This is a genomic window from Rhodobacter sp. NSM (assembly GCF_052244495.1).
Classification (GTDB): Bacteria; Pseudomonadota; Alphaproteobacteria; order Rhodobacterales; family Rhodobacteraceae; genus Cereibacter_A.
In genome coordinates this window covers 56,325-112,520 of record NZ_JBQPXH010000004.1, presented here as the reverse complement: position 1 = coordinate 112,520, position 56,196 = coordinate 56,325, and the positions used below count along the sequence as shown (strand labels likewise).

Here is a 56,196-nt window from a genome sequence, read left to right as displayed (position 1 = left end):
TTCTACGGCAAGGGCGGGATCGGCAAGTCGACGACCTCGCAGAACACCCTCGCGGCGCTGGTCGAGATGGGTCAGAAGATCCTCATCGTCGGCTGCGACCCCAAGGCTGACTCGACCCGCCTGATCCTGAACACCAAGCTTCAGGACACCGTGCTCCACCTCGCCGCCGAAGCGGGCTCGGTCGAAGACCTCGAACTCGAGGACGTGGTGAAGATCGGCTACAAGGGCATCAAGTGCACCGAAGCCGGCGGCCCGGAGCCGGGCGTGGGCTGCGCCGGCCGCGGCGTGATCACCGCGATCAACTTCCTGGAAGAAAACGGCGCCTATGACGATGTGGACTACGTGTCCTACGACGTTCTGGGCGACGTGGTCTGCGGCGGCTTCGCCATGCCGATCCGCGAGAACAAGGCTCAGGAAATCTACATCGTCATGTCGGGCGAGATGATGGCGCTCTACGCTGCCAACAACATCGCCAAGGGCATCCTGAAATACGCGAACTCGGGCGGCGTCCGTCTCGGCGGCCTGATCTGCAACGAGCGCAAGACCGACCGCGAGCTCGAACTGGCCGAAGCCCTGGCTGCCCGTCTCGGCTGCAAGATGATCCACTTCGTCCCGCGCGACAACGTGGTGCAGCACGCCGAACTTCGCCGCGAGACCGTGATCCAGTACTCGCCCGAATGCAAGCAGGCGCAGGAATACCGCGAACTGGCCCGCAAGATCCACGAGAACTCGGGCAAGGGCGTGATCCCGACCCCGATCACGATGGAAGAGCTGGAAGAGATGCTGATGGACTTCGGCATCATGCAGTCCGAGGAAGACCGGCTGGCCGCCATCGCCGCCGCCGAGGCCTGATCATCCGATCGCGGGGGCCGGGCGCAGCCCGGTCCCTTCCCCCTCCCTGCCGTATGGAGCCCGCCCCATGGCGAAAGACATCGCTGATTCTGCAGAGCAGAACATGAAGCTGATCGAGGAGGTGCTCGCCGCCTACCCCGACAAGGCCAAGAAGAAACGCGCCAAGCACCTCGCCGTCGCGCAGCCCGTCGCCGAGCCCGAGCCCGGCATCCAGTCGAAATGCGACAGCGTGAAGTCGAACATCAAGTCGGTCCCCGGCGTGATGACCATCCGCGGTTGCGCCTACGCCGGTTCGAAGGGCGTGGTCTGGGGCCCGGTCAAGGACATGCTGCACATCAGCCACGGCCCCGTCGGCTGCGGCCACTACAGCTGGTCGCAGCGCCGCAACTACTACACCGGCACCACCGGCGTGGATTCGTTCGTGACCATGCAGGTCACCACGGACTTCCAGGAAAACGACATCGTCTTCGGCGGTGACAAGAAGCTGGAAAAGTCGATCGACGAACTGAACACGCTCTTCCCGCTGAACAAGGGCATCTCGATCCAGTCCGAATGCCCGATCGGCCTGATCGGCGACGACATCGAGGCGGTGTCGAAGAAGAAGATGAAGGACATCGACAAGCGCATCGTTCCCGTGCGCTGCGAGGGCTTCCGCGGCGTTTCCCAGTCGCTCGGCCACCACATCGCGAACGACATGATCCGCGACTGGGTGCTGGAAGCGGGCGAGGGCGCTCGTGCGGGCTACGTGGCCGGCGAGTATGACGTCAACATCATCGGCGACTACAACATCGGCGGCGACGCCTGGTCCTCGCGCATCCTGCTGGAAGAGATCGGCCTGAACGTGATCGCCCAGTGGTCGGGCGACGCCACGATTGCCGAGATCGAGCGCGCTCCGGCGGCCAAGCTGAACCTCATCCACTGCTACCGTTCGATGAGCTACATCTGCCGGCACATGGAAGAGAAGCACGGCGTTCCGTGGATGGAATACAACTTCTTCGGGCCGAGCCAGATCGCGGCCTCGCTGCGCGCCATCGCCGCGAAGTTCGATGCCAAGATCCAGGCCAATGCCGAAGCGGTCATCGCCAAGTACCAGCCGCTCGTCGATGCGGTGAACGCGAAATACAAGCCGCGCCTCGAAGGCAAGAAGGTGATGCTGTACGTGGGCGGCCTGCGTCCGCGCCACGTGGTCGATGCCTACCACGACCTCGGCATGGAGATCGTCGGCACGGGCTACGAATTCGCCCACAACGACGACTACAAGCGCACCGGCCACTACATCAAGGAAGGCACGCTGATCTACGACGACGTCTCGGGCTACGAGCTTGAGAAGTTCGTCGAGGCGATCCGTCCGGACCTCGTGGGCTCGGGCATCAAGGAGAAGTACAACACGCAGAAGATGGGCATCCCGTTCCGTCAGATGCACTCGTGGGACTACTCCGGCCCGTATCACGGCTACGACGGCTACGCGATCTTCGCGCGTGACATGGACCTCGCGATCAACAACCCCGTCTGGGGCATGTTCGACGCGCCCTGGAAGAAGACGGCCTGAGCCGACACCGGGGGGCTCGCTCCCGCCCCCCACCTCCCCTCCACCCATGCAAGGTGCGTCCCGGAATGAGGACGGCCAGCAGAAGGATCATGCTTATGCCGCAGTCGGCCGACAAGGTTCTGGATCACAAGGATCTGTTCAAGGAACCCGAATATCAGGCGATGCTCGAGAAGAAGCGCGCCACCTTCGAGAACGCGACCCCCGCCGAGACGGTGGCCGAAACCGCGGACTGGACGAAGTCCTGGGACTATCGCGAGAAGAACCTCGCCCGCAGCTGCGTGACCATCAACCCGGCCAAGGCCTGCCAGCCGCTCGGCGCCGTCTTCGCGGCCGCCGGCTATGACAGCACCATGAGCTTCGTGCACGGCTCGCAGGGCTGCGTGGCCTACTACCGCTCGCACCTTGCCCGCCACTTCAAGGAACCCTCGTCGGCCGTGTCGTCGTCGATGACCGAGGACGCGGCGGTGTTCGGCGGCCTGAACAACATGGTGGAAGGCCTCGCCAACACCTACGCGCTCTACTCGCCGAAGATGATCGCCGTATCCACCACCTGCATGGCGGAAGTCATCGGCGACGACCTCAACTCCTTCATCATCAAGTCGAAGGAAAAGGAAAGCGTCCCGGCCGACTTCCCGGTGCCCTTCGCCCATACGCCGGCCTTCGTGGGCAGCCACGTCGACGGCTACGACAACATGCAGAAGGGCATCCTGTCCAACTTCTGGAAGGACGCGCCGCGCACCGCCGGCGAGGGCCTGAACATCATTCCGGGCTTTGATGGCTACTGCGTCGGCAACATCCGCGAGATGAACCGGATGCTCGGCCTGATGGGCGTCGAGGCGACCGTTCTGGGCGATGCCTCGGACGTCTATGACACCCCCTCGGACGGCGAATACCGCATGTATGCGGGCGGCACCACGCAGGAGGAGATCAAGGAGGCCCTGAACGCCAAGGCCACCATCTCGCTGCAGGAATACTGCACCCGCAAGACGCTCGCCTTCTGCGAGGAAGTGGGCCAGGAGACCTCGTCGTTCCACTATCCGATGGGCGTCAAGGCCACGGACGAGTTCCTGATGAAGGTCTCGGAACTGACCGGCAAGGAAATCCCCGAGCAGCTCCGTCTCGAGCGCGGCCGCCTGATCGACGCCATGGCCGACAGCCAAGCCTACCTGCACGGCAAGACCTACGCCATCTTCGGCGACCCGGACTTCGTCTATGCGATGGCCCGCTTCGTCATGGAGATGGGCGGCGAGCCGAAGCACTGCCTCGCCACCAACGGCGGCAAGGACTGGGAAGCGCAGATGAACGAACTGCTGGCCTCCTCGCCCTTCGGCGAAGGCTGCCAGGTCTGGGCGGGCAAGGACCTCTGGCACCTGCGCTCGATCCTGGCCACGGAACCGGCGGACCTGCTGATCGGTAGCAGCTACGGCAAGTATCTCGAGCGTGACTGCAACGTGCCGCTGATCCGCCTGACCTTCCCGATCTTCGACCGTCACCACCATCACCGCTTCCCGACCTTCGGCTACCAGGGGGCGATCCAGGTGCTGGTGAAGATCCTCGACAAGATCTTCGACAAGCTCGACGACGAGTCCGACATCTCGTTCGACCTGACCCGCTGAGCCCGTGCGGCGCGCCCTTGGGCGCCCGTGCCAGCCAGGCGCAGGACGGCCGGTGCTCCGCACCGGCCGTTTTCGTTCAGGCCGGGTGTCGCAGATGCGACAAAGCCCGCAGCGCCTTTCCTCGCGGCGCGTCGCACGCGCCGCCGGTTGCGCCCGTTGTCACGGGCAGCCGGCCGGTTTCCCTTCCCGTTCAATGGCAAGGACCATGCGCAGTCGTGTGGCCACGGGCTTGGCACGCTGGCTGCTTCCCTCTCATCAACCCGGAAGGAGCGGCACATGTCGGACGCCTTGAAGCAGAAGATCCAGGATGCCTTTCAGGAGCCCGGCTGCGCGACCAACGCCGCCAAATCCGAGGGCGAGCGCAAGAAGGGCTGCGCGAAGCAGCTCACTCCTGGCGCGGCGGCGGGCGGCTGCGCCTTCGACGGGGCGATGATCGCGCTGCAGCCGATCACCGACGTGGCGCATCTGGTGCACGCCCCGCTCGCCTGCTGGGGCAACGGCTGGGACAACCGAGGCTCGGCCTCGTCGGGTTCCGAGCTCTATCGCCGCGGCTTCACCACCGACCTCTCCGAACTCGATATCGTCATGGGCAATGGCGAGAAGAAGCTGTTCCGTTCGATCCGCGAGGTGATCGCGCAGGAGGACCCGGCCGCGGTCTTCGTCTATGCCACCTGCGTCACGGCGCTGATCGGCGACGACATCGGCGCGGTCTGCAAGGCGGCCTCCGACCGCTTCGGCCGCCCGGTGATCCCGATCAACGTGCCGGGCTATGTCGGCTCGAAGAACCTCGGCAACAAGCTGGGGGTGGATGCGCTGGTCGAACATGTCGTGGGGACGATGGAGCCCGAGACGACCACCGATTGCGACATCAACATCATCGGCGACTTCAACCTGTCGGGCGAGATCTGGCAGGTGAAGCCGCTCTTGGACCGGCTGGGCATCCGCATCCTGGGCAGCGTCTCGGGGGACGCGCGTTATGCGCAGGTCGCCATGATGCACCGGGCGCGGGTGACGATGCTCGTCTGCTCGCACGCCTTCATGGGCATCGCCCGCAAGCTCGAGGACCGCTACGGCATCCCGTGGTTCGAGGGCAGCTTCTACGGCATTTCCGACACCTCGGACGCGCTGCGGACCATGTGCCGGATGCTGGTGGAGCGCGGCGCAGCCGCGGATCTCATGGACCGATGCGAGGCGCTGATCGCCGAGGAAGAGGCCCGCACCTGGGCCGCGCTGGAGCCACTCCGCCCTGCCGTCGCCGGCCGGCGCGTGCTGCTCTACACCGGCGGGCACAAGACCTGGTCGGTCGTTTCGGCGCTGCAGGAACTGGGGATGGAGGTGGTCGGCACCTCGATGCGCAAGGCCACGACCGGCGACCGCGAGCGCGTTACCGAGATCATGGGCACTGACAGCCACATGTACGAGAACATGGCGCCGAAGGAGATGTACCGGATGCTCCGCGACGCGCGGGCCGACGTGCTGATGTCGGGCGGGAGGTCGCAGTTCGTGGCGCTGAAGGCGCGCGTGCCGTGGATCGACGTGAACCAGGAAAAGCACGAGCCCTACGCGGGTTACATGGGCATGGTCGATCTCGTGCGCGCCATCGACCGGTCGCTGAACAACCCGATGTGGGCGGAACTGCGCGAGCCTGCGCCTTGGGAGGTTCCGGTCGAAGAGACCGCCGTGGCGCCCTTCAGCCTCGCGGCCGTTCCCGGCTCGAAGGCCGATTTCGAGGATTGCTGACATGGCCCGCCTGACCCACCCCGACCGCGCGCTGTCCACCAACCCGCTCAAGGTCTCGGCCCCGCTGGGTGCCGCGATGGCCTATCTGGGCATCGAGGGCGCGATCCCGCTCTTCCACGGCGCGCAGGGCTGCACCGCCTTCGCGATGGTCCACATGGTCCGCCACTTCAAGGAGGCGATCCCGCTTCAGACCACCGCGATGAACGAGGTTTCGGCGATCCTTGGCGGCGGCGAGCAGATCGAGGAGGCGATCGAGAACCTCCGCAAGCGCGCCAGCCCGAAGTTCATCGGTATCGCCTCGACCGCGCTGGTCGAGACCCGCGGCGAGGACGTGGCGGGCGAGTTGCGTGAAATGCTGCGCCGCCGGACGGATTTCGCCGATACCACAGTGGTCTACGCGGCGACACCGGATTTCACGGGCGGGCTGGAAGACGGCTGGGCCCGCGCGGTCGAGGCGATCATCGACGCGCTTGCCGTTCCTTGTGCGCGCCGTCCGGGGCAGGTGAACCTGCTGCCCGGCGCCAACATGACCGCGGCCGATGTCGAGGAGATCGCAGGGCTGGTCCGTGCCTTCGGACTTACGCCCATAGTTCTGCCCGATATCTCGCTGTCGCTCGACGGTCATCTGGCCGAGGATTGGCGCGGCCATTCGCTGGGCGGCACGAAGCTGGCCGATATCGCTTCGATGGGCGGTTCGGTCGCCACCTTCGCCATCGGCGAGGCGATGCGCCCCGCGGCCGACAAGCTCGCGGCCCTCGGGGTGCCGGCGCTGGTGCTGCCCTCGGTCACCGGGCTGAAGGCGGTCGATGCCTTCGTGGCGGCGCTGATGAAGCTGTCGGGCGCCGATGTGCCCGCCCTGGTCCGGCGCGACCGCGCGCGGCTGTCGGATGCGATGCTGGACGCGCATTTCCATATCGGAGGGCTCAAGGTCGCCATGGGGGCCGACCCCGACCTCGGCTTCGCGCTCGGCTCGACGCTGCTGGCGATGGGCGCGGAGGTGATGGCCGTCACCACGACGGCCGGCCTCGCGATGGAGAGGCTGGGCGTGGACGAGGTGGTGATCGGCGATCTCGGCGATCTGGAACGGCTGGCCGAGACGCGGGGGGCGGGGCTCGTCCTGACCCATGCCCACGGCCGGATGATGGCCGATCGGCTGCACCTGCCGCATGTCCGGGTGGGCTTTCCGATCTTCGACCGCCTCGGGCCGCAGGACGCCTGCCGCACCGGCTATCGCGGCACGCGGGCCTTCCTCTACGAGGTCGCCAATGCCGTGCTCTCGCATCCGCACCGGCCGCGCCCGGAAGACTTCGGCGCCGCCCGTCCGTCCCCGGAGTTCGACCATGCCCCCCCGCCGCCTTCGTCTCATTGAACCGGAGCCCATCATGACCGACCCGGCCGAAACGCCCCTCAGGATCGCCATCGCGACCAACGACCTGGAAAACCTCAACGCCCATTTCGGCTCCTGCCGGAGTTTCGCGATCTGGGAGGTTACGTCGAAATCCGCCCGCTTCGTCGAGGCGGTCGGCTTTGACGAGACCACCGATCAGGGCGGCAAGCATGACGACAGCGCCGACCGCATCACGCCCAAGGTCGAGGCGCTGACGGGCTGCGCGCTCCTGTTCGTCCTCGCCATCGGCGGCCCGGCGGCCGCCAAGGTCGTACGGGCCGGCGTCCATCCGATCAAGCGCAAGGATCCCGAGCCGATCAGCGCCGTGATCGATCAGGTTCAGACCATGCTGAACGGCAACATCCCGCCGTTCCTGAGAAAAGTGCTCGGCCGTCCGGCCCCCAGCTTCATCGAGGAGGATGTCTGATGTCCGACACCGAGACCCTGCCGCGCGGCGGCCTCTATCCGGCCAGCGACTATCTCGACCAGCTCGCCTCGATCATCCGGGCGCAGGACAGCTATGGCCACTGGGACGGCAAGACCGATGCCGACCTGCTTGCCGAATACATCCTGACGCCCGAGGAGCGCCGCGAGATCCCGATCATCAGTGATCCCGAACCCGAGACGATCGCCCGGATCGAGAAGTTCTATGATGCCGTGGGCCTTCTGGTCGAGAAGCGGACCGGCGTCATGGCGGGGCAGATGGCCAAGTTCCACCACGAGGGCTTCGGCCGCGTGGTGCTCATCGGCGGCAGCCTCGTGCTCATCTCGAAGCACATGCGCGACGTTCACCGCTTCGGTTTCGCCACCTACGCGAAGCTTGCCGAGGCGGGCGAGAAGCTGACGGCGGACGCCGTGAAGAAGATCGAGACCTATCCCGAGGCCGCGCGCGACTGACGCGCGTCCGAACCCATGCCGGCCGCCGCGCGGCCGCCCCATCCCGGCGCCGCTTGCGCCCAGACAGGAGACCGAGTTGTTCATTACCGCATTCACCCGGGGCGGAACCGAATACACGCCCAAGTTCCTCATCTCCATCGACATGAAGACCTGCATCGGCTGCGGTCGCTGCTACAAGGTCTGCGGTCGTGACGTGATGACCCTGCGCGGCGTCAACGAGGATGGAGACCTCGTCGAATGCTCGGAAGACGAGGATGACGATGACGACGAGATCCTCCGCAAGGTCATGGTCATGGCCAACCCGGAGCTCTGCGTCGGCTGCGGAGCCTGCAACCGGGTTTGCCCGAAGGATTGCCAGACCCATGAACCAGTGGAGCGCTGACCTCTTCACGGATCAGGACGCCGACAGGGCCGACATCGCGGCGATCATCGCCCATGCCTTGCGCGAGCATGCCGCCGGGAAGGGAGAGCTTGCCGATCTTCTCGGGCTGGAGCCGGCCGCGCTGCAGGCCATGGTCGCGCGCTGGTGTCCGGGGCTGACGCTGCCGTCGCTCGTGCCGCTGGCGCCGGTGCCGATCGAGCAGTCGGACCTCGTGACGCTTCTGCTGTGGCGCGGGGGACGCGGCGGCGACGAGGCGCGCTGGCTCGCGGCGATCCTCGCCCGTCGCGCGCTCGAGGCAAGCCACCTCTGGGAGGATCTGGGCCTGCCTTCGCGCCGGCACCTCGGCCTGCTGATCGAGCGGCATTTCCCGCGCCTGCATGCCGCCAACACGCGCAACATGCGGTGGAAGCGCTTCTTCTACCGCCAGATCTGCAGCGACAACGGCGGTACGATGTGCCTCGCCCCGAACTGCGAGGACTGCGCCGAGAAGCCGATGTGCTTCGGCCCCGACACGGATTGAGCGACGCGCCCGGCGGCTCGGCGGGCGCTCGAACTCTCTGTCGCAAACCCGTCATTGTCGCGTTCCGTTCAGGGGCCACGCCGGCCGGACCAAGGCACCAACTCTCTGAAAAGGCGCTCATCCGAGACTTGGCACGGTGCATGCTTCTCCTCAGGCGGGAGCCCCGCGACACTCAGGAGAGTTCGGATGATCCAGATTACCCCAGCCGCCCAAGCCGCCATCAGGGGAGCCATCGAGGGCTCCGGACAGCCGGTCGTGGGCCTGCGCCTCATGGTCCAGTCCGGAGGATGTGCCGGCCTGAAATACGGCATGTCGCTGGAGCTGAAGGAGGCCGCGGACGATGTCGTGGTCGAAGCCGACGGCGTCCGGGTGCTGATCGATCCGCAGAGCGGCGAGCATCTCAAGGGCGCGACGATCGACTTCGTCACCTCGATCGAGGGGACGGGCTTCGTCTTCGACAACCCGAATGCCAAGGGTGGCTGCGGCTGCGGCAAGTCCTTCTGCTGAGGTGGCGCGATGCTCGACTTTTCCGAAAAGGCCCTCGATCACTTCTTCAATCCGCGAAATGCCGGTGTGCTCGAGGCGGCGAATGCGGTCGGCATGGCGGGATCGCTCGAAGGGGGTGACGCGATCCGGCTCATGCTGCGGATCTTGGACGGCACGGTAGCCGAGGCCCGCTTCCAGGCCTTCGGCGGCGGTGACGCGATCGCCTGCTGCTCGGCGCTGACGGTGATGATCTCCGGGCAGGAGCTCGCGGTCGCGCGGCGGATCACGGCCGATGAGATCGGCGCGTCACTCGGCGGCCTGCCGGGCAGCCGGCGCCACGCGGCGGATCTCGCCTGGACCGCGCTCCAGACGGCGCTCTGCCAGTTCGAGGGGCGGAGCTTCGAGCCGCCGAAGCCCGCGCCCGCGCCGGCCGCGCCGGTAAAGCTGCTGGCACCCAGGCACGAATCCAGGCCGCGCGTTGTCCGGGATACGCCGCTGGCCCCGGACGAGGAGGCCCGCCTGATCGCCGAGGTGATCGAGAGCGTCCGGCCGCGGCTTCGCGCCGACGGCGGGGACGTGACGCTGGTCGCGGTCGAGGGATCGAAGGTGCGCGTGCATCTGACCGGTGCCTGCTCGGGCTGCCAACTGGCCGCCCTTACTCTCGGAGGGCTGCAGAAGCGGCTGGCCGACACGCTCGGCCGCCCGATCCGGGTGATCCCCGAAGAGAAGAAGCCTCTCGTCGCCATCGCGGGAGCGCGGTGATGGACCGGATCTATCTGGACAACAACGCGACGACCCGGCTTGCACCCGAGGTGCTGGAGGCCATGCTCCCCGTCCTGACGGAGGATTTCGGCAATCCCTCCTCGATGCATGATCTCGGCCGCGCCCCGGCCCGCGCGCTGTCGTCTGCGCGGCGCGCGGTGCAGGAGCTCGTGGGTGCCGAAGTCGAGAGCGAGATCCTCTTCACCTCCGGCGGGACCGAGGCCGACGTCACGGCCATCCGCTCGGCGCTGGCGGTCGATCCCGCCCGGCGGGAAATCGTGACCTCGACCGTCGAGCACGCCGCGGTGCTCGCGCTCTGCGATCATCTGGAGGCGCATGAGGGCGTCACGGTCCACCGCATCCCGGTGGACGCCGACGGTCGGCTCGACATCGACGCCTATCGCGCCGCGCTCTCGCCGCGGGTCGCGCTGGTCTCGATGATGTGGGCCAACAACGAGACCGGCACCGTCTTTCCGGTCGAGGGGCTGGCCGAACTCGCGCATGGGGTGGGCGCGCTCTTCCACACCGATGCGGTGCAGGCGGTGGGCAAGGTGCCGGTGGCGCTGCGTGGGACCGATATCGACATGCTGTCGATGAGCGCGCACAAGTTTCACGGGCCGAAGGGCGTCGGCGCTCTCTGGCTGCGCAAGGGGGTGGCGTTCCAGCCGCTGATCCGGGGCGGCAAGCAGGAGCGGGGCCGCCGCGCCGGGACGGAGAACATCCCCGGCATCGTGGGCTTCGGCCGCGCGGCGGAACTTGCGCAGGGTGCCGACAACGGGGCCGTGCGGCTTCTCCGTGACCGGCTCGAACAGGGCGTTCTCGGACGCATCCCGCAGTCCCGCGTGCTCGGCGATCCGCTGGACCGGCTGCCGAACACCTCCTGCATCGCCTTCGACTTCGCCGAGGGAGAGGCCATCCTCATGCTGCTCGACCGGGCCGGGATCTGCGTCTCGTCCGGCGCGGCCTGCGCCTCGGGCGCGATGGAGCCGAGCCACGTGATCCGCGCGATGAAGGTGCCCTTCACCGCCGCACATGGCGCGATCCGCTTCTCGCTCTCGCGTGAGACGACCGCGGCCGAGATCGACCGCGTGATCGAGGCGCTGCCGCCGATCGTGGCGCAGTTGCGAGCCTTGTCGCCCTTCGGGGCCGAGGAGGTGCGGTGATGTCGCGCCAGCAACCTGCCGCGAGCTTCCTGCGCGAAAGCCCGCTTGCACCCGTCGCGATCTGCGACACGACACTGCGCGATGGCGAACAGACCGCGGGCGTGGCGTTCAGCCGGGCCGAGAAGCGGGCGATCGCCGAGGCGCTGCAGGACGCCGGCGTGACCGAGATCGAACTGGGTGTGCCCGCGATGGGCGAGGATGAGCGCGCCGATATCCGCGCGGTCGCCGCGGTGCTGCGGACATCCGCGCCGGTCGTCTGGTGCCGGCTGCGCGCCGAGGATCTGGCGGCCGCGCAGCGGACGGGCGTCGTGCGCCTCCACATCGGGGTTCCGGTATCGGAGCGGCAGATCACGGCAAAGCTCGGCAAGGATGCGGACTGGGTGCGCGACAAGGTCGAGAAGCTTGTCCGGGCGGCCTCCTGGGCGGGCCACAAGGTTTCCGTCGGTGCCGAGGATGCCTCGCGCGCGGATCCCTTCTTCCTGACCGAGATCGCGCATATCGCGGCCGAGGCAGGCGCGATCCGGTTCCGCATCGCGGACACGCTGGGCGTGCTCGATCCCTTTGCGACCCATGATCTCGTGAGCCGGGTCGTGACGCGCTGCCCGATCCCGGTGGAGTTCCATGGCCATAACGATCTGGGCATGGCCACCGCCAACAGCCTCGCCGCCGCGCGCGCGGGTGCCTCGCATCTTTCGGTCACGGTCAATGGCCTCGGCGAGCGTGCGGGGAATGCCGCGCTCGAGGAAGTCGTGGCGGCGCTCGAGGCGGCAGGCCGGACCACCGGCATCGCACTCGGCCAGCTGTGTGCCCTCTCCGACATGGTGGCCCGCGCGTCGGGGCGCATGCTCTCGCCGCAGAAGCCGATCGTGGGCGCCGGGGTCTTCACCCATGAATGCGGCATCCATGTCGATGGCCTGATGAAGGACCGGGCGACCTACGAGAGCGCCGACCTGCGCCCCGAACGCTTCGGCCGCAGTCATCGCATCGCCATCGGCAAGCACACCTCCACCTCTGGCCTCGCCCGAGCGCTGTCCGAGGCCGGCCTGCCGTCCGATGCGACGACGGCCGCGGCCCTCATGCCCGCCCTGCGCGACTGGGCCGCATCCGCCAAACGGGCCGCCGCGCCGGACGACCTCGCGCGTCTGCTGGCGGCCCTCACCGAAACCACCTGATGGAGGCCACGATGACCACGGGATCCGACGTCCTTGAAGAGTTGCGCAAGCTCTCTGCTGCCGAGGAAATCTTCGATGCGCTCGAGCATCCGTTCCGGCCGGAGGTGGTGAATGTCTCGCGCCTCCACATCATGAAGCGGTTCGGCCAGTATCTGGCGGCCGTCGACTTCGCGGCGCTGGACGAGATGGACGCCCGAGCCGCCGCGCGCGATGCGCTTTCACGCGCCTACACCGATTTCGTCGACAGCACTCCGCAGGACGAGAAGGTGTTCAAGGTCTTCGCGAAGCCGTCGCGCGTCTTCGTCCCCCTGACCGGCCTCACGGTGGTCGAGGAGTAGCAGGACAACCGATCCCGCGCCGCCGTCGCGGATCGAGATTCGCTGCGGGCTTCCCTTCGGGGGAGACCGCGACCCAGGAAGGGCTGCGACGCCGCGCGCGGTCCCGACTCAGGAAGCTGTGCTAGGGTGTGCTCATGGACATGATGCAGTTCCAGCGTCAGACGACCCAGCTGGCCATGACCCAGCGGATGCAGGAATCGCTCCGCATCCTGCAGATGAGCAACGCCGACCTCACCGACTATCTCGTCTCGCAGGCACTGGAAAATCCCTGCCTTGAGGTGCACGTGCCCGAGGGGGCCTCCGTCGCCCCGGCGCTTCCCTCGCGGGGGATCCAGGCGGCGGTGGATCGCGATGCCTTCGCCACGGTCGAGGGTCAGCCGGTCAGCCTGATCGCGCATGTCGAGGAGCAGATCGACCTCGCCTTCTTCGATCCGGGCGACCGGCGCATCGCCCTGGCATTCGCCGAGGCGCTGGAGCCGTCCGGCTGGCTCGGCGCACCCGTTGCGGAAATTGCCATGGAAGCCGGCGTCGACGAGGCCGAGGCCATGGCCATCCTCGAGCGGATGCAGGCCTTCGAGCCCGCCGGCCTCTTCGCCCGCTCGCTGGCAGAATGTCTCTCGCTTCAGCTTGAGGACCTCGGACTCCTGACCTGGGAGTTGCGGACCATGCTCGACAACCTGCATCTCGTGGCCGAGGGCAAGATCGCCGAACTCGCGCGCCGCTGCGACTGCGAGCCGGAGCATGTGCGAGAGAACCTGGCCCTGATCCGCACGCTCAAGCCCAAGCCGGGCGAAACCTTCGCTCATGACCGGACGCCGATCCAGCCACCCGACCTGCGCGTGCTGCGCGGCGAGGATGGCTGGGAAGTGGAACTCACGCGGGCGCAGCTTCCCCGCATCCGCGTGAACGAGGCGGCGGCGACGGGAGACACCTCGGCGGATGCCTGGCTCTTGCGCGCCCAGTCTCAGGCGCGCTGGCTCATGCGGGCGGTCGAGCGGCGGCAGGCGACCTTGCTGCGGACCGCGGTCTGCCTCGTGCGTCAGCAGGCGGCCTTCCTCGAGCAGGGGCCTCGGGCGCTGAAGCCTTTGTCGATGGATGAGGTGGCGCTCGAGCTGGAACTGCATCCCTCGACGATCAGCCGCGCCACGGCCACGCGCCTCATCGAGACGCCGCGGGGCCTGATCCCGCTGCGTTCGTTCTTCAGCCGGTCCGTCACCTCGGACGGGCCAACCGCTCCGCAGTCGCAGGACGCCCTGATGGCGCTGGTCGGCGAGATCGTCGCGCGCGAGGATCGCATGCGACCCTTTTCGGACGATGCGATCGTGAAGCAGGCGAAGCTTGCCGGTGCGGTGCTCGCGCGGCGCACCGTCACCAAGTATCGCGAAGCGCTGGGGATACCGTCCTCCTACGACCGCAAGCGCGCGGGAGCCGCTGCCTGAGGGGGCAGACGACGGACGCCGGGTCCCGGCCGACCGACGCCGTCCATGCCAAAGAGCAACCGGAACCGCCGACCGCCTTCCATGGTGATCCGGCCGATACCGGGGGTGCCGACGCTCGGGCGACCGGAGCCGTGCGGGTCCGGCGGATCATGCAGGAGTCGTCGCGCTCGGGTGGCCGGCGATCAGGGCTGCAGCAGCGCTGCCGTGCCGGCATCGGGTCGGCCAGCGAACCAGCGGCCGAGCGCCGCGCGGAAGACCGAATGAGCGCTGCCGTCAGCCGCGTCGAAGAGGCTCATGCAGGAGTGGAACTTCAGGTCGTCCGGCGTGCCGAAAAGGTCGCGGACCGAGGCGGGATCATTCGAGAGTACCGTTTCCGTCGCAAATTCCAGCCGTTTGCCGAGGACCGGATGGGCAAGGTAGGCCCGAGCCTCCTCCATCGAGGCGATTCCGTAGCGGATGGCCATCTCGGATTGCCCGAGGCCTCTCATCTGGGGAAAGACGAACCACATCCAGTGGCTCTGCTTCCGGCCGTCCCGCAGTTCCTTCACGGCCGTCTCGAACACGGGCATCTGCGCGGCAAGGAACCGCTTCAGGTCATGGGGATCGTCCTGCATCCGGTCCTCTCAGGCGGCCGTCGTTCCGGCGACGTGGATCATCACCGCAGCGTAATAGACCACGCTCGCGGTCAGGACGAAGAGATGCCAGATCGTGGTGTGGAAGGGCAAGCGTTCAAAGAGAAAGAAGAACACCCCGACCGTGTAGAGGATGCCGCCGACGGCGATGAGGGCGAGGACATGCCCGTCCAAGGCTGCGAAGAGCGGCCAGCCGAAGAAGACGCCCGCCCAGCCCATCCCGAGGTAGAGCGCCAGCGCGCCCCATCGATATTTCTCGGGCGAGTGCAGCTTGAGCGCCGTGCCGCAGAGCGCCGCCGCCCAGATCCCGGCGAGAAGGATCAGCCCCTGCCCGGAGATCAGCGTGAAGGCGGAGTAGGTGCCCGCGATCTTGCAGTAGATCGCCGAGTGGTCGAGACGGCGCAGCAGCGTGGTCCAGTCCGGGTGAGGCACCATGTGATAGACGGCCGAGCAGAAGATCATCAGGATGAGCGTGACGCCATAGATCGCGGCACCCGCCACTGCCATGCCGTCCCCGCGCCACAGCACGGTCAGCGCGATAAGGATCGGCACGCCGCAAAGGGCTGCGGCGATGCCAGAGACATGCACGGCGGCATCCGAGAGTCTCTCGGCGCGGCTGTAACCTGAGCGGGGTGCGAAGTGTGTCATCATGTCGCTACGCTAGCACGCGCCCGCGGTTCCGACGGATGGATTCTGCGTGATGAGGCTCATTAAGGCGTGGAACAATCGCGAAAGTTCGAAACTTCCTCCTCGCGTTGCCGACAGGTCCAAGCCGGACGTGGGCGCAGGTTCATCCTGACGGTTCGTCCTGACCTCCGGATGGCGAAGCAGGCCGCATCACAGGGTCGATTTCCTCCATCGATCGGCCGGTGAGGTGGAGAATCATCACGGAGGGAAGGATGCCGAGAGCGATCTGGAAGGGCTGGCTGGCGGTGGGCGAGGTGAGTTGTCAGGTGGCGCTGCATGCCGCGGCCTCGACCTCCGAGCGGGTGACCTTCCATACCGTGAACCGTCGGACGGGCAACCGCGTCAGGCGCGAGTTCGTCGATGCCGTCAGCGGCAAGCCGGTCGCGCGCGACGATCAGGTGAAAGGCTACGAAGTGGCGCCGGACGAGTACATCCAGCTCGACCCGGCCGAGATCGCCTCTGCCGTGCCCGACAGCGACAAGTGCCTGCGCGTCGACTGTTTCGTCCCCTGCCGGGAAGTGGACGGGGCGTATTTCGACAAGCCCTACTACCTCACCCCGGCAGGGGAGGCCGCCGGAGAGGCTTTCGCACTGATCCGCGAGGGCATGAAGGCGCGGAAAGTTGCGGCGCTGGCCCGAACCGTCCTGTTCCGTCGCCTCCGCACGGTGATGGTTCGGCCACACGGGGCGGGGTTCGTCGCGAACACGCTGAACTTCGACTACGAGGTGCGGTCGTCGGCCGAAGCTTTCGAGGAGATCCCGAAGCTGCGCGTGAAGGGCGAGATGCTGGACCTCGCGAAGCACATCATCGCGACCAAGGCCGGCAGCTTCGATCCAGCGGCCTACGACGATCGGTACGATGCGGCACTCGCGGATCTGGTGAAGGCGAAACTGGCGGGACGAAAGCCGAAGCGCAGGGCTGTGCCGAAGAAGACCAAAGAACCGGCGGATCTGGTGGCGGCCCTGCGGGAGAGCGTCGCCGCATCCGACCGTCCGGGGCGACGGAAAGCCGGTTGACCAGCCGGGGCGGTGCCGCAGCCGGGGGCATCGAACCCCCGACTGCGGCGCTGCCGCGGACAGGGAAGGGACATCGAAAGACCGGAGCTTTCCGTGCCGTTTCAAGAATGCGCCGCGGAAATGGTCGCATTCGAACCGGGCGTGATCGGGCACAGCATGCGTCGCGTCAGCGGCGGCAACGTGAGGAGTTCGGCGGAACGGCGTGCAGCACAGGAGCGCGGACGCCTGTGTCAGGGTCCAGAAGCCTCGGGCACCTCTCGCGGCGCGACCAGGCGCTCCGGTTCAGGTCCTTCGCCGCTCGGGCAGATCCGTCCGTGGCAACGCCGTCCGATGGGCCTCGATGGCCCGGAGGACGGCTTCTCCGCTCCGTCACCGCTTCTCCTTGCCCTCGATGCTCTTCCGCAGCGCATCCATGATGTTCACCACGTTGTCGCCGCCCCACGTCGTCTTCGAGGCCCCCTTGCGCGCGCCCTTCTTCGGCTTCTTCGAGCGGATCAGGTCCAGAAGGTTCTCCTGCACCGGATCCTGGACCATCGCCGGGTCCCACGTCCGCGTCCGCTCCTCGATCAGCCGCTTCACAAGCGCCAGCGCCTTCGCATCCGGCTTCCCTCCGGCAATCTCCGCGAAGCAATCCTCGTCCGGGCGCACCTCGTCGCCGAAGCGAAGCGTCCAGAGGATGATCCCCTCGCCGCGCGGCATCAGGAGAACCGCGCGCTCGCGTCCGCCAAGCACGAGCCGCGCGATCCCCGAGCGGTCTGTCGCCCGCATCGCCTCGCGGATCACGGCGAAGGCCTCTTCGCCGATGGGGTCGGCGGGCATCAGGTAATGCGGCCGGTCGTACCAGATCCAGGCGATCTCGTCAGAGGGCACGAAGCAGTCGATGTCGATGGTCCGCGCGCTCTCGAGGGCAACCGCCTCGAGTTCCTCGTCCTCAAGGACCACATGCTCGTCCTCGCCGCGCGGGTAACCCTTTGCCCGATCCTCGTCGCCTACGACCTCGCCCGTTCCGGCATCGAGGTATCGGCTGACCACGGGATGCCCGGTTCGCCCGTTCAGCGTGCGGAAGCGCACGCGCTCGGAATCCGAGGTGGCGGGCATCAGCGTCACCGGGCAGGTGACGAGAGAAAGCTTGAGGTAGCCCTTCCAGTAGCTGCGCGGTGCCATGCGGTTCAACCGTCGGAGGCGGTGCGGGTTCCGGCGGCGTGGATCCGGTCGAGAACCTCGTGCAGCCTGACCAGATGCCGCGCCTCCGGGTCGAAGCGATGGCCGGCGGCCAGCCGGTCCGCCCAGTCGATCAGCGCACGTCCGCCCCACTCGTCCGGCGGGCCGACGAGTTGCTCGGTTGCGGTGCCCCGGTGACGATGGGCGGCGAAGTCGTAGAAGGAGCCGCCGACATTCGTGAGCGCCGCGCCGCCATCGGTGCCGTGGAACTGCGCCTCGATCACCGCCTCGCGTCCGGCCTGCAGCTTCCAGGAGCAGGCGAGGCGGATCACGCATCCCTCGGAGGTCCGGAGCGTTGCGACGGCATAATCCTCGACTTCCGTCACGGTGGCCGGACGGCCCGCAGCCATCATCTGTGCCTCGACATGAATGACCTCGGGCCAGCCGAGCGACCAGAGCGCGAGGTCCACGAGATGCACACCCAGATCCATCACGCAGCCACCGCCCGAGAGGGTGCGGTCGTAGAACCACGGCTTGTCCGGCCCGTAGGCGTTGTGGAAGGTCAGGTCGATGGCGAAGACGCGGCCGAGGTCACCAGAGGCCAACAGCGGCCGGATTGCGGCCATGGCGGCGGTCAGCCGGTAGGAGAGATCCACGCCGAGGAGCCGGTCGGCCCGCGCCGCCGCCTCGACCACCTCGCGCACCTCGGCCGCGCTGCGCCCCAGCGGCTTCTGGCAGAAGACGGCGCAGCCCGCTTCGAGGGCGACGAGACTCTCGGCGGCATGTCGCGCGCTGGGCGTGGCGATCACCACGCCATCGGGTTCCTGCGCCAGCGCCTCGGCAAGGGTTGCAACCGGGGCCGCGTCCGGCGCCACGGCAAGGGCCCGGTCCACCGCAGCTCTGTCCGGATCGCCAAGCGCTACGATCTCGGCGCGCCCGGAGCGCGCCAGCGCCTCCATCCGGGCGCGACCGATCCAGCCCAACCCCACGAAGGCGAGCCGCGGGCGGGTTCGGGCGGGAAGGCTCAGCTGCATGTCACCACCGCCTTCACGAAACCCTCGGGCTTGTCGCGCGTCGCGTCGAGGGCCGCGGCCAGTTCCTCCAGCGGATAGCTGTGTGTCACGAGGCCGGAGAGGTCGAGCCAGCCCTTCTGCACCGCCTCCACCGCCTCGCGCATTCCGCGCAGGTAGACCTCGGGCCGGCGCTCGTGGGCGTTCACCACATCGATGCCGCGCCAGTTCCACTGCTGCATGTTCACCTGCCGCGCGCCGTCCTGATGATAGCCCGCGATGACCAGCCGTCCGCCCTCGGCCACCAGTTCCCCGGCAAGATCGAGGGGCCATTGCTTGCCCACGGCCTCGATCACCACATCGCAGAAATAGCCGTTGGTCAGGTCGCGCACCTCGTCGACGATCTCCTGATGGTCGATCATCGCGATGGTCCGGGCCGCGCCCATGCGGCGCGCCATGGCGAGCGATTCCTCGCGCCGCGAGATGGCGATGACCTCGGCGCCCGCATCCGCCGCGAGCCGCGTCAGGAGCGCGCCGAGAAAGCCCACGCCGATGATCGCGACCCGGTCGCCGCGCCCGATGCCGGAGCGGCGGAAGATGTTGAGCGCGCAGGCCACCGGCTCGACCGGAAAGGCGATGCCGTCGGGCAACGGCACGAGATGGGCCACGGGCACGATCTCGTGGCTGGCGAAGCTCCGCTGTCCCAGGAAGGCCACGCGTTGGCCCGGCCGGACCTCCGTCACGCCGGGTCCTGTCGCCTCGACCACGCCCCAGCCCTCGTGCCCCATTCCGCCCGGCTCCGTCGGGTAGCTCATCCACTCCGGCGCTGCCCAAGGGCCGAGATTGGAGGCACAAACCCCGCAGGCCTCGATCGCAATCCGCACCTCGCCCTCCTCCGGCTCGGGCAGGGGCAGGGCGACGATCTCGATCCGGCCGGGACCGGCGAGGCGCGCGGCTCGCATCGACTTGGTGGCATCGGGCTGGGCGCGCCCCGGCGTAAGAGAGACGTTCATGGGTCCTCCGGTATCCGCGGTTCTCATGATGATGATCTTCAGGATGATCTCGAGGATCCGGCCCGGAACGTCGTGCGCCTGCATCTGTTCCTGTCACGACGGCGGAAGAAGGATGAATGGCCGTCTGCGGCGGAAGGGCGCCGGTGCCGGCATAATCTCCGGAGAGCGCGGAACATTCCCGTGATCCTCTGGTTGCGCCAGCGTCCACAGCATCAGAGACAACTTCAGGATCTTCTCATGGCGAGGATACTCATCACGGGTGGCTGCGGTTTCATAGGCCGCCACGTCGCCGAGGAACTGCTGGCGAACGGATACGAGGTCCGTCTCTACGATGCGCTGATCGAGCAGGTGCACGAGGGCACGAAGGTCGCCCTTCCGGAAGGGGCGGAACTGGTGCGCGGCGACATGCGCGACGCCGACCGTCTTCGCCCGGCGCTCAGGGATTGCGATGCGGTGCTCCATCTCGCGGCCGAGGTGGGCGTGGGCCAGTCCATGTACGAGATCGCGCGCTACGTGGGCGCGAACGACCTCGGCACGGCGGTGCTCCTCGAGGCGCTGATCGACCGGCCGGTGTCGCGGATCGTCGTCGCGTCCTCGATGAGCGTCTATGGCGAGGGGCATTACGCGCGCGAGGACGGCTCGCTTGTCGAGCGCGTGCGCCGGAAGGCCTCCGACATCAAGGGCGCGCGCTGGAACCCGACCGATGCCGATGGGCGGCCCCTGACGGCAGTCCCCACCGACGAAGGCAAGCGGGTGGATCTCGCATCGATCTACGCGCTCACGAAATACATGCAGGAGCAGGCAGTCCTGATCCACGGCGACGCTTACGGCGTGGATGCGGTGGCGCTGCGCCTTTTCAACGTCTTCGGCGCCGGGCAGGCGCTTTCGAACCCCTACACGGGCGTCCTCGCCAATTTCGCCTCGCGTCTGGCGAACGGTGAGCGGCCGACGATCTTCGAGGACGGCGAGCAGAAGCGCGACTTCGTGCATGTTCGCGACGTGGCCCGGGCCTTCCGGCTGGCGCTCGAGACGCCGGATGCGGCGGGCGAGGTCATCAACGTGGGCTCCGGCACGGCCTACACGATTTCCGGCGTGGCGCGGCTGCTGGCCGGTGCGATGGGGCGGCCCGAGATCACGCCCGAGATCCTCAACCGCGCCCGGTCCGGCGATATCCGCAACTGCTTCGCCGACATCGGCCGGGCCCGGACGATCCTCGGGTTCGAGCCGAGCCACCGGCTCGAGGAGTCCCTGGACGATTTCGTTGCCTGGGTTGCCGGCTCGGTCGCGGTCGACCGGGGGGCCGACATGCGGCGACAGCTCGAAGAGCGGGGCCTCGTCACATGAGCCACGACTTCGGCTTTGTCGAATGGTTCCGGCCGGGCGACCACGACCGGGCGGAGGCGGCGCTCGAGGGACTCGCCGCGACGGGCGCGCGCTATCTGCGCACGCATCTGAGTTGGGCCGAATATCTGGCACCCGGCGGTCAGGACTGGTTCGACTGGCTGATCCCGCGCCTCGGCCAGTCGGTCGAACTGCTGCCCTGCATCCACTACACGCCGCCGTCGCTCTCGCGCACGAACCGCACCTCGGGGCCGCCTTGCGACCTGAAGTCCTATGCCGATTTCATCGACCACGTGCTGACCCGCTACGGGCGGCACTTCGAGCATGTGGAGCTCTGGAACGAGCCGAACAACCTGCTGGACTGGGACTGGAGGCTGGACGCCGATTTCCTGCTCTTCTGCGAGATGGTGGGCGGTGCCGCGCACTGGGTGCGCGAGCGCGGCTGGAAGGCCGTGCTGGGCGGGCCGTGCCCCTTCGATCCGCTCTGGCTCGACCTCATGGGAGATCGCGGGGTTCTGGCGCATTGCGCGGCGGCGGGCTTCCACGGTTTTCCGGGCACCTGGGACAGCGAGGAAGGGGCCTGGGCCGGCTGGGATCTGCACCTGGGCGAGATGCGGGCAATCCTCGACAAGCATAACCCCGATTGCGAGATCTGGATTACCGAGACGGGCTATTCCACCTGGCGCAACGATGAACTCGAGCAGGCCCGCCGCTTTGCCGGGGCGATGAAGGCTCCGGCGGCCCGCATGTACTGGTACGGCTGGCGCGACCTGCCGGGGGACGTGCCGGTCCAGGAGGGGCTGTGGTTCGATCCGCGGCACTACCACATGGGAGCGGTGGCCGCGGACGGGCGGCCGAAGCTGCTCGCGCGGCTTCTGGCGGCCGAGGGCGTCGAGGGTGTGCGTTCGATGGCGGGGCTCTGCGCACCCTCGCTCGCGCAAGCCGCGCGTCCCGTCGTCGTGACCGGAGGCGCGGGCTTCATCGGCTCGAACCTTGCCGATGCGCTCCTGTCGGACGGCGAGGAGGTCATCCTTCTCGACAATCTCGGCCGGCCGGGGGTCGAGGACAACCTGCGCTGGCTGAAGGCGCGGCACGGCGACCGGCTGCATCCCGTGATCGCCGACCTGCGCGACGAGCGCGCCATGGCCGAGGCCGCGCGCGACGCATCCTCGGTCTATCATCTGGCGGGCCAGACCGCGGTCACGACGAGCCTTGAAAGCCCCGTCGCCGACTTCGAGATCAACGCGCGGGGCACGCTCAACCTGCTCGAGGCGATCCGCGCCACCTGCCGCCCGGTGCCGCTCCTGTTTGCCAGCACAAACAAGGTCTACGGCGCGCTCGAGGATCTGGAGATGCGGCCCGGCGACCGGCACCTGCCTGCCGATCCGGCGCTTCTCGCGAGCGGCATCGCGGAGACACGGCCGCTCGATTTCTGCACGCCCTACGGCTGCTCGAAGGGCGTGGCCGACCAATACGTGCTCGACTACGCCAAGAGCTTCGGGATTCCGACCGCCGTCCTCAGGATGTCCTGCATCTACGGGCCGCGCCAGTTCGGGACCGAGGATCAGGGCTGGGTTGCGCATTTCCTGATCCGCGCCCTGAAGGGCGAGGAGATCTCGGTCTTCGGAGATGGACGGCAGGTGCGCGACGTGCTGCACGTGAGCGATGCCGTCGACGCCTACCGGCGGCTCATGGCGGAAGTGGGCAACGGCCGGATCGCGGCGCGGGCCTTCAACCTCGGGGGCGGGCCAGACAACGCGGTGAGCCTCCGGCAGGTGCTGACGGAGATCTCGGCGCTCCTCGGCGAGCCGGTGCGTGTGACGGAAGAGGGCTGGCGGAAGGGCGATCAGCTCTGGTTCGTGGCCGACACGCGTGCGCTGGCGGGCGCCCTTGGCTGGAAGGCGACCGTCGGCTGGCGCGAGGGGATCGCGGCGCTTGCGGACTGGCTGGCGGAACATCGGGTCGGCCGGCGGCTGCCGGACCCCCGGCGCGAGAGGATGCTTGCGTGACGGGAACGCATCTCACGGTCCTGATGACGGTCGATGCGGTCGGCGGCGTCTGGCGTTACGCCATGGATCTCGCCGCAGGGCTGCGCGGTGAGGTGGACGTCGTCTTCGCTGGCTTCGGTCCGGAGCCCTCGGCGGCGCAGCGACGCGAGGCCGAGACCCTTGGCCCGCTCGAATGGTGCGATGCGCCGCTCGACTGGCTGGTGGGCGGCGAGTCGGAACTCGCCATCGTCCCGAAGATGATAGCGGGCGTGGCGAGGCGCCACCGGGTCGACATCATCCATCTCAACCTGCCATCGCAGGCGGCAGGACTTACGGTGCCGGTGCCGGTGCTGGCGGTCTCGCATTCCTGTGTCGTCACCTGGTTTGCGGCCGTGCGCGATGGCATCCTGCCCGCGGGCTGGCTCTGGCAGCGGCGGCTGAACCGGCAGGGACTTGCGGCGGCGGATGTGGTGGTGACGCCGACACGGGCGCAGGCCGACCTGATGACGGGCGCCTACGGGCCGCTGCCCGAGGTGCGGGTCGTCCCCAATGCCAGCCGCTTCGCTCCGCCGTCCCGGCGCATGGCGCGGCCGATGGTGCTGTCGGCCGGCCGCTGGTGGGACGAGGGCAAGAACGCGGCCGTTCTCGACGCGGCAGCGCCGCTGATCGACTGGCCGGTGGTGATGGCGGGCGCCGCGGCCTCGCCGAAGGGGCAGGCGGTCGAGATCCGGGCCGCCGACGCGCGGGGCGAGCTTGCCCATGCCGAGGTGCTTGACCTCATGTGCGAGGCCTCGATCTTCGTCTCTCCGTCCCGCTACGAGCCATTCGGGCTGGCCGTCCTCGAGGCGGCGCGGGGCGGGCTGCCGCTCGTCCTCGCCGATATCCCGACGTTCCGGGAACTCTGGTCGGGGGCGGCCGAGTTCTTCCCGCCCGAGGATCCGGTCGCGCTGGCCGAGGCGGTGAATGGCCTGATCCGCGACCCGGACCGCCGCCGCACGCTCGGCCAGGCGGCGCAGAGGCGCGCGGCGGACTACACGCCCGAGCGACAGGCCCATTCCATGGCCGCCATCTATGCCGAACTCTGCCCCATCCCCGAAACGCTCCGCGCCGCGAGGTGACATGAAGGTCCTGTTCTACACCCATTCTCTCGTCTCGGACTGGAATCACGGCAATGCCCATTTCCTGCGCGGGGTCATGCGCGACCTCGTGCAGCGCGGCCACGAGGCGCTTGCGCTCGAGCCTTCGGGTGGCTGGAGCCGGACGAACCTCGAGGCGGACGCCGGACCCGCGGCGATCACGGCATTCACGCATGCTTTTCCCGATCTTCATTCTCGAAGCTACGCACCGGACTTCGACCACGAGACAGCCCTCGGCGCCGCCGACGTCGTCGTCGTGCACGAGTGGACGGATCCGGCTCTCGTCGCGCGGATCGGCCGGGCGCGTCGGCAGGGCGGCCGGTTCCTCCTTCTCTTCCACGACACCCACCATCGCGCCGTCAGCGCGGATGGCGAGATCGGCGGGCTGGACCTGTCGGGATATGACGGGGTGCTGGCCTTCGGCGAGGCCCTGCGCGAGACCTACCTCAAGGCGGGCTGGGGGCGGCAGGTCTTCACCTGGCATGAGGCGGCGGACGATGCGCTCTTCCGCCCGATGCCGGCGGAGGCCGAGGGCGAGCTGATCTGGATCGGGAACTGGGGCGACGGCGAGCGCAGCGCCGAGTTGGCGGAGTTCCTGATCGACCCCGTGGCGCGGCTCGGGCTGCGCGCCACCGTGCGGGGCGTGCGCTATCCGGCCGAGGCGCTCGGCCGGCTTGCCGCGGCGGGCATCGCCTATGGCGGCTGGATCCCGAACGCCGAGGTGCCCGCAGCCTTCGCGCGTCATCGCGTGACCGTCCATGTGCCTCGGAGGCCTTACGTCGAGGCACTGCCGGGCATTCCGACGATCCGCGTCTTCGAGGCGCTGGCCTGCGGCATCCCGCTGGTCTCGGCGCCCTGGTGCGACACGGAGGGGCTCTTCCGCACCGGCACCGACTTCCTGGTGGCGCGGGACGGCGCCGAGATGGAGCGCCACCTGCGGGCGGTGCTGCACGACCGCGATCTGGCGGAGGCGCTGGCCGAAAGCGGGCTCGCCACGATCCGCAGCCGCCACACCTGCCGCCACCGCGTGGACGACCTGTTGACCATCGTGGGACAGCTGGGCCTGCAGGCCCGGACGGCGGAGGTGGCCTGATGCGGAGCATCGCCTTCTACGGATCCAGCCTTGTCTCGGCCTACTGGAACGGGGCGGCCACCTACTACCGCGGCATGATCCGGGCGCTTGCGGGCCTCGGCTACCGCGTGACCTTCTACGAGCCGGATGTCTATGACCGGCAGAAGAACCGCGACATGGATCCGCCCGACTGGTGTCGCGTCGTGGTCTATGACGGCACGCCCGAGGCACTGATGCGCGCCGCGGCCGAGGCGGGGCAGGCGGACATCGTGGTGAAATGCTCGGGCGTGGGCTACGAGGACGACCTCCTGCTGGCCGAGGTGCTGCGTGCGGCGCGGCCCGACGCACTCCGCGTATTCTGGGACGTCGATGCGCCCGCGACGCTGGCCGAGATGCAGGCCACCCCCGACCATCCGCTGCGCCGGGCACTGGGGCGGATCGACCTCGTGCTGACCTACGGGGGCGGCGATCCGGTGGTCGCGGCCTACCGCGCGCTCGGCGCGCGCGACTGCGTGCCTGTCTACAACGCGCTCGATCCCGAGACCCATTATCCCGTGGCGCCGCAGGACCGCTTCACCGGCGACCTCGCCTTTCTCGGCAATCGCCTGCCGGATCGCGACGCGCGCGTGGCCGAGTTCTTCACCAATGCCGCCTCTGCGGTGCCGGGGGGGCGCTTCCTCCTCGGCGGATCGGGGTGGCACGACCAGTCCTTCCCTCCAAACGTCCGCCGTCTGGGCCATGTCGGCACGGCCGACCACAACGCGCTGAACGTCACGCCCCGGCTGGTTCTGAACATCTCCCGCGACAGCATGGCGGCGAACGGCTTCTCGCCCGCCACCCGCGTCTTCGAGGCGGCGGGGGCGGGGGCATGTCTCGTGACCGACGCCTGGGAGGGGATCGAGCTCTTCCTCAACCCCGAGCGTGAGGTGCTCGTCGCCCGCGACGGCCGGGACGTGGCCGAACTCGTCCGAACCGTCGGCAACGAACGCGCCCGGCTCATCGGAGAGGCGGCGCTGCGCCGCGTGCTGTCCGAGCATACCTACGCACACCGGGCGATACAGGCCGATGCGCTGTTCCAGCGGCATCTCGCAAGAATGGAGGCGGCGGAATGAGCCTCGACATCGTCGTCATCGGCCTCTCGCTCTCGTCGTCCTGGGGCAACGGGCATGCCACCACCTACCGCGCGCTCCTGCGCGGGCTCGCAGCCGAGGGACACCGCGTGCTCTTCCTCGAGCGCGACGTGCCCTGGTACGCCGAGAACCGCGACCTGTCCGACCCCGACTTCTGCCGGCTGGAGTTCTACCGGGGGCTGGACGAACTTGCCGGCCGCTGGGCCGACCGGATCCGGGGCGCGGATGCCGTGATCGTCGGCTCCTATGTCCCCGAGGGGCGCGAGGTGATCGATGCGGTGGCCGCGCTCGGCCCGCCTCTCCTGGCCTTTTACGACATCGACACGCCGGTCACGCTGGGCCTTCTGGACGAGGGGCAGGAGGAATTTCTCGCCGCGCGGCAGGTGCCGCTTTTCGATCTCTACTTCTCGTTCTCCGGGGGCGAGGTGCTCCGTCATCTCGAGGAGGTCCGCGGCGCGCGGGCGGCACGGGCGCTCTACTGCGCCGTCGATCCCGACCGCTACCATCCCGTGCCCGGCGAGCCGTGCTGGGATCTGGGCTATCTCGGCACCTACAGCCCCGACCGGCAGCCGACGCTCGAGGCGCTGCTGATCGAACCCGCCCGGCGGCTGCCGGACAGGCGCTTCGTCGTGGCAGGCCCCTCCTACCCGGCCGGTATCGACTGGCCCGCGAATGTCGAACGGATCGAACATCTGGCGCCGGGCGACCATGCCACCTTCTACAGCCGCCAGCGTTACACGCTGAACGTCACGCGGGCCGCCATGCGCCGGATGGGCTGGTCGCCGTCTGTTCGCCTGTTCGAGGCCGCGGCCTGTGCGACACCCGTCATCTCGGACGACTGGCAGGGACTGGACGAGCTGTTCCCGGATCGCGAGGCGATCCTGATCGCGCGGGAGACGGAAGACGTCGTGCAAGCCCTCGCGGGCGTCAGTGAAGAAGCGCGCGCGGCGCTCGGCCATGCGGCACAGCGTCGGGTGCTGGCACGCCATACGGGCCGCGCAAGGGCCCGTGAACTGGCCGAGGCACTTCAACGGCAGGGGGCGGCGGCGGCCTGACGCGGAAGGAGCGCGTGTGGCGATAGGCGGTGATGCAGAGCGCAGGTTGCGCCGGGAGAACGGAGGATTCCCATGCTCAAGAGAACCGCACAGATGACCGTCCTCGTCGCCGGAGGGGCGGGCTTCGTGGGCTCGCATCTCTGCGAGGCGCTGCTGCGGCAGGGTCATCGCGTGATCTGCCTGGACAGCTTCCTTACCGGGTCGATGGAGAACGTGCAGGCTCTCTGCAATTTTCGCGAGTTCCGCCTGGTCAGGCAGGACGTGATCGAGCCGATCCGGCTAAGCGAAGCGGTGCAGCGCGTCTACAACCTCGCCAGCCCTGCGTCGCCGCCGCAGTATCAGGCCGATCCGGTCCACACGATGATGACCAATGTCGTGGGCACGCAGAACCTTCTCGCGCTGGCCGAGGCGCATGGCGCGCGCTTCCTCCAGGCCTCCACCTCCGAGGTCTACGGCGACCCCGAAATCCACCCCCAGCCCGAGGACTACCGCGGCAACGTCAACTGCACCGGCTCGCGCGCCTGTTATGACGAGGGCAAGCGGGCAGGCGAGACGCTCTGCTTCGACTACCGCCGCCGCGCGCGTGTCGATGTCCGCGTGGCGCGGATCTTCAACACCTACGGCCCGCACATGCGCCCCGACGATGGTCGCATCGTGTCGAACCTGCTGGTGCAGGCGCTCAGGGGCGAGCCTCTCACGATATACGGCACGGGCGAGCAGACCCGCTCGTTCTGCTACGTCACGGATCTGGTGGTCGGCCTGATGGCGCTGATGGAGACGGCCGAGGCCCCCGACTGCGCGATCAATCTCGGCAATCCCGGAGAGTTCACCGTCACGCAACTCGCCGCGCTCGTGCGGCGCCTTGTGCCCACTGCCGGCGGGGTAGTCCATCATCCGCTCCCCGAGGACGACCCGCGCCGCCGCCGGCCGGACATCGAGCGGGCGCGACGCCTTCTCGGATGGGAGCCGCGCGTGCCTCTCTCCGACGGCCTGCCGCAGACCGCCGCATGGTTCGCGCGTCACCTCGGCCAGGCTCTGCCTCCGCCGGTCCGGGCCGGACGACCCTCCGTGCCGGCCCGGACCTGACTTCCTGGCAGAGGCCGGTCCGCGGCGCGTGATGCCGCGGGGGCGGACTGCCGCTTGCCGCTCGTGACGCATCGAGGCATCTTTTCCCGAAACCCCGCGCGGGCGAGATTTCCCCAATAGATAATTTCATCGCCTCGGGTGCCCCCGTGGATGCGGCAGGCGGTGTGATGCCCGAAGCCGTCTGTCTCCTCGGCAGGCAGTTGCCGGTGTCGCATCCGCATGGGTCGGGGCGTCCGCCGTAAGTATGTCGCCCTGACTAAATCCTGTCGTTCTTGCGCCCCATTACCCCGTTAGTCAGCTTTCACGTCCTGGTTGATTCCGCATCTGCCGGACGAGACAGAAACGGCAGGGGATGCGTGGATGTTCTTCCGTCACGGCGGCAACGATTTTCAGGTGTCGACATGGGATGCCGGCCAGTCCTATCTGACGACGTGGTCTGAGGACCATGTGCAGGTGCTCGACGACGACCGGATCGCTCTCACGCTGAGCAGATCGCATGACAGCTCCACCCGGCCATGGGTCGGCGGCGAGTTCCAGTCGAATGCGGCCTTCACGACCGGCACATGGAGCTGGATGGCGCAGGCTCCGCGCATGATCGACGGCACCGTCTTCGGCCTCTTCCTCTATCAGGACGACTACCGGACACAGCCCTGGCGCGAATACGACATCGAGTTCGCGGGCGGAGACACGACGGAGATCCACCTCGCGGTGCATTTCCTCGACCGGTCCGGCAACCACGTCACGATGCGTGAACCTCTGGTCATCGACCTCGGCTTCGATGCTGCACTGGCGCCGCATGTCTACGAGATCCAGGTGACGAACCACGACGCGACCTTCCGGGTGGACGGCGAGACGGTGGCCGTGATCGATGCCTCCTACGTCGAGGGAGGCGTCTGGGATCCGGGCCCGCTGGCAAGCCTCGTCGACCTCTGGGCGACGCCGCCGGAACTCGAGCCGTGGGCAGGCCGCATGGAACAACCGAGCGCCACCTTGACCGGCTATGTCGAAAACGTCCGCTTGCCGTCCGACAGCACGGTCTACGGAACCCGGGCCGCGAATGCGGTGCAGGGAACGGCGGCGGCCGATCTTCTCTACGGCTTCGCCGGCAACGACACGATGGAGGGCGGCGCGGGTGCGGATCGCATGTATGGCGGCGCGGGCAACGACCTCTACCATGTCGATGCCCTTGGCGACGAGGTGATCGAGCGGTCGGGCGAAGGCACGGACACGGTCCATTCCGCGGTGAGCTTCAGGCTCGGCGCCAATCTCGAACGGCTCGTGCTGACCGGCGCTGGCGCGATCAACGGCACCGGGAACACCCAGTCGAACACGATCGTCGGTAACGGCGCAGCGAACCGTCTTGCCGGCGGCGGCGGCAACGACAGGTTGGACGGACGCGCGGGTGACGACGACCTGATTGCGGCCTGGGGACGGGACACGCTGCTGGGGGGCGACGGGGACGACAGGCTGCAAGGCTGCGCCGGAAGTGACCGTCTCCTCGGCGGCCTCGGGGCCGACAGGCTCGTCGGCGGGTCGGGCCGCGACGTGCTCACCGGCGGCGCCGGAAACGACGTCTTCGTGTTCAGCTCGGGGCAGGGATGCGACGTGATCACGGATTTTGTGGCCGGAGGGTCCGAGGACCGGCTCGAAATCCACGGATACGACCGGATCGCCGAACTCCGCCAGGTGGGAGCGGACACGCTCGTCGTATTGTCCGGAAGCGACTCGATCCTGCTCCGGGGCGTGCAGGGCATGGACCTGACCTCGCAGGACTTCCTGTTCGCCTGACCTCCCTCGGCGGCCTGCACCTGTCCGGCGGCGAAGGGTCTTCAGCCGCCGCTCCTATCCTTTGGCCTGCTGCATCGCAGCCTCGGCGGCGGTCAGGAAGTCGCTCCTCGTCAGGGGCTTGCCGAGCACTGCCGCGAAGCGCGGCGAAGCACGGCTCATCCGGCTGCGCCAATCGGGAAGGGCCGTGATCAGAAGGACCGGAAGCTCGGGCGAGAGTTCGTTCGCGGCCTGTCCCAGCTCGGCACCCGTGACATGCGGCATGTCGAAGTCGGTGACCAGCAGGTCCCACATGCAGGGGTCGTCCCGCAGCGCCTCGAGCGCGTCGCGAGGATCGGCGCAGGGCACGACCTCGGCTCCGGCCTGCTCGAGAAAGGCCGACAGCACCCTCAGCACATCGGTGTTGTCGTCCACGACCAGCACCGTCCGTCCTGTAAGCCGGCCGGTGAGGGCGCTTGCGGTCTCGGGCGCCGGTGCGGCGGGCGCCTCGGGCAATTCGACGGCTTCGGTCGGCCAGAGGACGGTGAATGTCGTGCCCTCGCCCGGTTCGCTCTCCAGTGCGATGGCGCCGTGGTTCGCGGCCAGCACCCCGGTCACGATGGCGAGGCCCAGCCCCGTGCCCGCCGCTCCCTTGGTCGAGAAGTAGGGCTGGAAGACCTTGGCCTGCGTCGCCGTGTCGATGCCCGGACCATTGTCCGCCACGGTGATGGAGACGTGGCGCCGCGAGGGATTGGGCTTGCCCGCCGAGAAGGGCCCTGCGAGCCTGCCCGGATCGGCCAGACCGAGAGCCACGCCGATCTCGTAGCCCGCTTCGCGCGCAGGTGCCGAGGCGATCGCGTCCCGCGCATTGATCACGAGGTTCAGGACCACCTGAAGGATGTCCGTCGGGTCGACCTCGATCCAGACCGGATCCTCCGGCAGGGAAAGCGTGAGCCTGGTCCGGTTGCGCAGGCCGGCCCGCACCAGATCGGCCGCGTCCTGCAACAGTGGGCGGAGATCGACGCGCGTGCGATTGCTCTGCCTCTGGCCGAGGCTCAGGAAACGCCGGACGAGCGCGCCCGCCTGCTCGGTGGCGGCGACGATGCGATGCGCGTGGGCCTCGGCCGCCCCCGGCTTCAGGTCCCGGATCAGCGTCGCCGACCCGCCGATCGCGGCGAGCAGGTTGTTCAGGTCATGAGCGAGCCCCGACGCGAGCTGTCCGATGATCTCGCGCCGCTGCGCCATCTGCAGTTCTTCGCGCAGGCGCGTCTGTTCCTGCTGCTCGCGCAGGCGCTTGGAAATGTCGCGCGAGATGCAGATGATCCCGCCATCGGCCTTTCGCGTAAGCGAGACCTCCTGCGACAGCTCTGTCCCGTCCAGCCGTCGCCCGACAAGCTCTCCGCGCCAGCCGCCCTCGCTCTGCAGGACGGGCAGCGCCACCGCGGCGATGTGGTCGGCCACTTCGGGATCATAGAGCGTGTTCCATGAGCGGCCGAGGATCTCCTCGGGATCCGCGACCCCGAACATTTCGCGGTGGGCGCTGTTCATGTAGGTGTAGCGGCCCTCGGGATCTGTCAGGGCGATGCCGTCGTGCGAGGCGTCCATGGCCGCGGCAAGGTCGGTCCGCGCGCGCTGCTCGGCGACCTTCAGGGCGGTGATGTCCACCCTGAGACCGACGCGTCCCCCGTCCGGGGTCCGGCGCTCGAGCACCCGGAGCCAACGCCCGTCGGCAAGCTGCTGCTCCTGCACGTTGCTGTCCAGCTGGTGCGCCGAAAGCCGCTCGGCCAGCCATTCCGTTTCACGCCCGCGAGCCTCGACCATCTCGCCGGCACGCAGGCCCTCGCGCAGGATCTCCTCGAAGGTGGCGCCGGGCACGATGGCCGGAGAGGCGCCCGGGTAATATTCGTGATACTGCGGATTGCAGAGCACCAGCCGGTCCTCCGCGTCGAAATAGGCGAAGGCGTCGGGCAGGACGTCGACCGCGGCAGTCAACTGGGCGCGGGCCGCCTGAGCCTCCGCGGCCATGGCGGCAAGCTGCTCTTCCTGCCGCTTGTAGGTGGTGATGTCGCTCGCGACGGCCATGTAGCCGTTGATCGCGCCATCCGTCTCGACAAGCGGCTGGATCGAGAGGTCCAGCCAGAACCGCTGTCCGCTTGCGGCCGTCGCCTCGATCTCGGCCCTGCCGGGCTGGCCGCAGGCCAGCATCTCGCGCAGGCGGTCTGTCCGGTTCTGGTGGGAGTCGCCACAGCGCAGCACCGCGCAGAGGGGGCGCCCTCTGACTTCCTGCAGGGCGTGGCCTGTCTGCGTCTCGAAGGCGGCATTCACCCATTCGATCCGCTGGCTCTCGTCCATGACCATGACGAGGTTGCTGGTGAGTTGCGCGAAGGTGCCGAGCCGGTCGACCTGTTGGCGCTGGACATGCGCCTCTGTCGTGTCGCGGATCACGATGACGTAGCCGGGATGGGCATTCGCGGACATCGGCGGCAGTTGCGTCGCGGAAACCGAATGCCAGCGCACGCCTTCCGCATCGCGGACCTGGCAGTCCCGCGCGACGGTCGCGCCGGCGGCCGCGGCCTCTTCCATGACACGCCGCACGAAGGCTGCGACGTCGGCAGGCAGCACCTCGTCGATCAAGCGGCCGACCGTCTCGTCTGCAAGCTTCGGCAGGTTGCCGAGCCAGCCGCCGTGATTGCGCAGCAGCCGGCCGTCGGCATCCAGTTCGAGCAGCATGTGGGGCATCGCCCGAAGCGTCGCCTCCAGCCTGTTCCGCTCTTCCTGCTGCGAAGGCTCGGCCTGGCCGGTGTCGCGGCCGATGCCGAGGCGTGGCGCCCAACTCGGCATCATGGCTGGCCCATCGGGTTGCGGGGGCCGCTGGAAGGGGTCGTCACCTGCAAGGTCTCCTCGGCGTCGGGCGTCTGGGCACGCCCGGATGATCTTTCGGAGGGCCGAGTCGCGCGACCATCCTAGGGTCTTACCTCTTCCGGAAAGCTTAACCCGAGATCATCGCGAGAAAACGATACAGTTCGTATTCACCCACGTTCTTTCGCACAGGCGCAGGCCAGGCATCAGCGATGCGGCGTCAGACGAGGCCGCGGCGCTTGGCGGCCAGCACCGCCTGGGTGCGGCTTCCGACGCCCAGCTTGTCGAAGAGCGTCCTGAGGCCGGTCGCGAAGGTCTCCGCACCCATCCGCTCGGCCAGAATCTCGGAGGGCCGGCCCTCGACGAGCTCGCGCAGCAGGTCGAGGTCGGCTTCGGTCAGGTCGATGTTCGAGGCCCGGGTCTCCGGTGGCGCCTTGCACGGCGCACCGGCTGTCGCGGCCTCACGCACTGCCGCTGCGATCGACGCGAACTGCGTCTTCTCCAGGAAGCCCGCGACGCCGGTCCGCCGCGCCTCGGCTATCACATCGTCGGGAAGGTTGCCCGACATGAGGAGGACGGGCCTCCCGCCGTTGGCCGAGATGGCACGGCCAAGGCCCTCCATGCCCTCGACGCCGGGCATGAAGAAATCGAGCAGCACGACGTCGAAGGGTCCATGGGCCTCGATTCGGGCCAGCACGCCCGGCAGATCCTCGGCGGCCTCGGTCGTCATGTCGGGCTCGCGCGCGAGGAGGCCGAGGATCAGCTCGCGCACCAGAGGCTGGTCGTCGGCGACAAGAACCGCGATGCGCTCTTCACGGGGTTCCGGATGGTCCATCGGTTCCGCTCCGCTGGTTCGGGGCGGCCCATCGGCCCGCCCCCTTGCCCTGGATCGCCGCGGGCCTTCAGCAGGAAGGGCAGGGCGAAGGCCGGTATCCCTCGCGCATCAGGCGGCCCATGCCGCCGGCCACATCCACGACGGGATGATCGGTGCGCGCCGCAATGGCAGCCGCAGCCGCAGCCGACCTGCGCCCGGACCGGCAGATGAGCGCGATCGGCTGGCCGGGCTTCAGCTGCGGCCCGATTGCGGCAAGAAAGCTGTCGGCATCCCGGTAGGGCAGAAGCACCGCATTCGGCAGTACGCCCGTGTCCCGCCATTCGGATGGCTCGCGGATGTCCACGACCATGGCCTCGCCGCCAACCAGATCCTGGGCCGCCGGAGAGAGCGTGTTCACGCTACCGGCCTGGGCCGCTGGCGCCACCACCTGCACCACGGCGGAAAGAGCCATCAGCAAACGCTTCATCGGAATGTCCTCGCATGCATCATCCGGGATGTGACAGGACAGGCCCGCCCGGTCAAGGCACGAGCTTCAGCAGATACGTGGCAATTGCTCGCCGATCAGCATGTCGACGATCCGGCTGCCGCCGAAGCTGGTGGTCATCCGCACCTGACCCGGATGGTCCGCGACCGCACGGCCGATCATGACCGCGCCCTCGCCTTCGGGCCGCGCCCGCATTGCCGCCAGCGCCGCCTCCGCCTCCGCCTGCGGCACCACCAGCACGAGCCTGCCCTCGTTCGCCAGATAGAGCGGATCGAGCCCGAGGATCTCGCAGAGCCCCACGACCTCGGGCCGCAGGGGCAGGGCGCTTTCCTCGATGACGATCCCGACGCCCGAAGCCTCCGCCAGTTCGTTCAGAACCGAGGCGATGCCGCCGCGCGTGGCATCCCGCGCAGCCCGCGCGCCCGGAGCGGCGCCGAGCACCGCCTCCATCATGTGGCCGAGCGCTGCGCAATCGGACCTTATGTCCGTCTCGAGCGCGAGGTCGCCGCGCGCCGCGAGGATCGTCGCGCCGTGGTCGCCCAGCACCCCGTTCACCAGCACCGCGTCGCCCGCGCGGATCGCCGAGGCGGACAGTTCGCGACCGGGCGGGATCACACCGACCCCCGTCGTCGTGACGAAGACCCCGTCGGCCGCGCCGCGCTCCACCACCTTCGTGTCACCGGTGACGATCCGCACTCCCGCCGCCTCGGCCTCGGCCGCCATGGTCGCCACGATCCGCCGGAGGAGCGCCACCTCGGTGCCCTCCTCGATGATGAAGGCCGCCGACAGCCAGAGCGGCCGCGCGCCCCCCACGGCCAGATCGTTGACCGTTCCGCAGACCGCGAGCTTGCCGATGTCGCCGCCCGGAAATTCGAGCGGGGTCACCACGAAGCTGTCCGTCGTCAGCGCGAGGCGGGCCCCCGGCTCGGCCAGCGCCGCCTCGGTCAGCCGCGCCTGGTCCTCCATCCCAGGCGGGCGAAAGATCCCGGTGAAGACCTCCGCGATCAGATCGCGCATCGCCTGCCCGCCCCCGCCATGGGCGAGGGTCACATGACTGTCCCTGAGCGCCATCCCGTTCCTTCCGTTCCGGCCGTCCCGGCCCTTCATTCTCGTCAAAATATCCCGGGGGGAGCCCAGGGGGCGGGGGGCGGAGCCCCCCTTATTCAGCCGCCGCTCCCCGGGCGCCGCCGTATTGCCAGTAGGCGGCGCAGGCGCCTTCCGAACTCACCATCAGGGCGCCGAGCGGCATCTCGGGCGTGCATCCCCGGCCGAACTGGGGGCAGGCCGTGGGCTTGATCCGGCCCGTCATCACCGCGCCGCAGGCGCAGCCCTCCGGCTCGGATCGCAGCTCGCGCACGGCTCCGTAGCCGATCCCGAACTTCCGTTCGGCATCATGTGCCGCGTAGGCGTCGCGGATGCGCAGGCCGGAATCGTCGATCTCGCCCAGACCGCGCCATTCGAAGCTCGGTCGCCGCTCGTAGACATCGGCAATGGCCGCGAGGCTGACCGGGTTGCCATGCTCCGGCACGACCCTCGCATACTGGTTCTCGATTTCCGAACGACCCTCGGCGATCTGGTTAAGGACCATCAGCACCGATTGCAGCAGATCGGTGGGCTCGAAGCCGGCCACCACCAGCGGCTTGCCGTAGTCGCGGGCGATGAAGTCGTAGGGATGCGTGCCGATCACCATCGAGACATGGCCCGGGCCGATGAACCCGTCGAGCCGCATGTCCGGATCGTCCAGCAGCGCGCGGATCGGCTCCGGCACGGTGATGTGGTTGCAGAATATGCTGAAGTTCGCGAGACCCTCGCGCGCCGCCTGCTGGATCGAGAGCGCCGTGGACGGGGTCGTCGTCTCGAAGCCCAGCCCGAAGAAGACCACCTCGCGCGTGGGGTTGCGCCGTGCGAGCTCGAGCGCGTCGAGCGGCGAATAGACCATGCGAATGTCCGCGCCGCGCGCCTTGGCCTGCAGGAGGGACCCTTTCCTGCCCGGCACACGCATCGCATCGCCGAAGGTCGTGAAGATCACCTCGGGCCGCTCGGCGATCTCGATGCACTCGTCAACCCGGCTCATCGGCAGGACGCAGACCGGGCAGCCGGGGCCGTGGATGAACTCGATCCCCTCGTGCACCAGCTTGTCGAGGCCATAGCGGAAGATCGCATGCGTATGCCCGCCGCAGATCTCCATGATGTGGAGCGGCCGGGCGCGGGTGGCGCCCAGGTCGTCGGCGCGCGCGGCGATGGCAGCAAGCAGGCTGCGCGCGAGGGCCGGGTCACGGAACTCCGAGGCAAACTTCATGCCCTTTCCTCCAGGGCCTTCGACCCTTCCGCCATGGCTTCCAGCGCCTCCTGCGCTTCGCCGAGGTCGCGCAGCGCCTCGAGCGTCTTCGCCGCCTCCTCCTCGTCGATCAGGCTCATCGCGAAGCCCACATGGATCAGCGCCCAGCGGCCGACGAGATCCTCCAGCGCCCCCTCGGCGACGCAGGCGATGTTCACCTCGCGCCGCACGCCCGAGACGTCCGCCATGGCCATCAGCCGGGATGCGTCGGTTATGGCCGTGATGCGGCCGGGAATGCCCAGGCACATGTCAGTCCTCCTCCTCTTCCGCAGCGAGCCGCCCCGCGGGATCCGCGATCCCGTAGCGGTCGAGCTTCGCCCTGAGCCCTACGCGGCTCAGACCCAGCTCGGCCGCCGCGCGGCTCTTGTTCCAGCGATGGCGCGTCAGCGTCTCTCGCAGGATGCGCATCTCGATCAGCTCCACCCTGTCCTTCAGCGTTCCGTCCGCCGTCAGCACGCCATCGGCACTGCGGTCCGCCCCGCCCTCGGAGGGCGGAGCCTGCAGGATCGGTCGCGAGATCAGGTCGGCGGTCAGCACCTTGCCCTGTGCGAACACCAGCATCCGCATGATCTCGTTCGCAAGCTCGCGCAGGTTGCCCGGCCAGTCGTAGTTCTCGAGGAACTCCAGCGCCGCCGGCTCGATCTCGTGCACGGGCTTTCCATGCGTGGCGGCGAGATCGGCCAGGATCACCTGCGCGAGCAGCGCCACGTCCCCGCGCCGGGCGCGCAGCGGCGGCACCGCGATCTCGCCCGCCGAGAGCGCATAGTAGAGGTCGGCGCGGAACTGTCCCTCGGCCACGAGCGCGCGCAGGTCACGGTGCGAGCCCGCGATCAGCCGCAGGTTCGTGGTCAGCGTCTCCTGCCCGCCGACCGGGCTGAAGGCGCCATTGGCCAGCATCCTCGTCAGCGCCATCTGCAAGGCCGGCGAGGCCGCGTCGATGGCGCCGATGTAGAGCGTGCCACGGTCCGCTTTCTGCACAAGCCCGACGCGGCTCGAATTGCCCGCCGCCACCCCGCGCTTGGCGCCGAAAAGCTCGATTGCGGCCAGATCCTCGGGGACGCCCTGAAGGTTGAACTCGTGGAACGGGCGGTCCGAGCGGAGCGAGCCGTAGTGCATCGCCCGCGCGAGCTGCGCCTTGGCCGTGCCCGGCTCGCCCGCGAGCAGCACCGGCATGTCGAAGCTTGCGAACTGCCGGGCAGCGGCCACCACCGCATTCATGGGAGATGAGGGTGCGCGCAGGATGCTTTCGAAACCCATCCCCTCGCGGAGGGCCCGCCGCCTTTTCTCGAGCCGCGTCTCGACGGTCGAGTTCAGGAAGCGCATCTCGAGCGCCAGCCGCTCGTTCTCGCGCGCGAGGTGGAAGAGGCGGGCGGCGTTGCGGGCCGCCATGGCGAGCTGGTCGGGGATCCACGGCTTTGTCAGGAACTGGTGGATGCCGGCCTCGTTGATCGCGGCCACCATGGCCGAGGCGTCGGTGTAGCCCGTGAGGATGATCCTTACCGTTTCGGGCCAGCGTTCGCGCGCCTGGGCGAGGAACTGCACACCGGTCATGCCCGGCATCCGCTGGTCCGAAATGATGACCTGAACCCACTGATCCTCGAGGATCTTCAGGGCCTCCTCGCCCGAGGGGGCGGTGGCGATCTCGAACTCGTCCTCAAGCGCCATCCGCATGGCGGCCAGCGCATGAGGCTCGTCGTCGACGAGAAGGACCAGCGGGCGGGACATCAGCCGCGCACCCCGAGCATCTTGGCGGTGCGGCGACCGGAAAGCCATTTCAGCCAGCCCTCCATTCCCTCGCCGGTCCGGGCCGAGACCCGGAGAACCTCGATCGTCGGGTTCACCCTGCGGAGGTTGGCCTCGTAGAGGTCGAGGTCCACGTCGCAATAAGGTGCGAGATCGACCTTGTTCAGGATGGCGAGCCGCGCCGCCGTGAACATGTCAGGATATTTCAGGGGTTTGTCCTCGCCCTCGGTGACCGAGAGGATCGCAACCTTCGCATCTTCTCCCAGATCGAAGGCGGCCGGGCACACGAGGTTGCCCACGTTCTCGATGAACAGATGCGCCCCCGGAACGAGCGGCAGGTCGTCCAGCGCGTGGCCGACCATGTGCGCGTCGAGGTGGCAGCCCTTGCCGGTGTTGATCTGCACCGCCGGAGCGCCTGTCCGGCGGATCCGGTCCGCGTCGTTCGACGTCTGCTGGTCACCCTCGATTACGGCGAGTGGAGTCCCCGCGAGGAGTGAAATGGTTTTGCAGAGCAACGTCGTCTTTCCCGAGCCGGGGGACGACACGAGGTTGACGGCATGAACGCCCATCTCGCGCAGGCGATGCCGGTTCGACAGGGCATAGACGTTGTTCTTGGACAGGATGTCTGTCTCGACCTCGATCAGGCGCTCCTGGCTCATGCCGGGCACGCTCGCGCCCGCGGCGCCGAGCCCGTGATGGTGGTGCCCGTGCCCGTGGCCGTGATCATGCCCGTGGTGATGTCCGCCGCAGCCGCAGTCGTGATCCTCATGTCCATGATGCGCGTGACCGTGAGTCGTCTCGAAGGTGACCTTGTCGCCGCAGCCGCAGACCGTGCACATCACTGAACCTCCATGTCCTTAATCCGCATCTCGTCGCCGCCCACCGGCATCAGCCGGCCTCCGCCGCAAAGCGGGCAGGGGTCGAACCTGTCCTCGATCGCGACCTCCTCGCCGCAATCGTAGCAGAGCGCCCGGCCGGGCAGGTCGAGGATCTCGAGCCGGGCGCCTTCCGCGGCGCTGCCGCGCATCACGACGTCGAAAGCGAAGTCGAGCGCCGCCTTCTCGACCCCGGCAAACCGTCCGATCTCGAGGCGCAGCACCTTGACCGAGGCGAAGCCGTGGCTGCGCGCCTGATCCTCGACAATGCCGCGGATGCCCTCGCAGAGCGACATCTCATGCATCGGCGGCCTCCGTCACCGTGGCCGGCACACAGGGATCCAGGATGGCGACGAGGAGCGACGCCAGTCGGCCCTTGTCGGCGGGCAGGGTGCGCAAGCTCTGCTCCAGCACGCCGCCGGGTGCCACGAGATGATCGGTTGGCGTCATCCGTTCGAAGGCAGAGATCACGCCATGTTCGGCCCGGCCACGGAGGGCATAGGTGCCGCGGGCAGCGGGCACGACGGCGGTTCCGTCGGTGAGCAGCAGCGGCGCGGGCGGTGTGCCGCGGTCCGCGAGCCGACCCATTGCGCGCCAGAGCGGCCCGCGCCCCCATCGCGCCGCCACGGCGGCGAGCGTCGGATGCGCCTCGCGCCGCGCTGCCGGCGAATTGTCGTAAGCGCCGGGGATCATGGCGGCCCCCGCCGGCAGGGCGGGCAGGTCCGCCACCGCTTCCCCCGGTCCGAAACACTCCGCGATGCGGGAAAAGAGCGGATGGCGCGCAAGCCATCCGTCAAGGTCGCGAGGCAGGGGAAGGTCCGGCAGGTCGCCTGTCGGATCGACGGCCAGACCCAGCATGCCCGGCCAGATCACCGAGAGCTTCAGCCGGTGCTCGCGGCCGATCTCGTGCTCCAGGGTCCCGCGCGCGAGCGGCTCCAGACCGAAGGCGAGCCGCATCGCCGTGGTCTGCGCCATCGGACAGAGGTTGAAGATCCGCGGCAGAAGCTCGGCCGCGGCCTCGGGGCTGCGGCCGAGCATCAGTGCCTCGACCGGGAGCGCGGGCCCCACGGCGATCTTCGGCCCGTCCGGCCCGAGGCTTATGGTGATCGCCCCCGACATCAGCTTTCCGCGAGGCCGGCCGTGATGACGGAGCGGCGGCTGGGTTCGGACCCGATTTCGGCAGGCGGGGCCAGCTCCGCCTCGCGCGCGGCCCGGATCTCGGCGGCCCGGTCGGTCTCGGCGCGGTTGCGTTCGTCGAAGAGCGCGGCCATCACCGCCCGCGCCACTTCCACCGCCTGCAGCTGGCTGGAAAAGTCGTTCATGGGCGAGAAGAGCGAGCAGGCCTTGTAGCCGCCACCCATCGGACGGACATTATGAATGAACTCGTAGTCGCCCGACGGGAAGCCGAGATGCTCCTTCGCGCCCGGCGTCAGGGCTGACCAGTCCTCGCCCTCGGCGGGCAGCAGCACGAGGTTCATGAACCACGGCGCGACCAGCACCCCGAGCGGTCGGCCGTCGTGCAGGCGGAAGCCCACGGCCTCGACGTGCAGCGCCTTGTTGACGAGCGGGACGTCCCGCATCTTCGAATGCCAGACGTCCTCGAAATCCGCCACGAGCAGCGCGATCTTCTCGGCGATCACGGCGGACGCCGCCTCGGCCGCCGGATCCGAGAGGACCATGAACTGCTCCTTCGGTGCGCCGCAGTGCGGGCAACTCCAGTCGCCCGGCAGATCCGCGAAGGGCGTGCCCGGCAGGATCTGGCGGTAGTCGTCGCCCGTGGCCGGATCGTAGGGTGTCCAGCAGATCTTGCATTCCATGACCGCGTCCGGACCGATCCGGTCGTTCGCGCCGAGATAGGAGCCCTCGAAGCCGCTCAACGGATCGCCTCCAGCACTTCGAGGATGCGCGCGGCGCTGTCCTCCAGATCCTCGGGCGCGGCAAGCGCCACCTGCGGCATGGCCGTCACTTCGAACGTGTCGAGGATGAGGCTGTCCATGGAATTGAAGAACTGCACGCGCCAGACCTGCGGCAGTGCGGTGGCGGTGATCCGGCAGTTGCCGTAGCCGCGCGAGAGGATGGTGACCGCGCCCTCGCCGAGCATCCGGTCAAGCCAGGCGAGGTCCTCTTCGGTGTGCGGCAGCAGCGTGAGGTTGACCACATGCGGCTCCTGGTCCGGACGCCAGGTGCCAGATTTTTCGACCAGTTCCGCCAGCAGTGCAGGTGCGTTGACCACGCCCTGCGGGCGGCGGCCCGAGGGGGTCAGCGCCTGCCGGTGAGGCGCGAAGGCGCGCGTCAGCGCCGCCGAGGGGACAGGCCCGACCTCGACCCGATCGGCCCCGGCACCCGCTACCGACCAGACGCCGGCAAAGACGCTCTCCTGCACCATGAGGGCGGGCACGCCCCGCAGCCGCATCGAAACCTCGCCCTGGCCCAGCGTCTCGGCCATCAGGCGACGGTTGTCCTCGTCGAGGGTCGAAAGGTCGAAGCTTGCCGTTTGGCCCGAGGAGGCACAGGCTCCGCAGGCCTCCGCGAACTGCTCGAGCAGGCCGAGCGCCGGCGCGAGGCCGACCGCATCCTCGATCTCCGGAAGATGCGCCGAGTAGGTCCGCATTCCCGAGGGCAGGGCCATGAAGGCCAGATCCGCATCCTCGTCGCCGGGCTGCGATCCGGGACCGAAGCCGGTGGGGGGCATGTGGAACGATGTCATGGGGGAACCCCTTTCAGGCTGTGACGGAGTCGAGGATGCGCGGGATCCGGGTCATGTAGTCGCCCCAATCGCGGATCTTCTCGATAGCGCCGAGGTAGCGGCCTTCGCGGTAGAAGAGGAAACCGGGGGTGCGCAGGGCGCGCGTCTCGTCGCGGAGGGCGGCTTCGACGGCATCGCCGACAAGGGCGCAGTCGAAGGCGCGCTGGAAGGCTATGACAAGCTCCGGCAGGATCACCGCCGCATCGGCCGTCTCGAGGTTGCGGGCAGGATCGCCGGGGATGAAGAGGCAGTGCGCACCGGGGCGGGCGGTGAAGGCCCGGACCTCCTCGATCGACTTGAGGCAGGGCCATCCGAGTTCGGTTTCGAGGCGCGCGATCAGCGGGTGGGTCATGGGATCAACCGTGGCTCCGGCCGGCATCGAGCGCGGCCTGCAGATGAGGGGGAAGAGACGGCGGACGGTCGAGGTCGGCGAAGGCATCGCCCACGCCACCACCCGCCATCACCGAGCGGAGAGCCGCGAGCGCCTCGGCGATCCTGGCGGCCTCGTCGGCGGCGATGATCTCCCGCGCCGTGCCGAGGAAGCAGAGCACCCAGTCCCCGGCCCTGGCGTCGGGGACGAGGCTCAGGTCGATCAGCGAGATCCGTTCGCCGTCCGAGGCGGTGCCTGCAATCCCCTCGACCGAGAGGAGGTGCAGCGGGTCGCCCACGCACATCAGACGGCCTCCGGGAAGAAGCGGTCATCGCCGGTGCGGCAGGCCTCGTCGGCGCTCGGCCGCCCCGTCTCGTAGGCGTCGCGCCGCAGCGACGGGTCGGCCAGGCCCTCCGCCTCGCTGCATCCGGGCAAGGGCGTCACGCCCCAGGACGCGAGTTCCGCCAGCGCCAGCCCGATGGCGGGTGCGATCTGGCCGGCCACGATGGTCCGGAGCGACCCGCCGTAATCCTCGAGTTCCTCGGGCTGGCAGCCGATCAGCGTCAGCCGCTCCGGGCACCGGCCCATGAACTGCGCCGTGGCCAGCACATCCTGAAAGCCGGTCTGGTGCAGGCTCATCTTCTTGGCGCCCATGAAGGCGGGCACCTCCTCGTCGCGCGCCACCATCAGCGTGCCGGGGGCGAGACCGTAGTCCACCGCGTCGAAGACGAGCAGCGCGTCGGCCTCTTCGAGGAAGGGCAGGAGGTAGAGGCCCTGCGTGCCGCCGTCGAGCAGCTTCACCCGCGCTGGGAAGGCGTGGCTCTCGGCCAGGACCTCGATGCAGCGGGGGCCGAAACCCTCGTCCGCCCAGAGCACGTTTCCGATGCCGAGAATGAGCACCCTCTCGGGTGGATATGCTGGCATTGGTCCCTCCCTCATGACCGCTGCTGGCAACGGGCTTTTCGCCCCGGGCCGTGCTTCGACAATATGGTTTGCAGTTCCCGGAAGAAGCCGGAAATGTGAACCTGCCGCGACATTTTGGCAGGCCCTTGTCCGCAAACGGTTAATTGCCCCTTAAACAGGCATGGCAGCGCCCGGAAGTGGAAGCTTTCCTTCCAATTAAGGAGGGGGAATGGTTCGTTACATTGCAGAATGAAGAGGGGCGCGGCGTTGCGCCGCGCCCCTCCGGAGCCCAAAGATTCTCCCGGGATCGACCTATTCCACGCGGTCGTCCTTGAAGGTCCGCCAGCCCGAAACGATCGTCGAGATCATCGATTGCCGGGACATGATGTCCTCGCGGACGGCGGCGTAGATGTGGATGATGGTGAAGATCACGATCGACCACATGCCCAGATGGTGCAGCGTGTGCAGCCGCTGGCTGTTGCCGACCAGCCCCAGCACCCAGCCGAAGAGGTCGTCGTAGATCGACCCCTGTCCGGCGCCCTCGGCATAGAGTGCGAAGCCCGTGACGATCATGAAGGTCATGCCGAGGGTGATGAAGAAGAACATCGCGGCATGGGCCAGCGGGTTGTGGCCGACGTATTTCTTCGGTTCGGGCACGAGGAAGAGATACCACTTCAGCTCGTAGATCAGCTCGCGGATCCAGCGAAGGTTGTGGACCGGCAGCTTGAACATCTGGCGCGAGTGGACGTTGCCGAAGAAGGCCCAGAGGATCCGGGCCGCGAAGGCCACGGTCAGCACCTGTCCCGCGGCAAAATGGGCGAAGCGGATGTAGCCGAAGACGAACTGGTCGGTCGCCTCGGCGATCTCCATCGTCGGAAGCGGGCGGGCGATCAGGTAGCCCGTCCCCATCAGGATGAAGATCATCGCAGCGTTCAGCCAGTGCCAGATCCGGACGGGCACCTCGTAGACATAGACCGAAGTCTTGTGGAAGATGCTGTGGATGTCCTCCGGGCGCGCCGTGCCGGTCTTGCGCGAGGCTTCGAGCGGCGTGGGAGCGTTCGGGTTAGGGACGTGGATCGTGACGATTTCGGTGTCCATGCCGTCACCCCGCCATGAGGAAGAGGCCGGAGCCCGCGATCGCCGCGCCCAGCGTCCGCTGCGCGAGAACGCCGCCGCGCGCGGTGGCGAAGGCAATGCCGATCCCCGCGAGGTGCAGCGCGGCCGTGGCGATCAGGAAGCCCGCGAGATAAGCGGCGATGGTGCCGGACGCCTCGGTCGCGTGGGCATGGCCGTGGCAGGCCGCAAAGGTCGCGATGGCGGCAAGCGACAGCACCGTCACGCCGCGCGCCTGTCCCGCGCGCGCAGTGGCGACCAGCAGACCTGCCAGAACGACCGATCCGACGATCCAGGCCTCGACCATCGGGATCCCGACGCCGGCCCAGGACAGGCCGGCTCCGGCCGTCATGGCGAGAAGGAAGGTCAGTGCCCCGCCCCAGAAGCGGCGGGACAGCGCCACGCCCGACCAGATCCCCACTCCCAGCATGGCAAGCAGGTGGTCCGGCCCCAGGATCGGATGCAGGAAGCCGTGAATGAAGCCCGAGGTGTCGCCGTGCCCGGTATGCGCGAGGGCAGGGCTTGCCGCGGCGGCGAGCATGGCGGCAAATGCGATCTTTTTCATCCGGTAGTCTCCCTCAGCGAACCTTGACGGTGGTCAATTCCTGACCATCAGGTGACATGACGTGGGTCGAGCAGGCAAGGCAGGGATCGAAGGAATGGAGCGTCCTCAGGACCTCCACCGGTTCTTCGGGTCGCTCCATCTTCGTTTCCAGCAGGCTCGCCTCGAAGGCCCCGATGTTTCCGGCCGCGTCGCGCGGGCTGCCGTTCCAGGTGGTCGGCACGACGCATTGGTAGTTCTCGATCCGGCCATCCTTGATGCGGATCCAGTGTCCGAGCGCGCCACGCGGGGCCTCGGTCATGCCGACCCCCTTGGCCTCCTTCGGCCAGGTGCGCGGCTCCCACTTCTCGACGTTGGCGGTGCTGCTGTCGCCGTTCTTCACGTTGGTGATGAGCTTGTCGAAGAAGTGCTTCTGCAGCCGGCAGCAATATTCCGCCTCGAGCGCGCGGGCGGCCGTCCGCCCCAGCGTCGAGAAGAGCGCCGAGACCGGCAGATCCATGGTGCGCAAGAGGCCCTCGACCTGATTCTTGATGTCCTCGTGGCCCTTGGCATAGCCCACGATGTAGCGGGCGAGCGGGCCCACCTCCATCGCGTGCCCCTTCCAGCGCGGCGCCTTGATCCACGAGTATTTCGCCGCCTCGTCGAGCTCGAGGATGTTCGTCCGCGTGCCCTTGGCGTTGGGGCCAAGCTCGTAGCGCGGCTCGGTCACGCCGTCCCAAGGGTGCAGCCCGCGCCCCGGCTCGCCATAGGCATACCACGAGTGATCGACAAATTCCTGCACCTGCTCGGGGTCGCGCGGGTCGACGTCGTGCACCTCCTCGAGATTGCCGTTGATGATCGCACCCCGCGGCAGGTGGAGCTGCTCGGCCGAGAAATCGTTCGGATGCTCGGGGATGTCCCCATAGGCCATCACCGACTTCGACGAGAGTCCGCCGCCATAGAGCCAGTTGCGGTAGAAGCCGCCGATGGCCACCACGTCGGGCAGATAGACGTTGTTGGTGAACTGGATGCACTGGTCGATGATCGACGAGACGAGGTTCAGACGCTCCATGTTGATGGCGCCGACCGCGCCCACGCCGTCGATGTTGATCGGGCAGGGGACGCCCCCCACCAGCCAGTTCGGATGCGGGTTCTTGCCGCCGAAGATCGTGTGGACCTTCACGATCTCCTTCTGCAGGTCGAGCGCCTCGAGATAGTGGGTCGTGGCCATCAGGTCCGCCTCGGGCGGCAGCAGATAGGCCGGGTTGTCCCAGTAGCCGTTCTTGAAGAGCCCGAGCTGCCCCGATTCCACGAATTTCTTCAGACGGTTCTGCACGTCGCGGAAATAGCCCGGGGACGAGAGCGGATGCGAGGGCGAGACCGCCTGCTGCAGCTCGGACGTGGCCTTGGGATCGGCGCGCAGCGCATTCACCGGGTTCACCCAGTCCAGCGCATGGAGATGGTAGAAATGGACGATGTGGTCGTGGATCTGCAGGTTCAGCTGCATCATGTTGCGGATCGAGTTCGCATTGTCGGGGATCGAGATCCCCAGCGCATCCTCGACCGCGCGGACGGAGGTGAGCGCATGGGTGCCGGTGCAGACCCCGCAGATCCGCTCGGTGAAGGCCCAGGCGTCGCGCGGATCGCGGCCCTTGAGGATGACCTCAAGCCCCCGCCACATCGTCCCCGTCGAGACGGCATTGCGGATGATGCCCTGGTCGTCCACGTTGACTTCGCAACGCATGTGACCCTCGATCCGGGTCACCGGGTCCACCACGATGCGGCGGCCCGAGTTGTCCAGGTTGAAACCGTTCGGTGTCGCGACCATGGCTCAGGCCCCCATCTTGTCGTCGGTCTTCGCGGCATTCGCCGCCTGCGATTTCTTCTGCGCGCTCTTGAGGGCGGTCGCCGCAATATGAGCCGCCACGCCCGCGCCGAGCGCGCCGACGGCCGTGAGGCCGATCGTGTCGGCATTGGCCTCGACGCCGAACTGCTTGATCGTCGTCAGCCGGTCGTAGAAGGATCCCTGATCCCAGAAGCCGTCTTCCGAGCAGCCGATGCAGCCGTGGCCGGACTGGATCGGGAAGCTTACGCCCTCGTTCCAGCGCACGGTGGAGCAGGCGTTGTAGGTGGTCGGCCCCTTGCAGCCCATCTTGTAGAGGCAGTAGCCCTTCTTGGCGTAGTCGTCGTCCCAGGCCTCGACGAACTGGCCCGCGTCGAAATGCGGGCGGCGGTAGCATTTGTCGTGGATGCGCTGGCTGTAGAACATCGCCGGGCGGCCCTGCCGGTCCAGCTCGGGCAGCCGGTCGAAGGTCAGCATGTAGGTGATGACGCCGGTCATGACTTCGGCGATGGGCGGGCAGCCCGGCACCTTGATGATCGGCTTGTCGAGGATGACCTTGTGGACCGGCGTCGCCCGCGTCGGGTTGGGTGCCGCCGCCTGCACGCAGCCGTAGGAGGCGCAGGCGCCCCAGCTGATGATGGCCTTGGCGTGTTCGGCCGCCATCTTCAGTTGCTCGACGAAGGGCTTGCCACCGATGATGCAGTACATCCCGTCCTCGTTCAGCGGCGGGTTGCCCTCGACCGCGAGGATGTAGTTGCCCTTGTATTTCTCGATCGTATCCATCAGCGCGGCTTCCGCCTGATGACCCGCCGCCGCCATCAGCGTGTCGTCGTAGTCGAGCGAGATCATCGACAGGACGACATCCTTGGCCAGCGGATGGGCCGCGCGAATGAAGCTCTCCGAGCAGCAGGTGCATTCGAGACCATGCACCCAGATCACCGGCGTGCGGGGCTTCGTCTCCATCGCATGGGCGATCTTCGGCACGAAGGAGGGCCCGAGGCCCAGAGCCGCCGCCGTGAGCGAGCAGTATTTCATGAAGCTGCGCCGGGTGATCCCCTGGCGGCGCATCACGTCGTAGAAGGTTTCGATCTGGGGCAACGCATTCCTCCCTCGCTGGCCTTTGGCGCGGCACGCGCTGTGCCGCCGGCTTCGTATGCCAAGGAATGCAGGAAGCGGCGGAGGCGGCGCAAAAGAAATGCGTGTGGAGGGATGAATTAGATCAACATGTTGATCAGGATACACTTTCGGGCGATTGAGCGGGGCCCTTTGAAGAGGTGCAAGGAAAGACGGTTACCAGCCCTCAGGTCTGCCGGTCAGGGTGTTTCCGCCGCGTGACTCTGCTGCGCTGCGGCGACAAGGGCCTGGCCAAAGGCAAGCCCTCCGTCATTCGCCGGAACCTTCCGGTGCAGGAGCACCGGCAGCCCCGCCAGTTCCTCGACGCAGGTAGCCATCAGACGCGCGTTCTGGAAGCAGCCCCCGGTGAGCGCCACCGCCGCCGCCCGGCCCTCGGCCACAAGGTTCCGCGCCGGGGCGCAGAAGGCCCGTGCCAGACCCCGATGGAAGCTGTCGGCGATGATGCCGGGTGCAGCGCCTGCCGCGAGATCGGCTGCCAGCGCCCGGAACATGGGCGCAGGGTCCAGCCCATCGAAGGCATAGGGCGGGCCGTTTCCCTCCAGCGCCTCGAGCCGCATCGCGGCCTCGCCCTCGTAACTCTGGCGATCGGCGGCCAGCCCGAGACAGGCCGCTACCGCATCGAAGAGCCGCCCCGCAGAGGAGGACATCGGCGCGTTCATTCCCGCCGCCACCGTCCGCCGCAGCATCGGGCGCGGGCGGTCCGGGAAAAGCCGGTCGGCCAGATCGCCGAGCCCCGCCGCGTCCAGCCGCATCAGCGCGTTGCGCCAGGGCTCCCGCGCCGCAGCTTCTCCCCCCGCCAGAGGCGCAGGCGCCAGATGCGCCACCCGCTCGACGCGCCGGTAGTCGCCCAGAAGCACCTCGCCGCCCCAGATAGTGCCGTCGGCGCCGAGGCCCGTCCCGTCCAGCACGATCCCCGCCACCGGACCACGCTCCAGCGGCCAGAGCGCATCCCCGAGGCAGGAGGCGAGGTGGGCGTGGTGGTGCTGCACCTCGACAACCGGTACTCCCATCCGCTTGCCCTCCTGCGTTGCCCGGTATCCGGGGTGCAGGTCCACCGCCACGACCTCGGCCCGGTGGTCGAAGAGCTTCGCATGGTCGCGAATCGCGCGGGTGAACTCCTCGAAGCTCAGCGCTTCGTCGAGATCCCCGAGGTGATGCGAGAGCAGCGCCTGCCCGTCCTTCAGGAGGCAGATCGCGCCCTTCATCTGCCCCCCGAGTGCCAGCACCCGCGGCGCCTGACCGAACCCCTCGGGCAGCGGCAGCGTCCCCGGCGCCCGACCCCGCGCCCGGCGCAGCACCATGGGCGGCGTCGCCCGCTCGACGCTGTCGTCGAGCCGCCGGACGATCGCGCGGTCGTGCATCAGAAGCGCGTCGCAGATCCCTGCGAGCTTCGTCCGCGCCTCGGCATTGCCGATCACCTGCGGCTCGCCCGAGAGATTGGCCGAGGTCATCACCAGCGGCCCGCAGAACGCATCGATCAGCCGGTGGTGGAGCGGCGTGCAGGGCAGCATGATCCCGAGCGTTGTCATGCCGGGCGCAACCGCTTCGGGAAGCCTGCCGCGCCCCTGCACGAGAACCACCGGCGCGGCGGGATCGCGCAGAAGCGCCCGATCGGCCTCCGAAAGTTCGGCGATGTCCGCGGCCATGGCTTCGGTCGCCATCAGCGCGAAGGGCTTGCCCGGCCGGCGCTTGCGCTGGCGAAGCCGCGCCAGCGCCTCGGGGTTTCGCGCATCGCAGGCGAGGTGGAAGCCGCCCAGCCCCTTCACGCCGAGGATCCCTCCGCCCGCCAGCAGCGCCACCGCCGCCGCCAGCGGATCGCCCTGCCGGGCCGCGCCAGGGGGCGCCTCCTCGCCCGACGCCCGCACGGGGCCGTCCGCGATCCACGTCACCTCCGTCTCGAGCCAGAGGCGTGGTCCGCAGGCCGGGCAGGCGATGGGCTGCGCGTGGAAGCGACGGTCGGTGGGGTCGTCGTATTCCGCGCGGCAGTCCGGGCACATCGGAAAGACCGCCATGGAGGTGCGTGCCCGGTCGTAGGGCAGGTCGCGCAGGATGGTGAAGCGCGGACCGCAATGCGTGCAGTTGGTGAAGGCATAGCCCCGCCGCCGCCCGTCCGCCCGCGTTTCGGCGAGGCAGTCGGGGCAGGTGGCGGCGTCGGGCGTGACACGCGTCGCCACGACTCCCGCCGAACTCGGAGCGATGCGGAACTGGCCCGCCGGGACAGTCGCGGGCGCCGTTTCCACCGCATCGACCCGTGCGAGCGGCGGCGCCTCGGCCCTCAGCGCATCGAGGAAGGCCGGCATGTCGCCGTCGGTTGCCCGGATCAGCACGCCCTCGCCGTCGTTCAGCACCTCGCCAGCAATCCCCATGCGCCGCGCCAGCTGCCAGACGAAGGGCCGGAACCCCACCCCCTGCACCTGCCCGCGGACGCGGATCTCCAGCCCCTCGCGCAGAGGAAAGGCCTCCGCGACCGATCCGTCGTCGTGGCGTGGCTCGGCCGGGGGCGTGGCCGGAACCGCCTCGCCCGGCGACTGTGACCCTTCCGCAGCGTCGGCGGCTGGCCGAGGCCGTTCCGGCCCGGATAGGGCGTCCGGCCCATCCCGCTGCGCGCCCGAGTCCTCGGGGGCCGCGCCCGGACCATCCTTGCGTGCATCCGTGGCCTCGGATGCACTGCGTTCCGGAGCGACCGCCCGCTGCGAGCCACGATGCTCGCCGGAGGCCGGATCGGAGGACCCTTCCGAACCCTTGCCCTGTCCCATCAATGTACCGTGCAGACCATGCAGGGATCGAAGCTGCGCACGACGTGCTGCACCGCGATGGGCGTCGTCTCGCCCGGCAGGACCGGGGCGCCCGCCAGCGCCGCCTCGAGCGGCCCGGGCACGCCGGCACCATCACGCGGGCTGAAGTTCCACGTCGTGGGGGCGACGATCTGGTAGCGGTCGATCACGCCGCCACGCAGCCGCAACCAGTGCCCGAGCGCCCCGCGTGCCGCCTCGACGAGGCCTGCGCCTTCGCCCTCCTCCGGCATCCGCCCCATCGCCACCATGAACCGGGCGGAGGGGTCTATCCCATCCGCCAGCCGCTCCATGAGGATCTGCGTCCGCGCAAGCTCCAGAAGGCGTGCGCCGACCCGGGCCAGAACGCCTCCCTCCCGCGCAAGGTCGCGGGCGAGCGCATGGCCCGCCATGACCTGGCGGGCAAGGGCGCCCGTTTCCATCGGCTGCCCGTCAAGCCGTGGGGCCTTGCACCAGCTGTAGGCCGCGGCGCGCATCTCCTCGTCCGGCACGGTGCGGCCTTCCGAGGGATGCGCGGCCTCGCCCAGCATCCACGAATGGCTCAGGTCCTCGCGGATCAGGCGCGGGTCGAGCGGCCGGGCCGCCCCCTCCTGCCAGACACCCGCTGCGAAGGCCGGTCCCTCGGGCAACGGATAGGCGCCAAAGCTGAGATAGCGCCCCGTGCCGCGGCCGAGCGTGGCGAGCCCCAGATCCGCGGCGATCTCGAGGAAGAGGCCCGCGTCGCCGCGGCTCCAGCCGAGCAGCGCCGCCCCGGTGCCGAGCGCCACGAACTCCTCGAGCGGCGCGCCGAAGAGCGTGCCCTCGAGATGGCGGCGGAAGCTGCGGAGCGTCGCCAGGATGCGCACCCGGTCGGCCGCCCCCGGCGCGCGGGTGACGCCACCCGGCTGCACGGCCAGCGTATGGGGCCATTTTCCGGCGAGGAGGCCCAGGATGTGCATCAGGCCCGCCCGCGCCGCCACCGCCTCACGCTGGGCGCTGCCCTCCATGGCGGTGAAGCGCGCCACGGCCCGCGCATGCCAGCTTCGCCCGGCATAGACGGGGCGGGCGAAGTCCGGCATGAAGAAGAGGTTGAAATGTGTCAGGTGATCGGCGGCATTCTCGACCGCATGGATCAGGGCTGCCACCCGCTCGCCCGCCGGGGCGGGCACGAGGCCCGTCGCCGCCCCCAGCGCCCGCGCTGCGGCGACCGACTGGCTGATCGAGCAGATCCCGCAGATCCGGGGCGTGATCGTCAGCGCGTCCCGCGGGTCGCGTCCCTCGAGCATGCGCTCGAAGCCGCGATAGAGCGGCGCGTTGACCCGTGCCGCGACCACGGCCCCCTCGGCGACATCCAGATGGACCTCGAGATCCCCCTCGACCCGGTTGAACGGGCCGACCACGAGCGTCGTCATCGCTTCGGCATCCTGAGCGTGGGGGGCACCTCGATCCGGTCGGCCACGGCGTTGCGGCGGATGCGTTCGGGCGTGGCGGCCTTCGAGAGGCTCGCCAGCGCCATGAACCACGCCTTCGGCATGTCCGAGGGCAGGCCCACGGGGATGCCGCCGATCTTGGGCGTCTCGGCATAGGGATGGCGCGGTTCCTCGAATTCGGGTGCGGTGCAGGCGATGCAGGCGTAGCCCGCCGAGGTGCAGGAGCCGCCGCCGTTCCAGGGCCGGATGTTGCAGTCGCCCACTGCCTGGGTGCCGATGCAGCCCATGTGCTCCATCATGCAGCCGATTTCTCCGGGGCCGCGGGCGCTGGCCTTGTATTCGTAATATTCGTTCTTCGGGCAGCCGTGATGCACGAGGTGGTCGGCGTAGAAGCGGGGCCGGCCGAAGCGGTCGAGATCGCCCTCGGCCAGCGTCCCCTGCGCGAGCAGCATGAGCGTCTCCGTCACCCAGCCCGGATGCGTGGGGCAGCCGGCCACGTTCACGACGGCCAGGCCGCCGCGACCGCGGAAGCCCGGCGGCAGCACTCCGCCCGGATGCGTGCCCTCGAACTGCAGCCCCACCGCGTCCGACGGGTTGCCGCCGGCGCTCGTCATCCCGCCATAGGCCGCACAGCTTCCGACAGCCACCACATGCCGCGCGAGCGGCGCGAGCCGGGCCACCGCCTCGAGCATCGACAGCCCCGTGCCGGCAAGCATCTGGTAGCGTCCGGTCCCGCGCGGGCCGCGGGCGATCGCGCCCTCGACGCAGAGGATGTCGAGCGGCTCGTCTCCCGTCCCGATCCGGTCCAGCAGATCGCGGACCTGATCGCCCGTCTCGACGGAAAGCGCGGGGTGCCACAGAAAGCGCAGCCCCGCCCCCTCGAGGAGGTCGAAGACGCCGGGCGCCTCGGCGCAGAGGAGCGACATGGTGCAGCCACCGCAGCCCGAGGCCTGAAGCCAGAGGATGTTCATCGCGCCTCCCGGTCCAGCGGCAATTCGAGACGGAAGGCGGCACCCGGTCCGCCCTCGCAGAGCACAAGCCGCCCCCGATGCTCTTCCGCGATCTTGTGCGAAATGGGCAGGCCGAGCCCCGTGCCGCGCCCGACGGGCTTCGTCGTGAAGAACGGATCGAAGATCGCCTGCGCCAGCGTCTCGGGCACGCCCGGCCCGTTATCGCGCACCGTCAGCACCGCATGGTCGCCTTCGATCGCATGGGAGATCGCGATCCTGGCCCCGGCCACCTCCTCGACCGCGTCGAGCGCGTTCTGGACGAGGTTCATCACCACCTGCTGCACATGGCCCGGGCGTCCACGCACCGGCAGGCTCGAGAGGCCCGAGACATCGACCTCCACGGGACGCCGTGCCCCGCGCAGCACCCAGGCCATCGCCACCTGCGTCACGGCGACGAGGTCGAAGTCCTCGATTTCGCCCGAGCCTTCGGAGGACAGCCGCCTCAGGTCCTCGACGATGTCGCGCACCCGCTCGGCCCCGTCGCGGGCCCCCTGCACCGCATCGCGCAGGTTGCGCACCTCGCGATCGAGCTTCAGCTCCTCGCGCAGCCGGATCAGTGCGTTTCGGGGCGCGCCCGCCTGAACCTGCTCGAAATACTGCTCGAACTTGGCGGCGTAGCGTTCGAGGGCATGTGCGTTGGCATAGACGAAGCTGATCGGATTGTTCAGCTCGTGCGCCACCCCGGCAAGCAGCCGCCCGAGCGAGGCAAGCTTCTCGTTCCGCACGAGAAGCGCCTGCGCCGCCTTGAGCTCGTCGTGACTGCGCTCCAGCGCGGCATAGGCCTGCCTGAGCTCGGCCACCGACCGGCCGGTCAGCACCAGCCCGGCCGAGCGGCCACGTTCGTCGAACCGGGGCGAAAGCGACAGCTCGACCGCGCTCGGGCCGTCGGGCGTCAGCAGGCCCGCCTCCACGGTGATCGCGCTGCGCGTTTCGGTCGCCTGCCGCATGGCCTCCAGCAGCGCGGCGCGGTCCGACGGTGCGAAGATCTCCGGCGCGGGCTCGCCGCAGAGGCGGCTCCGCGGCCGACGCGTGCGGGTCGATACCGAGGCCGAGACCTCCTCGACCAGTCCGCCCCGCGAGACGACGATCAGGATGTCGGAGACCGAGGCCAGCACCGAGGCGTGGAACGACCGCAGGCTCTCGAGCTCGGCGTTCTGCCGCTCGAGCCGCTCCTGGTAGTCCACGAGATCGGCATAGGTCCGGTCGACGGCCGACAGGACGTCCATCCAGACCGAGTCGGGAACGTCCCCCTCGCGCGGTGCCTGCGGTTTCGCCATCGGTTCCTCCGACGGCGATCATAAACCGGGCGGGGCGGGACAGGGAAGGGCGCCGTCTCGATACCGGGAGTCATGGGCCTGCCCCGCCTTCAGCGCATCTGGCCGCCGATCAGAACATGCAGCGCGTGTCGGTCCACACGCGCATCGGCCACCGGCCGCGCCACGGTGCGTCCGGCGGCCATGAGGTCGGCGGCGAGCAGCTGTGCGTCCGCTTCGGCGCCCGGCTCCTGCGGGTTGTATCGCACCTCGTTCATGCCCCTCGCATCTGCGCCCCACTCGACTGAAGGCACGTTCCAGCCGAGCTTCTTCATCCGGTTCCCGATGTCCTGCGCCGTATCCGGCCGCAGCGAGGCATAGCTGATCATCACCGTCCGCAGCTGCGGCATGTCGAGCCCCAGCGTCTGGGCCAGCCGATCGAGCAGGGCGCCCTCCTCGGGACCCGGCACGTTCTCGCGGGCAAGCACCACGGCACGCCGCGCCTTGCCCTTCAGCCAGATCCAGTCGGAGCGCGACCAGATCTCCGGCGGCAATCCTGCCAGCAGGCTCGTGACGCCGATCCGGGCCTCGGTCCGAAGCTTCTGGGTGTTCGCCAGCATGTCGATCAGCCGGCTCACGATCTTGGCCTGCTCCGAGCCGGCCAGCCGCTCGCTTTCAAGCGCCTGAACAAGGTCGTGCATCGCCCTCCGGCGCACGTCCGCCGCCGGCGCGTTCAGGTCGATCGCGCGACCGGCCAGCCGGTCGCCCTCGGTCGCATTGACGATGGCCCGCCCGCGATCCGCCGCGACGAGTTCGGAGGGAAAGCGCAGCCCCGTCGCGCGCTCGATCCCGTCGACGGTGATGGCGAAGTGCCAGGGCTGCTCGGTCGGCGTATCGGGACGGTTGGGGATCAGGAAGGCTTCGGCCACGAAGGGACGCACCTCTCCCTTCGGCACCCAGACCGGATCACGCAGCGACACGGCGATCAGCCAGAGCGACGCGGGCACCTTGCTCTCGCCCCGGCGGAAAATGGGACCGGTGAAGAAGCTGACGCGGGATGCCGAGCTGTTGTGGATCTCGCGGATCCGGCTGACGACCTGCGACCAGGCATCCGCCGTTGCAGGATGGACGGGCGCCTTGTTCAGATGGATCTGGATCGACTGGTCCAGCATGCGCGCCGCGCGGACCGGGTCGCCCTTGTCGAAGTCCCCCCAAGCGATCATCGCGCGATCGACGTAGTCGACGGAGACGAGACCGCCGTCGAAGCGCGAGGGATCCGGGCGCAACTGAGGCGGCAGTCGGGGATCTGGCTCGATCGGCGTGCTGGTCGCCGGCAGGACCAGTTGTGCCGCCCGGTCGAAGTTGACGGCCGAGATCAGCGACGACGGCCGCAGCCGGTCGTAGATCACGCTGTGGTGGAGGTAGGGCACCGCCTCTCCGCCGAGATAGGTTGCGCCTTCCACAAGCGGCGTGAGGCCTGGCAGCGGCAGCGGACGGCCGAGAAAATCGGGGTCGTAGCCCTTCAGGTCCAGATTGAAGACCGTGCCGCTGACC

The 56,196-nt window shown here is 68.7% G+C and carries 53 protein-coding genes (2 of these 53 running past the window's edge); 24 read left to right on the top strand and 29 right to left on the bottom strand.

Annotation, left to right across the window (positions count from 1 at the left end):
• From nifH to rpoN, 15 genes are all read left to right on the top strand, one after another.
• Positions 1–852 carry the 3' portion of a nitrogenase iron protein gene (gene nifH / locus ACTVZP_RS10125; protein WP_443212036.1) on the top strand. Its footprint begins 24 nt before the window's first position, so 852 of the gene's 876 nt are visible here — the last part of the coding sequence; the start codon falls outside the window, past its left edge; it ends in the stop codon at positions 850–852.
• Between the two features lie 67 nt (positions 853–919).
• Entirely contained in the window at positions 920–2,401 is a 1,482-nt protein-coding gene (gene nifD, locus ACTVZP_RS10120; protein WP_443212035.1) for a nitrogenase molybdenum-iron protein alpha chain, read from the top strand.
• 95 nt (positions 2,402–2,496) lie between these two features.
• A complete protein-coding gene (gene nifK, locus ACTVZP_RS10115) occupies positions 2,497–4,017 on the top strand; it encodes a nitrogenase molybdenum-iron protein subunit beta (protein WP_443212300.1) in 1,521 nt (506 codons plus the stop codon).
• Between the two features lie 276 nt (positions 4,018–4,293).
• A complete protein-coding gene (gene nifE / locus ACTVZP_RS10110) occupies positions 4,294–5,757 on the top strand; it encodes a nitrogenase iron-molybdenum cofactor biosynthesis protein NifE (RefSeq protein WP_443212034.1) in 1,464 nt (487 codons plus the stop codon).
• 1 nt (position 5,758) lies between these two features.
• A complete protein-coding gene (gene nifN / locus ACTVZP_RS10105; RefSeq protein WP_443212033.1) occupies positions 5,759–7,126 on the top strand; it encodes a nitrogenase iron-molybdenum cofactor biosynthesis protein NifN in 1,368 nt (455 codons plus the stop codon).
• Between the two features lie 13 nt (positions 7,127–7,139).
• Positions 7,140–7,571, top strand: coding sequence for a nitrogen fixation protein NifX (gene nifX / locus ACTVZP_RS10100; RefSeq protein ID WP_443212032.1), 432 nt, complete (start codon positions 7,140–7,142; stop codon positions 7,569–7,571).
• Positions 7,571–8,041, top strand: coding sequence for a NifX-associated nitrogen fixation protein (locus tag ACTVZP_RS10095; RefSeq protein ID WP_443212031.1), 471 nt, complete (start codon positions 7,571–7,573; stop codon positions 8,039–8,041). Before nifX ends, ACTVZP_RS10095 begins: the two co-directional genes overlap by 1 nt.
• Positions 8,042–8,117: 76 nt before the next feature.
• Complete coding sequence (gene fdxB, locus ACTVZP_RS10090; protein WP_443212030.1) at positions 8,118–8,423, top strand: ferredoxin III, nif-specific; 306 nt, start codon at positions 8,118–8,120, stop codon at positions 8,421–8,423.
• Positions 8,404–8,943 (top strand): nitrogen fixation protein NifQ, encoded by a 540-nt coding sequence (locus ACTVZP_RS10085; RefSeq protein ID WP_443212029.1) that lies wholly within the window; start codon positions 8,404–8,406, stop codon positions 8,941–8,943. Before fdxB ends, ACTVZP_RS10085 begins: the two co-directional genes overlap by 20 nt.
• 186 nt (positions 8,944–9,129) lie before the next feature.
• Positions 9,130–9,450 (top strand): iron-sulfur cluster assembly accessory protein, encoded by a 321-nt coding sequence (locus ACTVZP_RS10080; RefSeq protein WP_443212028.1) that lies wholly within the window; start codon positions 9,130–9,132, stop codon positions 9,448–9,450.
• Between the two features lie 9 nt (positions 9,451–9,459).
• Positions 9,460–10,191 (top strand): iron-sulfur cluster assembly scaffold protein, encoded by a 732-nt coding sequence (locus tag ACTVZP_RS10075; RefSeq protein WP_443212027.1) that lies wholly within the window; start codon positions 9,460–9,462, stop codon positions 10,189–10,191.
• Positions 10,191–11,354 (top strand): cysteine desulfurase NifS, encoded by a 1,164-nt coding sequence (nifS, locus tag ACTVZP_RS10070; RefSeq protein ID WP_443212026.1) that lies wholly within the window; start codon positions 10,191–10,193, stop codon positions 11,352–11,354. The genes ACTVZP_RS10075 and nifS overlap by 1 nt, the downstream gene beginning before the upstream one ends.
• Positions 11,354–12,526, top strand: a complete 1,173-nt coding sequence (nifV, locus tag ACTVZP_RS10065) for a homocitrate synthase (RefSeq protein ID WP_443212025.1) — start codon at positions 11,354–11,356, stop codon at positions 12,524–12,526. The genes nifS and nifV overlap by 1 nt, the downstream gene beginning before the upstream one ends.
• 11 nt (positions 12,527–12,537) lie before the next feature.
• The gene (nifW, locus tag ACTVZP_RS10060; protein ID WP_443212024.1) at positions 12,538–12,864 is read left to right on the top strand and encodes a nitrogenase stabilizing/protective protein NifW; all 327 of its coding nucleotides are present in this window, start codon (positions 12,538–12,540) and stop codon (positions 12,862–12,864) included.
• Positions 12,865–12,998: 134 nt separating this feature from the next.
• Positions 12,999–14,303 carry an RNA polymerase factor sigma-54 gene (gene rpoN, locus ACTVZP_RS10055; RefSeq protein WP_443212023.1) on the top strand — a complete coding sequence of 435 codons (1,305 nt, stop codon included), beginning with the start codon at positions 12,999–13,001 and terminating at the stop codon, positions 14,301–14,303.
• A 182-nt stretch (positions 14,304–14,485) separates the two neighbouring features.
• On the opposite strand, the gene ACTVZP_RS10050 is transcribed toward rpoN, so the two are convergent.
• Positions 14,486–14,917, bottom strand: coding sequence for a DUF1810 domain-containing protein (locus tag ACTVZP_RS10050; RefSeq protein WP_443212022.1), 432 nt, complete (start codon positions 14,915–14,917; stop codon positions 14,486–14,488).
• 9 nt (positions 14,918–14,926) lie between these two features.
• Positions 14,927–15,586, bottom strand: coding sequence for a PAQR family membrane homeostasis protein TrhA (gene trhA, locus ACTVZP_RS10045; protein ID WP_443212021.1), 660 nt, complete (start codon positions 15,584–15,586; stop codon positions 14,927–14,929).
• 248 nt (positions 15,587–15,834) lie between these two features.
• Between trhA and ku (ACTVZP_RS10040) the strand changes: the two genes are divergently transcribed.
• Positions 15,835–16,638, top strand: coding sequence for a non-homologous end joining protein Ku (ku, locus tag ACTVZP_RS10040; protein ID WP_443212020.1), 804 nt, complete (start codon positions 15,835–15,837; stop codon positions 16,636–16,638).
• 369 nt (positions 16,639–17,007) lie between these two features.
• On the opposite strand, the gene ku (ACTVZP_RS10035) is transcribed toward ku (ACTVZP_RS10040), so the two are convergent.
• From ku (ACTVZP_RS10035) to ACTVZP_RS10025, 3 genes are read right to left on the bottom strand one after another with little or no spacing between them, the layout of a single operon-like run.
• Positions 17,008–17,802, bottom strand: a complete 795-nt coding sequence (ku, locus tag ACTVZP_RS10035; RefSeq protein ID WP_443212019.1) for a non-homologous end joining protein Ku — start codon at positions 17,800–17,802, stop codon at positions 17,008–17,010.
• Positions 17,803–17,807: 5 nt separating this feature from the next.
• A complete protein-coding gene (locus ACTVZP_RS10030; protein WP_443212018.1) occupies positions 17,808–18,833 on the bottom strand; it encodes a Gfo/Idh/MocA family protein in 1,026 nt (341 codons plus the stop codon).
• Entirely contained in the window at positions 18,824–19,822 is a 999-nt protein-coding gene (locus tag ACTVZP_RS10025; protein WP_443212017.1) for an MDR/zinc-dependent alcohol dehydrogenase-like family protein, read from the bottom strand. The genes ACTVZP_RS10030 and ACTVZP_RS10025 overlap by 10 nt, the downstream gene beginning before the upstream one ends.
• A 237-nt stretch (positions 19,823–20,059) precedes the next feature.
• Between ACTVZP_RS10025 and ACTVZP_RS10020 the strand changes: the two genes are divergently transcribed.
• From ACTVZP_RS10020 to ACTVZP_RS09985, 8 genes are all read left to right on the top strand, one after another.
• Positions 20,060–21,166, top strand: a complete 1,107-nt coding sequence (locus ACTVZP_RS10020) for an NAD-dependent epimerase/dehydratase family protein (RefSeq protein WP_443212016.1) — start codon at positions 20,060–20,062, stop codon at positions 21,164–21,166.
• On the top strand, positions 21,163–23,172 hold the full coding sequence (locus ACTVZP_RS10015) for an NAD-dependent epimerase/dehydratase family protein (protein WP_443212015.1): 2,010 nt from the start codon (positions 21,163–21,165) through the stop codon (positions 23,170–23,172). Before ACTVZP_RS10020 ends, ACTVZP_RS10015 begins: the two co-directional genes overlap by 4 nt.
• Positions 23,169–24,269, top strand: coding sequence for a glycosyltransferase family 4 protein (locus ACTVZP_RS10010; RefSeq protein WP_443212014.1), 1,101 nt, complete (start codon positions 23,169–23,171; stop codon positions 24,267–24,269). The genes ACTVZP_RS10015 and ACTVZP_RS10010 overlap by 4 nt, the downstream gene beginning before the upstream one ends.
• Before the next feature lies 1 nt (position 24,270).
• Positions 24,271–25,380: a CgeB family protein gene (locus ACTVZP_RS10005; RefSeq protein WP_443212013.1), complete on the top strand. Its 1,110-nt coding sequence runs from the start codon at positions 24,271–24,273 to the stop codon at positions 25,378–25,380.
• On the top strand, positions 25,380–26,471 hold the full coding sequence (locus ACTVZP_RS10000) for a CgeB family protein (protein ID WP_443212012.1): 1,092 nt from the start codon (positions 25,380–25,382) through the stop codon (positions 26,469–26,471). The genes ACTVZP_RS10005 and ACTVZP_RS10000 overlap by 1 nt, the downstream gene beginning before the upstream one ends.
• Positions 26,468–27,544: a CgeB family protein gene (locus ACTVZP_RS09995; RefSeq protein WP_443212011.1), complete on the top strand. Its 1,077-nt coding sequence runs from the start codon at positions 26,468–26,470 to the stop codon at positions 27,542–27,544. Before ACTVZP_RS10000 ends, ACTVZP_RS09995 begins: the two co-directional genes overlap by 4 nt.
• A 72-nt stretch (positions 27,545–27,616) precedes the next feature.
• Positions 27,617–28,630, top strand: a complete 1,014-nt coding sequence (locus ACTVZP_RS09990; RefSeq protein WP_443212010.1) for a UDP-glucuronic acid decarboxylase family protein — start codon at positions 27,617–27,619, stop codon at positions 28,628–28,630.
• Positions 28,631–28,990: 360 nt separating this feature from the next.
• A complete protein-coding gene (locus ACTVZP_RS09985; RefSeq protein ID WP_443212009.1) occupies positions 28,991–30,418 on the top strand; it encodes a family 16 glycosylhydrolase in 1,428 nt (475 codons plus the stop codon).
• Between the two features lie 54 nt (positions 30,419–30,472).
• Here the strand turns inward: ACTVZP_RS09985 and ACTVZP_RS09980 are convergent, their stop codons facing one another.
• The 24 genes from ACTVZP_RS09980 to ACTVZP_RS09865 form a co-directional block, all read right to left on the bottom strand.
• Positions 30,473–33,238: a PAS domain S-box protein gene (locus ACTVZP_RS09980; protein WP_443212008.1), complete on the bottom strand. Its 2,766-nt coding sequence runs from the start codon at positions 33,236–33,238 to the stop codon at positions 30,473–30,475.
• Positions 33,239–33,473: 235 nt separating this feature from the next.
• On the bottom strand, positions 33,474–34,088 hold the full coding sequence (locus ACTVZP_RS09975; RefSeq protein WP_443212007.1) for a response regulator: 615 nt from the start codon (positions 34,086–34,088) through the stop codon (positions 33,474–33,476).
• Between the two features lie 67 nt (positions 34,089–34,155).
• Entirely contained in the window at positions 34,156–34,554 is a 399-nt protein-coding gene (locus ACTVZP_RS09970) for a rhodanese-like domain-containing protein (protein WP_443212006.1), read from the bottom strand.
• A 66-nt stretch (positions 34,555–34,620) separates the two neighbouring features.
• The gene (hypE, locus tag ACTVZP_RS09965) at positions 34,621–35,643 is read right to left on the bottom strand and encodes a hydrogenase expression/formation protein HypE (protein WP_443212005.1); all 1,023 of its coding nucleotides are present in this window, start codon (positions 35,641–35,643) and stop codon (positions 34,621–34,623) included.
• A gap of 88 nt (positions 35,644–35,731) precedes the next feature.
• On the bottom strand, positions 35,732–36,871 hold the full coding sequence (gene hypD, locus ACTVZP_RS09960) for a hydrogenase formation protein HypD (RefSeq protein WP_443212004.1): 1,140 nt from the start codon (positions 36,869–36,871) through the stop codon (positions 35,732–35,734).
• A complete protein-coding gene (gene hypC, locus ACTVZP_RS09955; RefSeq protein WP_443212003.1) occupies positions 36,868–37,158 on the bottom strand; it encodes a HypC/HybG/HupF family hydrogenase formation chaperone in 291 nt (96 codons plus the stop codon). The genes hypD and hypC overlap by 4 nt, the downstream gene beginning before the upstream one ends.
• Position 37,159: 1 nt before the next feature.
• The gene (locus tag ACTVZP_RS09950; protein WP_443212002.1) at positions 37,160–38,635 is read right to left on the bottom strand and encodes a sigma-54-dependent transcriptional regulator; all 1,476 of its coding nucleotides are present in this window, start codon (positions 38,633–38,635) and stop codon (positions 37,160–37,162) included.
• A complete protein-coding gene (hypB, locus tag ACTVZP_RS09945; protein ID WP_443212001.1) occupies positions 38,635–39,492 on the bottom strand; it encodes a hydrogenase nickel incorporation protein HypB in 858 nt (285 codons plus the stop codon). The genes ACTVZP_RS09950 and hypB overlap by 1 nt, the downstream gene beginning before the upstream one ends.
• Positions 39,492–39,833, bottom strand: a complete 342-nt coding sequence (gene hypA / locus ACTVZP_RS09940; RefSeq protein ID WP_443212000.1) for a hydrogenase maturation nickel metallochaperone HypA — start codon at positions 39,831–39,833, stop codon at positions 39,492–39,494. The genes hypB and hypA overlap by 1 nt, the downstream gene beginning before the upstream one ends.
• The gene (locus ACTVZP_RS09935) at positions 39,826–40,647 is read right to left on the bottom strand and encodes a HupK protein (RefSeq protein WP_443211999.1); all 822 of its coding nucleotides are present in this window, start codon (positions 40,645–40,647) and stop codon (positions 39,826–39,828) included. Before ACTVZP_RS09935 ends, hypA begins: the two co-directional genes overlap by 8 nt.
• On the bottom strand, positions 40,647–41,405 hold the full coding sequence (gene hybE, locus ACTVZP_RS09930; protein ID WP_443211998.1) for a [NiFe]-hydrogenase assembly chaperone HybE: 759 nt from the start codon (positions 41,403–41,405) through the stop codon (positions 40,647–40,649). Before hybE ends, ACTVZP_RS09935 begins: the two co-directional genes overlap by 1 nt.
• Positions 41,402–42,235, bottom strand: a complete 834-nt coding sequence (locus ACTVZP_RS09925; RefSeq protein ID WP_443211997.1) for a hydrogenase expression/formation protein — start codon at positions 42,233–42,235, stop codon at positions 41,402–41,404. The genes hybE and ACTVZP_RS09925 overlap by 4 nt, the downstream gene beginning before the upstream one ends.
• Before the next feature lie 13 nt (positions 42,236–42,248).
• Positions 42,249–42,626, bottom strand: a complete 378-nt coding sequence (locus ACTVZP_RS09920) for a hydrogenase accessory protein (RefSeq protein ID WP_443211996.1) — start codon at positions 42,624–42,626, stop codon at positions 42,249–42,251.
• Positions 42,627–42,630: 4 nt separating this feature from the next.
• A complete protein-coding gene (locus tag ACTVZP_RS09915) occupies positions 42,631–42,948 on the bottom strand; it encodes a HypC/HybG/HupF family hydrogenase formation chaperone (protein ID WP_443211995.1) in 318 nt (105 codons plus the stop codon).
• Positions 42,948–43,568 carry a HyaD/HybD family hydrogenase maturation endopeptidase gene (locus tag ACTVZP_RS09910; protein WP_443211994.1) on the bottom strand — a complete coding sequence of 207 codons (621 nt, stop codon included), beginning with the start codon at positions 43,566–43,568 and terminating at the stop codon, positions 42,948–42,950. Before ACTVZP_RS09910 ends, ACTVZP_RS09915 begins: the two co-directional genes overlap by 1 nt.
• Positions 43,569–43,859: 291 nt before the next feature.
• Entirely contained in the window at positions 43,860–44,645 is a 786-nt protein-coding gene (gene cybH / locus ACTVZP_RS09905; protein WP_443211993.1) for a Ni/Fe-hydrogenase, b-type cytochrome subunit, read from the bottom strand.
• Between the two features lie 4 nt (positions 44,646–44,649).
• Positions 44,650–45,225 (bottom strand): HupE/UreJ family protein, encoded by a 576-nt coding sequence (locus ACTVZP_RS09900; protein ID WP_443211992.1) that lies wholly within the window; start codon positions 45,223–45,225, stop codon positions 44,650–44,652.
• A gap of 13 nt (positions 45,226–45,238) precedes the next feature.
• Positions 45,239–47,029, bottom strand: coding sequence for a nickel-dependent hydrogenase large subunit (locus ACTVZP_RS09895; RefSeq protein WP_443211991.1), 1,791 nt, complete (start codon positions 47,027–47,029; stop codon positions 45,239–45,241).
• 3 nt (positions 47,030–47,032) lie between these two features.
• Complete coding sequence (locus ACTVZP_RS09890; RefSeq protein ID WP_443211990.1) at positions 47,033–48,142, bottom strand: hydrogenase small subunit; 1,110 nt, start codon at positions 48,140–48,142, stop codon at positions 47,033–47,035.
• A gap of 215 nt (positions 48,143–48,357) precedes the next feature.
• The gene (gene hypF, locus ACTVZP_RS09885; RefSeq protein WP_443211989.1) at positions 48,358–50,934 is read right to left on the bottom strand and encodes a carbamoyltransferase HypF; all 2,577 of its coding nucleotides are present in this window, start codon (positions 50,932–50,934) and stop codon (positions 48,358–48,360) included.
• Entirely contained in the window at positions 50,934–52,361 is a 1,428-nt protein-coding gene (locus ACTVZP_RS09880; protein ID WP_443211988.1) for a nickel-dependent hydrogenase large subunit, read from the bottom strand. Before ACTVZP_RS09880 ends, hypF begins: the two co-directional genes overlap by 1 nt.
• Positions 52,358–53,350, bottom strand: a complete 993-nt coding sequence (locus tag ACTVZP_RS09875; RefSeq protein WP_443211987.1) for an NADH-quinone oxidoreductase subunit B family protein — start codon at positions 53,348–53,350, stop codon at positions 52,358–52,360. Before ACTVZP_RS09875 ends, ACTVZP_RS09880 begins: the two co-directional genes overlap by 4 nt.
• Positions 53,347–54,666 carry a sensor histidine kinase gene (locus ACTVZP_RS09870; RefSeq protein ID WP_443211986.1) on the bottom strand — a complete coding sequence of 440 codons (1,320 nt, stop codon included), beginning with the start codon at positions 54,664–54,666 and terminating at the stop codon, positions 53,347–53,349. Before ACTVZP_RS09870 ends, ACTVZP_RS09875 begins: the two co-directional genes overlap by 4 nt.
• Positions 54,667–54,755: 89 nt before the next feature.
• Positions 54,756–56,196: the 3' portion of a DNA/RNA non-specific endonuclease gene (locus tag ACTVZP_RS09865; protein WP_443211985.1), read on the bottom strand. Its footprint extends 989 nt past the window's final position; only the last 1,441 of its 2,430 coding nucleotides appear in the window; its start codon lies off the right edge, out of view — the gene reads right to left on this strand; the stop codon is at positions 54,756–54,758.

Coding starts and splice junctions, on each gene's coding strand:
- nifD (WP_443212035.1), top strand. CDS start 920: ATGGCGAAAGACATCGCTGATTCTGCAGAGCAGAACATGAAGCTGATC.
- nifK (WP_443212300.1), top strand. CDS start 2,497: ATGCCGCAGTCGGCCGACAAGGTTCTGGATCACAAGGATCTGTTCAAG.
- nifE (WP_443212034.1), top strand. CDS start 4,294: ATGTCGGACGCCTTGAAGCAGAAGATCCAGGATGCCTTTCAGGAGCCC.
- nifN (WP_443212033.1), top strand. CDS start 5,759: ATGGCCCGCCTGACCCACCCCGACCGCGCGCTGTCCACCAACCCGCTC.
- nifX (WP_443212032.1), top strand. CDS start 7,140: ATGACCGACCCGGCCGAAACGCCCCTCAGGATCGCCATCGCGACCAAC.
- ACTVZP_RS10095 (WP_443212031.1), top strand. CDS start 7,571: ATGTCCGACACCGAGACCCTGCCGCGCGGCGGCCTCTATCCGGCCAGC.
- ACTVZP_RS10085 (WP_443212029.1), top strand. CDS start 8,404: ATGAACCAGTGGAGCGCTGACCTCTTCACGGATCAGGACGCCGACAGG.
- ACTVZP_RS10080 (WP_443212028.1), top strand. CDS start 9,130: ATGATCCAGATTACCCCAGCCGCCCAAGCCGCCATCAGGGGAGCCATC.
- ACTVZP_RS10075 (WP_443212027.1), top strand. CDS start 9,460: ATGCTCGACTTTTCCGAAAAGGCCCTCGATCACTTCTTCAATCCGCGA.
- nifS (WP_443212026.1), top strand. CDS start 10,191: ATGGACCGGATCTATCTGGACAACAACGCGACGACCCGGCTTGCACCC.
- nifV (WP_443212025.1), top strand. CDS start 11,354: ATGTCGCGCCAGCAACCTGCCGCGAGCTTCCTGCGCGAAAGCCCGCTT.
- nifW (WP_443212024.1), top strand. CDS start 12,538: ATGACCACGGGATCCGACGTCCTTGAAGAGTTGCGCAAGCTCTCTGCT.
- rpoN (WP_443212023.1), top strand. CDS start 12,999: ATGGACATGATGCAGTTCCAGCGTCAGACGACCCAGCTGGCCATGACC.
- ACTVZP_RS10050 (WP_443212022.1), bottom strand. CDS start 14,917: ATGCAGGACGATCCCCATGACCTGAAGCGGTTCCTTGCCGCGCAGATG.
- trhA (WP_443212021.1), bottom strand. CDS start 15,586: ATGATGACACACTTCGCACCCCGCTCAGGTTACAGCCGCGCCGAGAGA.
- ku (WP_443212020.1), top strand. CDS start 15,835: ATGCCGAGAGCGATCTGGAAGGGCTGGCTGGCGGTGGGCGAGGTGAGT.
- ku (WP_443212019.1), bottom strand. CDS start 17,802: ATGGCACCGCGCAGCTACTGGAAGGGCTACCTCAAGCTTTCTCTCGTC.
- ACTVZP_RS10030 (WP_443212018.1), bottom strand. CDS start 18,833: ATGCAGCTGAGCCTTCCCGCCCGAACCCGCCCGCGGCTCGCCTTCGTG.
- ACTVZP_RS10025 (WP_443212017.1), bottom strand. CDS start 19,822: ATGAACGTCTCTCTTACGCCGGGGCGCGCCCAGCCCGATGCCACCAAG.
- ACTVZP_RS10020 (WP_443212016.1), top strand. CDS start 20,060: ATGGCGAGGATACTCATCACGGGTGGCTGCGGTTTCATAGGCCGCCAC.
- ACTVZP_RS10015 (WP_443212015.1), top strand. CDS start 21,163: ATGAGCCACGACTTCGGCTTTGTCGAATGGTTCCGGCCGGGCGACCAC.
- ACTVZP_RS10005 (WP_443212013.1), top strand. CDS start 24,271: ATGAAGGTCCTGTTCTACACCCATTCTCTCGTCTCGGACTGGAATCAC.
- ACTVZP_RS10000 (WP_443212012.1), top strand. CDS start 25,380: ATGCGGAGCATCGCCTTCTACGGATCCAGCCTTGTCTCGGCCTACTGG.
- ACTVZP_RS09995 (WP_443212011.1), top strand. CDS start 26,468: ATGAGCCTCGACATCGTCGTCATCGGCCTCTCGCTCTCGTCGTCCTGG.
- ACTVZP_RS09990 (WP_443212010.1), top strand. CDS start 27,617: ATGCTCAAGAGAACCGCACAGATGACCGTCCTCGTCGCCGGAGGGGCG.
- ACTVZP_RS09985 (WP_443212009.1), top strand. CDS start 28,991: ATGTTCTTCCGTCACGGCGGCAACGATTTTCAGGTGTCGACATGGGAT.
- ACTVZP_RS09980 (WP_443212008.1), bottom strand. CDS start 33,238: ATGATGCCGAGTTGGGCGCCACGCCTCGGCATCGGCCGCGACACCGGC.
- ACTVZP_RS09975 (WP_443212007.1), bottom strand. CDS start 34,088: ATGGACCATCCGGAACCCCGTGAAGAGCGCATCGCGGTTCTTGTCGCC.
- ACTVZP_RS09970 (WP_443212006.1), bottom strand. CDS start 34,554: ATGAAGCGTTTGCTGATGGCTCTTTCCGCCGTGGTGCAGGTGGTGGCG.
- hypE (WP_443212005.1), bottom strand. CDS start 35,643: ATGGCGCTCAGGGACAGTCATGTGACCCTCGCCCATGGCGGGGGCGGG.
- hypD (WP_443212004.1), bottom strand. CDS start 36,871: ATGAAGTTTGCCTCGGAGTTCCGTGACCCGGCCCTCGCGCGCAGCCTG.
- hypC (WP_443212003.1), bottom strand. CDS start 37,158: ATGTGCCTGGGCATTCCCGGCCGCATCACGGCCATAACCGACGCATCC.
- ACTVZP_RS09950 (WP_443212002.1), bottom strand. CDS start 38,635: ATGTCCCGCCCGCTGGTCCTTCTCGTCGACGACGAGCCTCATGCGCTG.
- hypB (WP_443212001.1), bottom strand. CDS start 39,492: ATGTGCACGGTCTGCGGCTGCGGCGACAAGGTCACCTTCGAGACGACT.
- hypA (WP_443212000.1), bottom strand. CDS start 39,833: ATGCATGAGATGTCGCTCTGCGAGGGCATCCGCGGCATTGTCGAGGAT.
- ACTVZP_RS09935 (WP_443211999.1), bottom strand. CDS start 40,647: ATGTCGGGGGCGATCACCATAAGCCTCGGGCCGGACGGGCCGAAGATC.
- ACTVZP_RS09925 (WP_443211997.1), bottom strand. CDS start 42,235: ATGACATCGTTCCACATGCCCCCCACCGGCTTCGGTCCCGGATCGCAG.
- ACTVZP_RS09920 (WP_443211996.1), bottom strand. CDS start 42,626: ATGACCCACCCGCTGATCGCGCGCCTCGAAACCGAACTCGGATGGCCC.
- ACTVZP_RS09915 (WP_443211995.1), bottom strand. CDS start 42,948: ATGTGCGTGGGCGACCCGCTGCACCTCCTCTCGGTCGAGGGGATTGCA.
- ACTVZP_RS09910 (WP_443211994.1), bottom strand. CDS start 43,568: ATGCCAGCATATCCACCCGAGAGGGTGCTCATTCTCGGCATCGGAAAC.
- cybH (WP_443211993.1), bottom strand. CDS start 44,645: ATGGACACCGAAATCGTCACGATCCACGTCCCTAACCCGAACGCTCCC.
- ACTVZP_RS09900 (WP_443211992.1), bottom strand. CDS start 45,225: ATGAAAAAGATCGCATTTGCCGCCATGCTCGCCGCCGCGGCAAGCCCT.
- ACTVZP_RS09895 (WP_443211991.1), bottom strand. CDS start 47,029: ATGGTCGCGACACCGAACGGTTTCAACCTGGACAACTCGGGCCGCCGC.
- hypF (WP_443211989.1), bottom strand. CDS start 50,934: ATGGGACAGGGCAAGGGTTCGGAAGGGTCCTCCGATCCGGCCTCCGGC.
- ACTVZP_RS09880 (WP_443211988.1), bottom strand. CDS start 52,361: ATGACGACGCTCGTGGTCGGCCCGTTCAACCGGGTCGAGGGGGATCTC.
- ACTVZP_RS09875 (WP_443211987.1), bottom strand. CDS start 53,350: ATGAACATCCTCTGGCTTCAGGCCTCGGGCTGCGGTGGCTGCACCATG.
- ACTVZP_RS09870 (WP_443211986.1), bottom strand. CDS start 54,666: ATGGCGAAACCGCAGGCACCGCGCGAGGGGGACGTTCCCGACTCGGTC.